At 73.6% G+C, this 56467-nt stretch carries 48 protein-coding genes, 1 tRNA gene and 1 pseudogene (1 of these 50 cut by a window edge); 19 read left to right on the plus strand and 31 right to left on the minus strand.

The genetic code is table 11. From position 1 onward, the window contains the following. Nucleotides 1–391: 391 nt before the first annotated feature. From pssA to ACIPK4_RS35270, 9 genes are all read right to left on the minus strand, one after another. Nucleotides 392–1174 carry a CDP-diacylglycerol--serine O-phosphatidyltransferase gene (pssA, locus tag ACIPK4_RS35230; RefSeq protein ID WP_376193511.1) on the minus strand — a complete coding sequence of 261 codons (783 nt, stop codon included), beginning with the start codon at nt 1172–1174 and terminating at the stop codon, nt 392–394. 73 nt (nt 1175–1247) lie between these two features. Continuing rightward, on the minus strand, nt 1248–1904 hold the full coding sequence (locus ACIPK4_RS35235) for a phosphatidylserine decarboxylase (protein WP_030868027.1): 657 nt from the start codon (nt 1902–1904) through the stop codon (nt 1248–1250). Between the two features lie 186 nt (nt 1905–2090). Continuing rightward, the gene (locus tag ACIPK4_RS35240; protein WP_031158096.1) at nt 2091–3296 is read right to left on the minus strand and encodes an acyl-CoA dehydrogenase family protein; all 1206 of its coding nucleotides are present in this window, start codon (nt 3294–3296) and stop codon (nt 2091–2093) included. Nucleotides 3297–3298: 2 nt separating this feature from the next. Then, entirely contained in the window at nt 3299–3811 is a 513-nt protein-coding gene (locus ACIPK4_RS35245; protein WP_030155134.1) for a MaoC family dehydratase, read from the minus strand. Between the two features lie 4 nt (nt 3812–3815). Then, entirely contained in the window at nt 3816–4790 is a 975-nt protein-coding gene (locus tag ACIPK4_RS35250; RefSeq protein WP_054227428.1) for a CoA ester lyase, read from the minus strand. Further along, a complete protein-coding gene (locus ACIPK4_RS35255; protein WP_376193373.1) occupies nt 4787–6838 on the minus strand; it encodes a protein meaA in 2052 nt (683 codons plus the stop codon). The genes ACIPK4_RS35250 and ACIPK4_RS35255 overlap by 4 nt, the downstream gene beginning before the upstream one ends. A 31-nt stretch (nt 6839–6869) precedes the next feature. Further along, the gene (gene ccrA / locus ACIPK4_RS35260; RefSeq protein ID WP_402320678.1) at nt 6870–8207 is read right to left on the minus strand and encodes a crotonyl-CoA carboxylase/reductase; all 1338 of its coding nucleotides are present in this window, start codon (nt 8205–8207) and stop codon (nt 6870–6872) included. Between the two features lie 400 nt (nt 8208–8607). After that, nucleotides 8608–9429: a TetR family transcriptional regulator gene (locus ACIPK4_RS35265; protein WP_376193375.1), complete on the minus strand. Its 822-nt coding sequence runs from the start codon at nt 9427–9429 to the stop codon at nt 8608–8610. Between the two features lie 166 nt (nt 9430–9595). Further along, nucleotides 9596–11398, minus strand: a complete 1803-nt coding sequence (locus tag ACIPK4_RS35270; RefSeq protein WP_402320681.1) for a 3-hydroxyacyl-CoA dehydrogenase family protein — start codon at nt 11396–11398, stop codon at nt 9596–9598. Nucleotides 11399–11793: 395 nt separating this feature from the next. Between ACIPK4_RS35270 and ACIPK4_RS35275 the strand changes: the two genes are divergently transcribed. Beyond that, nucleotides 11794–12345 carry a HEAT repeat domain-containing protein gene (locus ACIPK4_RS35275; protein ID WP_402320684.1) on the plus strand — a complete coding sequence of 184 codons (552 nt, stop codon included), beginning with the start codon at nt 11794–11796 and terminating at the stop codon, nt 12343–12345. 45 nt (nt 12346–12390) lie between these two features. On the opposite strand, the gene ACIPK4_RS35280 is transcribed toward ACIPK4_RS35275, so the two are convergent. The 3 genes from ACIPK4_RS35280 to ACIPK4_RS35290 form a co-directional block, all read right to left on the minus strand. Beyond that, complete coding sequence (locus tag ACIPK4_RS35280) at nt 12391–12855, minus strand: RidA family protein (RefSeq protein ID WP_402320687.1); 465 nt, start codon at nt 12853–12855, stop codon at nt 12391–12393. A gap of 24 nt (nt 12856–12879) precedes the next feature. Beyond that, a complete protein-coding gene (locus tag ACIPK4_RS35285) occupies nt 12880–14484 on the minus strand; it encodes an alpha/beta hydrolase (RefSeq protein WP_402320689.1) in 1605 nt (534 codons plus the stop codon). A 112-nt stretch (nt 14485–14596) separates the two neighbouring features. After that, nucleotides 14597–15637, minus strand: coding sequence for an Rv2578c family radical SAM protein (locus ACIPK4_RS35290; protein ID WP_402320691.1), 1041 nt, complete (start codon nt 15635–15637; stop codon nt 14597–14599). A gap of 204 nt (nt 15638–15841) precedes the next feature. Between ACIPK4_RS35290 and ACIPK4_RS35295 the strand changes: the two genes are divergently transcribed. From ACIPK4_RS35295 to ACIPK4_RS35310, 4 genes are all read left to right on the plus strand, one after another. Continuing rightward, nucleotides 15842–16285: an SRPBCC family protein gene (locus ACIPK4_RS35295; protein ID WP_054227436.1), complete on the plus strand. Its 444-nt coding sequence runs from the start codon at nt 15842–15844 to the stop codon at nt 16283–16285. Between the two features lie 250 nt (nt 16286–16535). Further along, nucleotides 16536–17369, plus strand: coding sequence for a M55 family metallopeptidase (locus tag ACIPK4_RS35300; protein WP_402320693.1), 834 nt, complete (start codon nt 16536–16538; stop codon nt 17367–17369). Between the two features lies 1 nt (nt 17370). Next, nucleotides 17371–18804, plus strand: a complete 1434-nt coding sequence (locus ACIPK4_RS35305) for a M20/M25/M40 family metallo-hydrolase (RefSeq protein ID WP_402320695.1) — start codon at nt 17371–17373, stop codon at nt 18802–18804. 13 nt (nt 18805–18817) lie between these two features. Continuing rightward, entirely contained in the window at nt 18818–20830 is a 2013-nt protein-coding gene (locus tag ACIPK4_RS35310) for a S9 family peptidase (RefSeq protein ID WP_402320697.1), read from the plus strand. Between the two features lie 71 nt (nt 20831–20901). On the opposite strand, the gene ACIPK4_RS35315 is transcribed toward ACIPK4_RS35310, so the two are convergent. Together ACIPK4_RS35315 and ACIPK4_RS35320 are read right to left on the minus strand one after the other, a co-directional pair. Then, nucleotides 20902–21249 (minus strand): hypothetical protein, encoded by a 348-nt coding sequence (locus tag ACIPK4_RS35315; protein WP_402320699.1) that lies wholly within the window; start codon nt 21247–21249, stop codon nt 20902–20904. Nucleotides 21250–21307: 58 nt separating this feature from the next. Further along, a complete protein-coding gene (locus ACIPK4_RS35320; RefSeq protein ID WP_402320702.1) occupies nt 21308–22057 on the minus strand; it encodes a hypothetical protein in 750 nt (249 codons plus the stop codon). An 11-nt stretch (nt 22058–22068) separates the two neighbouring features. On the opposite strand from ACIPK4_RS35320, the gene ACIPK4_RS35325 reads away from it, so the two are divergent. The 3 genes from ACIPK4_RS35325 (at nt 22069) to ACIPK4_RS35335 (ending at nt 25611) form a co-directional block, all read left to right on the plus strand. Continuing rightward, entirely contained in the window at nt 22069–22647 is a 579-nt protein-coding gene (locus ACIPK4_RS35325) for a GNAT family N-acetyltransferase (protein WP_402320705.1), read from the plus strand. 4 nt (nt 22648–22651) lie between these two features. Further along, a complete protein-coding gene (locus ACIPK4_RS35330; protein ID WP_402320708.1) occupies nt 22652–23551 on the plus strand; it encodes an arginase family protein in 900 nt (299 codons plus the stop codon). Between the two features lie 89 nt (nt 23552–23640). Further along, entirely contained in the window at nt 23641–25611 is a 1971-nt protein-coding gene (locus tag ACIPK4_RS35335) for a DUF5107 domain-containing protein (RefSeq protein ID WP_402320711.1), read from the plus strand. Nucleotides 25612–25808: 197 nt separating this feature from the next. On the opposite strand, the gene ACIPK4_RS35340 is transcribed toward ACIPK4_RS35335, so the two are convergent. Continuing rightward, nucleotides 25809–26627 carry a methyltransferase domain-containing protein gene (locus tag ACIPK4_RS35340; RefSeq protein WP_402320714.1) on the minus strand — a complete coding sequence of 273 codons (819 nt, stop codon included), beginning with the start codon at nt 26625–26627 and terminating at the stop codon, nt 25809–25811. Between the two features lie 193 nt (nt 26628–26820). Between ACIPK4_RS35340 and ACIPK4_RS35345 the strand changes: the two genes are divergently transcribed. The 3 genes from ACIPK4_RS35345 (at nt 26821) to ACIPK4_RS35355 (ending at nt 30223) form a co-directional block, all read left to right on the plus strand. Next, nucleotides 26821–27393: a TIGR03086 family metal-binding protein gene (locus ACIPK4_RS35345; protein WP_402320717.1), complete on the plus strand. Its 573-nt coding sequence runs from the start codon at nt 26821–26823 to the stop codon at nt 27391–27393. A 166-nt stretch (nt 27394–27559) separates the two neighbouring features. Continuing rightward, on the plus strand, nt 27560–28774 hold the full coding sequence (locus tag ACIPK4_RS35350) for an aminotransferase class I/II-fold pyridoxal phosphate-dependent enzyme (protein WP_402320720.1): 1215 nt from the start codon (nt 27560–27562) through the stop codon (nt 28772–28774). Between the two features lie 438 nt (nt 28775–29212). After that, complete coding sequence (locus tag ACIPK4_RS35355; RefSeq protein WP_402320723.1) at nt 29213–30223, plus strand: MBL fold metallo-hydrolase; 1011 nt, start codon at nt 29213–29215, stop codon at nt 30221–30223. 708 nt (nt 30224–30931) lie between these two features. Here the strand turns inward: ACIPK4_RS35355 and ACIPK4_RS35360 are convergent. Both ACIPK4_RS35360 and ACIPK4_RS35365 read right to left on the minus strand, forming a co-directional pair. Continuing rightward, nucleotides 30932–31576: a DedA family protein gene (locus tag ACIPK4_RS35360; protein WP_402320726.1), complete on the minus strand. Its 645-nt coding sequence runs from the start codon at nt 31574–31576 to the stop codon at nt 30932–30934. Continuing rightward, complete coding sequence (locus ACIPK4_RS35365; protein ID WP_402320729.1) at nt 31573–32349, minus strand: MBL fold metallo-hydrolase; 777 nt, start codon at nt 32347–32349, stop codon at nt 31573–31575. The genes ACIPK4_RS35360 and ACIPK4_RS35365 overlap by 4 nt, the downstream gene beginning before the upstream one ends. A gap of 126 nt (nt 32350–32475) precedes the next feature. Here ACIPK4_RS35365 and ACIPK4_RS35370 point away from each other — a divergent pair, with 126 nt between their 5' ends. From ACIPK4_RS35370 to ACIPK4_RS35385, 4 genes are all read left to right on the plus strand, one after another. Next, the gene (locus ACIPK4_RS35370) at nt 32476–32880 is read left to right on the plus strand and encodes a hypothetical protein (RefSeq protein ID WP_054221527.1); all 405 of its coding nucleotides are present in this window, start codon (nt 32476–32478) and stop codon (nt 32878–32880) included. A 240-nt stretch (nt 32881–33120) separates the two neighbouring features. Further along, on the plus strand, nt 33121–35271 hold the full coding sequence (locus tag ACIPK4_RS35375; protein ID WP_402320734.1) for an alkaline phosphatase family protein: 2151 nt from the start codon (nt 33121–33123) through the stop codon (nt 35269–35271). Nucleotides 35272–35357: 86 nt separating this feature from the next. After that, nucleotides 35358–36803 (plus strand): amino acid permease, encoded by a 1446-nt coding sequence (locus ACIPK4_RS35380; RefSeq protein WP_402320856.1) that lies wholly within the window; start codon nt 35358–35360, stop codon nt 36801–36803. 55 nt (nt 36804–36858) lie between these two features. Continuing rightward, nucleotides 36859–37299, plus strand: a complete 441-nt coding sequence (locus tag ACIPK4_RS35385; protein ID WP_402320737.1) for an SRPBCC family protein — start codon at nt 36859–36861, stop codon at nt 37297–37299. A gap of 170 nt (nt 37300–37469) precedes the next feature. On the opposite strand, the gene ACIPK4_RS35390 is transcribed toward ACIPK4_RS35385, so the two are convergent. Together ACIPK4_RS35390 and ACIPK4_RS35395 are read right to left on the minus strand one after the other, a co-directional pair. Next, the gene (locus ACIPK4_RS35390; RefSeq protein ID WP_054221530.1) at nt 37470–39059 is read right to left on the minus strand and encodes an RNA polymerase sigma factor; all 1590 of its coding nucleotides are present in this window, start codon (nt 39057–39059) and stop codon (nt 37470–37472) included. 226 nt (nt 39060–39285) lie between these two features. After that, nucleotides 39286–39499, minus strand: a pseudogene (locus tag ACIPK4_RS35395) (SAM-dependent methyltransferase); the annotation flags it as partial. 417 nt (nt 39500–39916) lie between these two features. On the opposite strand from ACIPK4_RS35395, the gene ACIPK4_RS35400 reads away from it, so the two are divergent. Both ACIPK4_RS35400 and ACIPK4_RS35405 read left to right on the plus strand, forming a co-directional pair. After that, complete coding sequence (locus ACIPK4_RS35400; RefSeq protein ID WP_054221539.1) at nt 39917–40762, plus strand: bifunctional 5,10-methylenetetrahydrofolate dehydrogenase/5,10-methenyltetrahydrofolate cyclohydrolase; 846 nt, start codon at nt 39917–39919, stop codon at nt 40760–40762. Between the two features lie 156 nt (nt 40763–40918). Continuing rightward, nucleotides 40919–42208 (plus strand): NADH:flavin oxidoreductase/NADH oxidase family protein, encoded by a 1290-nt coding sequence (locus tag ACIPK4_RS35405; protein WP_402320740.1) that lies wholly within the window; start codon nt 40919–40921, stop codon nt 42206–42208. A 22-nt stretch (nt 42209–42230) separates the two neighbouring features. Here ACIPK4_RS35405 and ACIPK4_RS35410 read toward each other — a convergent pair whose 3' ends face one another. The 4 genes from ACIPK4_RS35410 to ACIPK4_RS35425 form a co-directional block, all read right to left on the minus strand. Continuing rightward, on the minus strand, nt 42231–43466 hold the full coding sequence (locus ACIPK4_RS35410) for an MAB_1171c family putative transporter (RefSeq protein WP_402320742.1): 1236 nt from the start codon (nt 43464–43466) through the stop codon (nt 42231–42233). After that, the gene (locus ACIPK4_RS35415; RefSeq protein WP_402320744.1) at nt 43463–44941 is read right to left on the minus strand and encodes an NAD(P)/FAD-dependent oxidoreductase; all 1479 of its coding nucleotides are present in this window, start codon (nt 44939–44941) and stop codon (nt 43463–43465) included. The genes ACIPK4_RS35410 and ACIPK4_RS35415 overlap by 4 nt, the downstream gene beginning before the upstream one ends. 109 nt (nt 44942–45050) lie before the next feature. After that, nucleotides 45051–45614 carry a toxin-antitoxin system, toxin component gene (locus tag ACIPK4_RS35420; RefSeq protein ID WP_402320747.1) on the minus strand — a complete coding sequence of 188 codons (564 nt, stop codon included), beginning with the start codon at nt 45612–45614 and terminating at the stop codon, nt 45051–45053. Next, nucleotides 45611–46657, minus strand: a complete 1047-nt coding sequence (locus ACIPK4_RS35425; RefSeq protein ID WP_402320750.1) for a hypothetical protein — start codon at nt 46655–46657, stop codon at nt 45611–45613. The genes ACIPK4_RS35420 and ACIPK4_RS35425 overlap by 4 nt, the downstream gene beginning before the upstream one ends. Nucleotides 46658–46983: 326 nt before the next feature. Between ACIPK4_RS35425 and ACIPK4_RS35430 the strand changes: the two genes are divergently transcribed. Further along, a complete protein-coding gene (locus ACIPK4_RS35430; RefSeq protein ID WP_402320753.1) occupies nt 46984–47406 on the plus strand; it encodes a hypothetical protein in 423 nt (140 codons plus the stop codon). On the opposite strand, the gene ACIPK4_RS35435 is transcribed toward ACIPK4_RS35430, so the two are convergent. Further along, nucleotides 47392–48189, minus strand: a complete 798-nt coding sequence (locus tag ACIPK4_RS35435; protein WP_402320756.1) for a helix-turn-helix domain-containing protein — start codon at nt 48187–48189, stop codon at nt 47392–47394. The genes ACIPK4_RS35430 and ACIPK4_RS35435 overlap by 15 nt on opposite strands. Nucleotides 48190–48225: 36 nt before the next feature. Further along, nucleotides 48226–50076, minus strand: coding sequence for an FAD-dependent oxidoreductase (locus tag ACIPK4_RS35440; protein ID WP_402320759.1), 1851 nt, complete (start codon nt 50074–50076; stop codon nt 48226–48228). A gap of 215 nt (nt 50077–50291) precedes the next feature. Between ACIPK4_RS35440 and ACIPK4_RS35445 the strand changes: the two genes are divergently transcribed. Further along, entirely contained in the window at nt 50292–50597 is a 306-nt protein-coding gene (locus ACIPK4_RS35445; protein ID WP_402320762.1) for a 4a-hydroxytetrahydrobiopterin dehydratase, read from the plus strand. A 37-nt stretch (nt 50598–50634) separates the two neighbouring features. Here the strand turns inward: ACIPK4_RS35445 and ACIPK4_RS35450 are convergent, their stop codons facing one another. From ACIPK4_RS35450 to ACIPK4_RS35475, 6 genes are all read right to left on the minus strand, one after another. Further along, the gene (locus ACIPK4_RS35450; protein ID WP_402320765.1) at nt 50635–51078 is read right to left on the minus strand and encodes an RICIN domain-containing protein; all 444 of its coding nucleotides are present in this window, start codon (nt 51076–51078) and stop codon (nt 50635–50637) included. 7 nt (nt 51079–51085) lie between these two features. Beyond that, nucleotides 51086–51934 (minus strand): aldo/keto reductase, encoded by an 849-nt coding sequence (locus ACIPK4_RS35455; protein ID WP_402320768.1) that lies wholly within the window; start codon nt 51932–51934, stop codon nt 51086–51088. 231 nt (nt 51935–52165) lie between these two features. After that, complete coding sequence (locus ACIPK4_RS35460; RefSeq protein WP_402320859.1) at nt 52166–53989, minus strand: AMP-dependent synthetase/ligase; 1824 nt, start codon at nt 53987–53989, stop codon at nt 52166–52168. A gap of 198 nt (nt 53990–54187) precedes the next feature. Next, entirely contained in the window at nt 54188–55867 is a 1680-nt protein-coding gene (locus tag ACIPK4_RS35465; RefSeq protein WP_402320771.1) for a serine/threonine-protein kinase, read from the minus strand. An 80-nt stretch (nt 55868–55947) separates the two neighbouring features. Beyond that, nucleotides 55948–56032, minus strand: a tRNA-Leu gene (locus tag ACIPK4_RS35470). A gap of 143 nt (nt 56033–56175) precedes the next feature. After that, nucleotides 56176–56467, minus strand: the 3' portion of a protein-coding gene (locus tag ACIPK4_RS35475) for a hypothetical protein (RefSeq protein ID WP_402320774.1). It continues 170 nt past the right edge of the window; only the last 292 of its 462 coding nucleotides appear in the window; the start codon falls outside the window, past its right edge; its stop codon occupies nt 56176–56178.

Below are 56467 nucleotides of genomic sequence, written 5' to 3' on the forward strand. Positions count from 1 at the left end.
CCCCCCCCCCCCCCCCCCCCCCCCCCCCCCCCCCCCCCCCCCCCCCCCCCCCCCCCCCCCCCCCCCCCCCCCCCCCCCCCCCCCCCCCCCCCCCCGCCCCCCCCCCCCCCCCCCCCCCCCCCCCCCCCCCCCCCCCCCCCCCCCCCCCCCCCCCCCCCCCCCCCCCCCCCCCCCCCCCCCGCCACCGGCCGCGCCACCCCGCCAGTGGGTCCACCCCGTCCCCGTCACGGCCCCCCGCTCCCGTCCCGGGCCAGTGGGTCCGTCCCGCCACCGGCCGCGCCCGCCACCGGCCGCGCCCGCCACCGGCCGCGCCACCCCGGAGGGCCGCGCAGCCCCGGGTATGCGGAAGGGCCCCCGTGCCATCGGCATCGGGGGCCCTTCCGGAGCAGTGTTACGGGAGCTGCGCCGCTCGCGCCTCGCGGCGGTTGTGGCGGAACGTGTTCGCGCGACGGGTCGTCGCGAACAGCGGGATGGTCGCCGCCAGAGCGATCTGCAGTGCGCAGCCGGTCTGGAGCAGCAGCTGACCGCCCGGGGCGTCGAACGCCCAGGCCGCCAGCAGGCCCATCGCCCCGACGATCCAGCTCAGCATCGCCACCGCGAGGACACCCCGCGGCTTCGGGTACTCGACCCGGCTCACCATCAGCCAGGCCACCCCGATGATCGCCAGCAGCGTCGGGACGAACGGCAGCTCCAGCAGGACGATCGAGACGACCGTCAGCGCGCCGAAGGGGCTCGGCATGCCCTGGAACATGCCGTCCTTCATCGTCACGCAGCTGAACCTCGCCAGCCGCAGGACCACCGCCAGCAGCACCACGATCGCCGCCAGTGCGGACATCTTCTGGTGCGCGTCGTCGGCGACCATGCCGTAGACCAGCACGAAGTACGCCGGCGCCAGCCCGAAGCTGATCAGGTCGGACAGGTTGTCCAGTTCCGCGCCCATCGGCGAGCTGCGCAGCTTGCGGGCCACGATGCCGTCGAAGAGGTCGAAGACCGCCGCGAGGAGCATCAGTATCACCGCGGTCGCCGCGCTGTGCCGGGCCATGCCCGACTCGCCGCTGCCGGTGAGGTGCGGGATGAGGATCCCGGTGGTGGTGAAGTACACCGCCATGAATCCGCACGTCGCGTTACCGAGGGTGAGGGTGTCCGCTATCGACAGCCGCAGCGAGAGCGGCATGTCGTCTTCGGCGGTCTCCTCCTCCGCGGCCTCGGGAACCCACCCACCCGTCGGTGTGATGGGAGTCTCAGGGTCAGTCACGGTCAATTCGGGTCACCCCCGCGGTGGTGGCCTGACCGACCTCGACCGCGACCTCGACACCCTCGGGGAGGTAGATGTCGACGCGGGAGCCGAAACGGATCAGACCGATGCGTTCGCCCTGCTCCACCTTGGTGCCGGCCGGCAGGTACGGGACGATGCGGCGTGCGACGGCGCCGGCGATCTGCACCATCTCGATGTCGCCGAGCTCGGTGTCGAAGTGCCAGACAACGCGCTCGTTGTTCTCGCTCTCCTTGTTGAACGCCGGGACGAACCCGCCGGGGATGTGCTCCACGGACGTCACCGTGCCCGCGAGGGGCGCACGGTTGACGTGGACGTTCAGCGGGCTCATGAAGATCGCGACCCGGGTCCGTCCGTCCTTCCACGGCATGATGCTCTGCACCACACCGTCGGCGGGCGAGATGACACGGCCCTGCGTGATCTCACGCTCGGGATCGCGGAAGAACCACAGCATGCCCGCCGCGAGAGCGGTGGTGGGCACGGCCACTGCCGCCCAGCGCCCGGACTTGCGGGCCCGGGTGAGGCTGAGCGCAGCGGTGGCGACGGTCGGCAGAAGCCACGGCGATGCTCCGCGTGCGAGACGTCCACCGAGGATGCCGACGCGAGGTGCAGAGGTTTGGCTGTGGGGCATGGATGACCTTCGTAGCGGGTGATTGCCGCGCCGCAAACAGGGGGACGGGACGGCGGCTTTACTGGAATGCTATCGGTTGCACGCAACAACTGGGCAAGCCAGAAGCCGAGTCGATGGCCGTCAGCCAGTGACTGCCAGTGATCCTTTTGCGACGAACCCATGGAGGATTCGCCGCAAAAGGGACTTTCAGCCCTGCAGTCGGTACTCCTCGAGGAGCCGTCGACCGATGATCATTTTCTGGATCTCGGCCGTACCTTCACCGATCAGCAGCATCGGCGCCTCACGGTAGAGGCGCTCGATCTCGTACTCCTTGGAGAACCCGTAGCCGCCATGGATACGGAAGGCGTCCTCCACCACTTCCTTGCAGTATTCGGAGGCGAGGTACTTCGCCATCCCTGCCTCGAGGTCGTTTCGTTCCCCGGAGTCCTTTTTGCGTGCTGCGTTGACCATCATGGCATGGGCGGCCTCGACCTTGGTAGCCATCTCGGCCAGCTTGAACTGAATGGCCTGGTGTTCGGCGATCGCCTTGCCGAAAGTGTGACGCTGCTGGGCATAAGAGACACCCAGTTCGAACGCACGCTGCGCTACGCCACAGCCACGCGCCGCCACGTTCACGCGGCCGACCTCGACGCCGTCCATCATTTGGTAAAACCCTCGGCCGGTCTGGCCGCCGAGGACCCGATTGGCCGGAATGCGCAGACCATCCATGATGAGCTCGGTCGTGTCGACGCCCTTGTAGCCCATCTTGTCGATCTTGCCGGGGATGGTCAGGCCCGGACGGACCTCACCGAAGCCCGGCTCCTTCTCGACGAGGAAGGTCGTCATCGACTTGTGGGGGGCCGTGCCCTCGGGGTGTCCTTCGTCACTTCGCACGAGGACCGCCACCAGCGTGGAGCTGCCGCCGTTCGTCAGCCACATCTTCTGGCCGTTCAGGACGTACTCGTCGCCGTCCTTGACCGCCTTGGACGTGATGGCCGACACGTCGGAGCCCAGCGCCGGCTCGGACATCGAGAACGCGCCGCGCACCTCGCCCAGCGCCATGCGGGGGAGGAAGTGGTCCTTCTGCTCCTGGGTGCCGTGCTGCTTGAGCATGTACGCCACGATGAAGTGGGTGTTGATGATGCCCGAGACGGACATCCAGCCCCGCGCTATCTCCTCCACGCACAGCGCGTAGGTGAGCAGCGACTCACCCAGGCCGCCGTACTCCTCGGGGATCATCAGCCCGAAGAGGCCGAGCTCCTTGAGGCCGTCGACGATCTGCTGCGGGTACTCGTCACGGTGTTCGAGCTCGGTCGCGACCGGGATGATCTCCTTGTCGACGAACTCCCGGACGGTCTTGAGGATCTCCCGCTGGACGTCGGTCAGCCCGGCGGTCTGGGCGAGTCGGGCCATGGCTACTTCCCCTGTTCCTTCAGCTGCGGGCGGCCGGGCTGCTCGCCGCCGCGCTCCTTGATGTACGTCTCGGTCGGGACCATCACCTTGCGCCGGAAGACGCAGACGAGGGTGCCGTCCTGCTTGTAGCCCTTGGTCTCCACGTAGACGATCCCGCGGTCGTTCTTCGACTTGGACGGGGTCTTGTCGAGGACCGTGGTCTCGCCGTAGATGGTGTCGCCGTGGAAGGTCGGCGCCACGTGCCGCAGCGACTCGATCTCCAGGTTGGCGATGGCCTTCCCGGAGACGTCCGGCACGGACATGCCGAGCAGCAGCGAGTAGATGTAGTTGCCCACGACCACGTTCTTGCCGAAGTCGGTCGTGTTCTCCGCGTAATTGCTGTCCATGTGGAGCGGGTGGTGGTTCATGGTCAGCAGACAGAAGAGGTGGTCGTCGTACTCGGTGACCGTCTTCCCGGGCCAGTGCTTGTAGACCGCGCCGACCTCGAACTCTTCGTACGTGCGTCCGAACTGCATGGCCCTAGGCCTCCGGGATCTCGAACTTGGTGGTGCGCTGCATGCCGGCGGCGCGGCCCTTGCCCGCGATGACCAGGGCCATCTTGCGGCTGGCCTCGTCGATCATCTCGTCGCCGAGCATGGCCGAGCCCTTCTTGCCGCCGGCCTCGGAGGTGCACCAGTCGTACGCGTCGAGGATCAGCTCGGCGTGGTCGTAGTCCTCCTGGGAGGGGGAGAAGACCTCGTTGGCCGCCTCGACCTGGCCCGGGTGCAGGACCCACTTGCCGTCGAAGCCCAGCGCCGCGGCCCGGCCCGCCACCTCGCGGTAGGCGTCCACGTCGCGGATCTGGAGGAAGGGGCCGTCGATCGCCTGGAGGTTGTGCATGCGGGCCGCCATCAGGATCCGCATCAGGATGTAGTGGTAGGCGTCCGCCGGGTAGCCGGGCGGCTGCATGCCCACGACCAGGGACTTCATGTTGATCGAGGCCATGAAGTCGGCGGGGCCGAAGATGATGGTCTCCAGCCGCGGCGAGGCGGCGGCGATCTCGTCGACGTTGACCAGGCCCTTGGCGTTCTCGATCTGAGCCTCGATGCCGATCTTGCCGACCTCGAAGCCCATCGTCTTCTCGATCTGGGTCAGCAGGAGGTCGAGCGCCACGACCTGCTGGGCGTCCTGGACCTTCGGCAGCATGATGCAGTCGAGGTTCTGGCCGGCGCCCTCCACGACGGTGATGACGTCGCGGTACGTCCAGTGCGTGGTCCAGTCGTTGACGCGCACCACCCGGGTCTTGCCGGTCCAGTCGCCGTTGTTCAGCGCGTCCACGATGGTGTGGCGGGCGCCCTCCTTGGCGAGCGGGGCGCAGGCGTCCTCCAGGTCGAGGAAGACCTGGTCGGCCGGCAGGCCCTGGGCCTTCTCCAGGAAGCGGGGGTTCGAGCCCGGCACCGCGAGGCAGGAGCGGCGCGGACGCAGCCGGTTCACGGGGGAAGAGGGCGTGGTCATGCGGGGACCTCCAGAGGGTCGAGCTTGTTCGCTTTCCGGATCTCGTCGACGATACGGCCGATGATCTCCGTGATGCCGAAGTCCTTGGGTGTGAAGACGGCGGCGACTCCGGCCGCCTTGAGCGCGATCGCGTCGGCGTTCGGAATGATGCCGCCGAGGACGACGGGTATGTCACCCGCCCCCGCGGTACGGAGGCGTTCCAGCACGTCCGGCACGAGCGCGCTGTGCGAGCCGGACAGGATGGACAGTCCCACGCAGTGCACGTCCTCGGCCAGCGCCGCCGAGGAGATCTCCTCGGGCGTCAGCCGGATGCCCTGGTAGACCACCTCGAACCCGGCGTCGCGGGCCCGTACGGCGATCTGCTCGGCGCCGTTGGAGTGGCCGTCCAGGCCGGGCTTGCCGACCAGCAGGCGCAGTCGGCCGGAGCCCAGGTCCTCGGCGGTCCGGGCAACCTTCTCGCGGACGAGGGCCATCGGCGTGCCTTCTTCGGCGGTGACGGCCACCGGGGCCGAGGAGACCCCGGTCGGGGCGCGGAACTCGCCGAACACCTCGCGCAGGGCGTTCGCCCACTCGCCGGTGGTGACACCCGCGCGGGCGCACTCCAGGGTGGCCTCCATCAGGTTCTCGGTCCCGGCCGCGGCCTCCTTGAGCCGGTCCAGGGCCTGCATCACCGTCGGGAAGACGAACGGGTCGCCGTTCCCCTGCCGGTCCGAGGACTCCTGCCGCTCGGCCCGCCAGCGGACGATCCGCTCCACGGTCAGCGCCTCGACGGCCGGGTCGACCGTCATGATGGCGCCGTCCAGGTCGGCCGTCAGCGGGTTCTCCTCGGTCTGCTCGAAGCAGTTGACGCCGACGATCTTGTCCTCGCCAGCCTCGATGCGGGCCCGCCGCTCGGCGTGGGAGGAGACGAGCTGGGACTTCAGGTACCCGGACTCGACTGCGGCCATCGCGCCGCCCATCTCCTGGATCCGGTCGATCTCGGCCAGGCAGTCGGCGACCAGGGAGTCGACTTTGGCCTCGATGACGTGGGATCCGGCGAAGATGTCCTCGTACTCCAGCAGGTCGCTCTCGTGGGCCAGGACCTGCTGGATGCGCAGCGACCACTGCTGGTCCCAGGGCCGGGGCAGGCCCAGCGCCTCGTTCCAGGCGGGCAGCTGCACGGCGCGGGCCCGGGCGTCCTTGGAGAGGGTGACCGCGAGCATCTCCAGCACGATGCGCTGGACGTTGTTCTCCGGCTGCGCCTCGGTCAGGCCCAGGGAGTTGACCTGGACGCCGTAGCGGAAGCGGCGCTGCTTGGCGTTCTCGATGCCGTAGCGCTCGCGGGTGACCTGGTCCCAGATGCGGCCGAAGGCGCGCATCTTGCACATCTCCTCGATGAAGCGGACACCCGCGTTCACGAAGAACGAGATGCGGGCGACCACTTCGCCGAAACGATCCTCCGGGACCTGGCCCGAGTCGCGCACCGAGTCCAGCACGGCGATCGCGGTCGACATCGCGTACGAGATCTCCTGGACCGGGGTGGCCCCGGCCTCCTGGAGGTGGTATGAGCAGATGTTGATCGGGTTCCACTTCGGGATGTGGTTGACCGTGTACGCGATCATGTCCGTCGTCAGGCGGAGCGAGGGCCCGGGCGGGAAGACGTGCGTCCCGCGCGAGAGGTACTCCTTGACGATGTCGTTCTGGGTGGTGCCCTGGAGCTGGGCGATGTCCGCGCCCTGCTCCTCGGCGGCCACCTGGTAGAGCGCCAGCAGCCACATGGCGGTGGCGTTGATCGTCATCGAGGTGTTCATCTGCTCCAGGGGGATGTCCTGGAACAGCCGCCGCATGTCGCCCAGATGGGAGACCGGGACCCCGACCCGGCCCACCTCGCCGCGGGCGAGGATGTGGTCGGGGTCGTAGCCGGTCTGCGTCGGGAGGTCGAACGCGACCGACAGGCCGGTCTGGCCCTTGGCGAGGTTGCGGCGGTACAGCTCGTTGGACGCCTCGGCCGTGGAGTGGCCGGCGTACGTCCGCATGAGCCACGGACGGTCTTTCTGGCGCTCTGTCATCTCAGGCTGTCCCTCTGGGCCCTCGGACGTCTCAGACGTTGCGGAAGCGGTTGATGGCGTCGATGTGCTGGGCGCGGAGCTCCTGGTTGCGGATGCCCAGGCCCTCCTCGGGGGCGAGGGCGAGGACGCCGACCTTGCCCTGGTGGAGGTTGCGGTGGACGTCGTAGGCGGCCTGGCCGGTCTCCTCCAGGGAGTAGACCTTGGACAGGGTCGGGTGGATCTTGCCCTTGGCCACCAGCCGGTTGGCCTCCCAGGCCTCGCGGTAGTTGGCGAAGTGCGAGCCGACGATCCGCTTGAGCGACATCCACAGGTAGCGGTTGTCGTACTCGTGCATGTAGCCCGAGGTCGAGGCGCAGGTGGTGATGGTGCCGCCCTTGCGGGTGACGTAGACCGAGGCGCCGAAGGTCTCGCGGCCGGGGTGCTCGAAGACGATGTCGATGTCCTCGCCACCGGTCAGCTCGCGGATGCGCTTGCCGAAGCGCTTCCACTCCTTGGGGTCCTGGGTCTGCTCGTCCTTCCAGAACTTGTAGCCCTCGGCGTTGCGGTCGATGACCGCCTCGGCGCCCATCGCGCGGCAGATGTCCGCCTTCTCGGGGGAGGAGACCACGCAGATCGGGTTGGCGCCGCCGGCCAGCGCGAACTGGGTGGCGTATGAGCCGAGGCCGCCGCTGGCGCCCCAGATCAGGACGTTGTCGCCCTGCTTCATGCCGGCGCCGTTGTTGGAGACCAGCTGGCGGTAGGCGGTGGAGTTGACCAGGCCGGGGGAGGCGGCCTCCTCCCAGCTGAGGTGGCCGGGCTTGGGCATCAGCTGGTTGGACTTGACGAGTGCGATCTCCGCCAGGCCGCCGAAGTTGGTCTCGAAGCCCCAGATGCGCTGCTCGGGGTCGAGCATCGTGTCGTTGTGGCCGTCGGAGGACTCCAGCTCGACGGAGAGGCAGTGCGCGACGACCTCGTCGCCGGGCTTCCAGGCGTTGACGCCGGGGCCGGTGCGCAGCACGACGCCCGCGAGGTCGGAGCCGATGACGTGGTACGGGAGGTCGTGGCGCTTGGTGAGCTCCGACAGGCGCCCGTAGCGCTCCAGGAAGCTGAAGGTGGACACGGGCTCGAAGATCGAGGTCCACACGGAGTTGTAGTTGACCGACGAGGCCATGACGGCCACGAGGGCCTCGCCCGGGCCGAGCTCCGGCACCGGGACCTGGTCGAGGTGCAGGGACTTGCGCGGGTCCTTCTCGCGGGTGGTGAGCCCTGCGAACATCTCCGCCTCGTCCTTGTGCACGGTGACCGCGCGGTACGAGTCGGGAAGCGGCAGATTCGCGAAGTCGGCGGGCGTAGCGGCCTGCGACTGGATCGCGTCCAGGATGTCCTTCACGGTGTTGCCTCCGGCGAAGCGCTGATGAGGGTGCGCTGAGGGATACGCGGGTGCGTGGAACGGGTGTGGTGTGGTGCTGCGTGGTGCCGTCGGTCCGGCGGAGCTGTGGTGCTGGCGACGCCCGTGGTGGGGCGTGCGGTGCCTGGTGACGCAGGCATCCGGGGCGCGGTTCGTGCCGAGTGGGCGTGGACCGCGGGGACATCCGGACGAGATTTAACGTATGGCACCCCGTGTCACTCAGCAAGGCACCGCGTGCCAAAACTTTCTCTCATTTGCCTATTGACCTGCGCATATGAGCGATGATCGATCAGAGTTACCGGCGAGTAGGGGCAAGTCGGACAAACAAAAGCGGCCGCCCCCGGAATGGGAGCGGCCACTGTGATGTGCGTGACTCGTGCGTCTACTGCTTGTTTCTCAGCGCTTCCTCGATGGTCCGCATGACCTCGTCGAGTGGGGCGTCCGTCCGGGCCACCGCCACCAGCACCTCGCCCTGCGTACGGACCTCCGCCGGCGCGGCCGGGGCCGGACCGGTGGTCAGGGTCCGGCCCGCGCCGATCCCCGTGCCGAAGGTCTTGCGCACGATGGAGAAGGCGTGGTCCAGCTGCGCCTCCACGTCCCCCTGGCCCCCCGCGCGCAGCCAGCGCCGCAGCACGTGGTTGTGGGCCGTCACCACGGCGGAGGCGGCCACCTCGGCCAGCAGCGGGTCGTCGTTGCCGTCGTGATGGTCGGTCTCGTCGAAGTGGGCCAGCAGGTAGCGGGTGAACAGCCGCTCGTAGCGGGCCACCGAGGCGATCTCCCGCTCCCGCAGCGCCGGCACCTCGCGGGTCAGCCGGTAGCGCTCCACCGACACCGCCGGCGAGGCGGCGTACATCTTCATGACTTCCTTGATCCCGCGGCACACCGTGTCGAGCGGGTGCTCGTGCGCCGGGGCCACGTCCAGCACGGCCTCGGCCCTGGTCAGGGTGTCGTCGTGGTCCGGGAAGATCGCCTCTTCCTTGGACCGGAAGTGCCGGAAGAACGTCCGCCGCGCCACCCCCGCCGTCGCGGCGATCTCGTCGACCGTCGTCGCCTCGTACCCCTTGGTCGCGAACAGCTCCATCGCGGCCGCGGCGAGCTCGCGCCGCATCTTGAGCCGCTGTGCGGCCGCCTTGGTGCCGGCCGTGCTCTCCGGGGCGTCGGAGGCCGTGGCGGCGCGGGGCGAGGACTTGGCGGGCTGGGACATAGAGCGAAAGTACTTCATTCGGGCGGGCGAGCGCGCCTGAGGGGGGTGGGACGGGGGTGGATGCGGGGGAGAGCCCGCACTGGGCTCGGAAGGTACGGTCTGCCGTGAGGGTCCGGCAGACCCGAGCAGCCCTCCCCACGCATCCGGCTCCGGGGCCCGCGGCGGCTTACCGGCGGGCGTACTCACGGAATCCGCGGCCGGTCTTCCGGCCCAGGCAGCCCGCCGCCACCAGGTGCTCCAGCAGCGGGGAGGGGGCCAGACCGGGGTCGCGGAACTCCTTGTGGAGGACCTTCTCGATCGCCAGCGAGACGTCCAGGCCGACGACGTCGAGGAGCTCGAAGGGCCCCATCGGGTAGCCGCCGCCCAGCCTCATGGCGGCGTCGATGTCGTCGAGGCTGGCGTAGTGCTGCTCGACCATCTTGACGGCGTTGTTCAGGTACGGGAACAGCAGCGCGTTCACGATGAACCCGGCCCGGTCCCCGCAGTCCACCGGGTGCTTGCGCACCTTCGTGCAGATCTCGCGGACCGTGGCGTGCACGTCGTCGGAGGTCAGGACGGTCCGGACCACCTCGACCAGCTTCATCGCCGGCGCCGGGTTGAAGAAGTGCATGCCGATCACGTCCTGCGGACGCGAGGTCACGCGGGCCACCGCGATCACCGGGAGCGAGGAGGTCGTGGTGGCCAGCACCGCGCCCGGCTTGCAGACCTTGTCGAGGGCCGCGAACAGCTCTTGCTTGACCGCGAGGTTCTCGGCGACGGCCTCCACGGCCAGGTCCACGTCGGCGAAGGCGTCCAGCGAGCCGGCCGGGGTGATCCGCTCCAGCGTCTGCGCCGCGTTCTCCTCGGTCAGCTTGCCCTTGGACACCGCACGGCCCAAGGACTTGCCGATCGCGGCCTTCGCGGCGTCCGCCTTCTCCTGGCTGCGGGCGGCGAGCACCACCGCGAAACCGGCCTGCGCGAAGACCTGCGCGATACCGCTCGCCATGGTGCCGGAGCCGGCCACGCCGACCGAGGAGACCGGACGGCCCTCGCCGAGCCGGGCCCCGTCCAGCGGGGTCTGCGCGTCGCGGACGATCGTGGAGCTGCCCGGCTCCGCGTACGTGTAGAAACCGCGCCCGGACTTCTGCCCGGTCAGCCCCGCCTCCGCGAGGTGGCCCAGGATCGGCGCCGGGGCGTGCAGCCGGTCGCCGGAGGCGGCGTACATGGCCTCCAGGACGGTGCGGGCCGTGTCCACGCCGATCAGGTCGAGCAGGGCGAGCGGGCCCATCGGCAGGCCGCAGCCCAGCCGCATCGCCGCGTCGATGTCCTCGCGGGAGGCGTACTTCGACTCGTACATCGCGGCGGCCTGGTTGAGGTAGCCGAACAGCAGGCCGTCCGCGACGAAGCCGGGGCGGTCGCCGACGGAGACGGGCTCCTTGCCGAGCTCGCGGGCCAGCGCCGTGACCGCCTCGACGGCCGGTGGGGCCGTCAGGACGCTGGAGACGACCTCGACCAGCTTCATCGCCGGCGCCGGGTTGAAGAAGTGCAGGCCGAGGACGCGCTCGGGGCGCTGCGACTCGGCGGCGAGCCGGGTCACCGACAGCGCGTTCGTGCCGGTGGCCAGGATCGTGTCGGGCCGGACGATCGCGTCGAGCTCGCGGAAGAGGCGCTGCTTGAGCTCGTAGTCCTCCGGGACGACCTCGATGACGAGGTCGGCGTCGGCGGCGGCGGACAGCTCGGTGAAGGTGCGGAAACGGGCGAGGACGCCCTCCCGCTCCTGCTCGGTGAGCCGCTCGCGGGTCACCGAACGGGCCGTGGCGGCCGCGAGGGCGGCGGTGGCCCGGCGGGTGGCGGCGTCGCTGATGTCGATGCCGATGACCTCGCGGCCGGCCTGGGCCAGGACCTCGGCGATGCCGGTGCCCATGGTGCCGAGGCCGATGACGGCGATGGTCTGGAGGGTGGACTGACTGGACGTGGACGGAAGGTCCATCGCGGGACTCCAGTGGAAGAGGGTGACGACTGAGGGCTGCGCGCGGCGCACGACGCGGCAGGAGGGCCCGGCCCGGAAACGGGCGGGGGGAGAACGGCGGACCCTGTCCCGGGGCCACGCCGAACAAGAGGGGCGGGGGCCGAGGCGCACGGGGCGCCCGAGCCGCACGAGGTACCTGACGTGCCCAGGGGCATGAGGTACCGGACCGACTGGTACGGGGCGGCTGCGTCACCAGGCCGGCCTCGTACGTTGAAAGGAGCGTAACCCGCCGGTAACTCGCGCGCCAGGGCGCGGAGATGTGACCTGTACCGCCCAAATGTACCGATCATCGATCATCGATCAGTCATCTGCGGAAACGGCCCGTGGCGGCGGCCGAGCCGTCCTAGGGTGGCCGGGTGACCGACGTGCTGGAGCGCCTGCGAACGGAAGCCGGAGCCTCCCCCCGGTACGGGGAACTGCTCGCGGCGGACCCCGACGCCCTGGCCGCCTCCCTGACCTCCGCCGGCCTGCCCCTGTGGGCCCGCGAACTGGCCGCGTACCGCCTGGGCCTCGCCGGGGACCGGCGGGCCTTCGAGCCCCTGGTGCTGCTCCTCAACCACCGCGACCCACCGCGTTGCGAAGCCGCCGCCGAGGCGCTCGCCGTCCTGGGGGACCCGCGTACGGCCCGCGCCGCGGCGGCCCTCGCCACCAACACCCTGCGCACGGCCTACGCCCTCCAGCCGGTCCGGCTCCTGACGGCCCTGCGCGCCCCCGAATCGGCGCCGGCCCTGATGGCCACGCTGTCGAGGCTGCTGTCCCCGCACGACCCGTACTGGCGGGTGGCCCTGGCCTGCGTCGAGGGCCTCGGCGCGCTCGCCGACCCGCGCGCCCGCCCGGTCCTCGTCAGCGCCCAGTCCCACCCCCGCCTCGCGGTGGCGGCCACGGCGGCGCTGCGCAGGCTCGGCTGAACCGGCCGCACCCCGCCCCGCCCGAGCGCGGACGCGGCGGCGCGCTCAGCCGGCCACCGGGACGATCGCGAAGGCCTCCACCTCCAGCAGGAGCTCCGGGCGGACCAGGGCGGCGACCTGGACGGCCGAGGACGCCGGCAGCCGGCCGGCGGGGATGACGGCGGCGCGTGCCTCCCGCAGCGCCGGGAGGTGGGCCATGTCCGTGACGAAGTACGTCAGCTTCACCACGTCGTCGAAGGTGGCCCCGGCCGCCGCCAGGCACCGGCCCAGGTTGTCGAACACCTGCCGGGCCTGGGCGGCGGCGTCGCCCTCGCCGACCACCTCGCCCTTCTCGTCGAAGGCGCACTGGCCCGAGACGGCCACGAACCGACCGGTGCCCCAGACGACGTGGCTGTACTGGGGGCTGGCGGCGATGCCTTCCGGGGCGGCGACGCGGGTGAGGTGGCCGGGAGCGGGAGCGGGAGCGGGAGCGGGCGCGGGAACGGGCGCGGCCGAGGGCGTGGTGGTCATGGGCATGATCCTGCCCGGGTCGGATCAGCCGCGGAAGCCCAGCAGGCCGTGGAGGGCCGTGCCGCCCGCCGAGGGCGGCACCGCGCGGGTCGACGTGGTCGGCTTCGGGGCCGGCTGCGCGGCGCAGGTCGCGTCCGAGGCCTGCCCCGTGCGCAGGTACCCCGCCACCTTCTCGTCCAGGCACTTGTTGCCGCTGAGCGAGACCCCGTGGTTGCCGCCGCCCTCCTCGACCACCAGGGCCGAGCCCTTCAGCTTCCCCTTCATGCTCAGCGCCCCCTCGAACGGGGTCGCCGCGTCGTCCGTCGCCTGGAGCAGCAGGGCGGGCGGGAGATCGGCGTTGGTCACGTCCGGAGCCGCCAGCGGCTCCGTCCGCCAGAACGCGCACGGGGCGTTGTACCAGGCGTTGTTCCAGGTCATGAAGGGCGCCTTCGCGTGGGTGCGCCACATGTCCGCGCGCCACTGGTTCCAGTCCTTCGGCCAGGCCGAGTCACGGCACTGCACCGCCGTGTACACGCTGTAGCTGTTGCCGGCGGAGGGCTCCACCGCCCCGAACCGCTCGTACGCCGCCACCAGCGGCTTCGGGTCCTCGGTCACGGCGTACGCGGAGAAGGCCTCGGCCAGGACCGGCCAGTAGCCGTTGTAGTAGCCGCCCGGCATGAAGGTGTCCTCCAGCTCCGCCGGACCCACCTTGCCGCCCGCCGGCGTCGCGCGCAGGGCGTCCCGCATCGCGTACCAGCGCTCCTCGACCACCGCCGGGTCGGCGCCCAGCCCGTACTTCTCGTCGTACTGGGCCACCCACGCCAGGAACGCCTTGTGCCGGGCGTCGAACGCCTGGTCCTGTGCGAGGTTGTCCTCGTACCAGACCCCGCCCGGGTCGACCACGGAGTCCAGGACGAGGCGGTGCACCCGGCCGGGGTGGAGCTTGGCGTACACCGCGCCGAGGTAGGTGCCGTACGAGTAGCCGAAGTAGCTGAGCTTCGCCGCGCCCAGCGCGCCGCGCAGCACCTCCAGGTCGCGGGCGGCCGAGACGGTGCCGATGTACGGGAGGACGTCCGCGTGCCTGGTCTGGCAGGACTCGGCGAAGGACTTCACCCGGTCCAGGTTGGCCCGCTCGGTCTGCGCGTCGAGCGGTACGGAGTCCGGGCGCACCGGGGTGAAGTGGCCGGGTCCGCAGTCCAGGGCGGGCTCGCTCTTGCCGACGCCCCGGGGGTCGAAGCCGATCACGTCGTACTGGGCGGCCACGTCCTTCGGCAGCGCGGACGCGATGAACCCGGCCAGGGCCCGGCCGCTTCCGCCGGGCCCGCCGGGGTTGACGAGCAGCGGGCCCTGGGAGGTGGCGGCGGTGTGCGGGACCCGGGTCAGCGCCAGGGAGATCTGCCGGCCGGCCGGGTGGTCGTGGTCGAGCGGGACCTTGAGGGAGGCGCACTGCAGCGTCGGGTAGCGCGGGGTCGCGCAGCCGGTCCAGCGCAGCGCGGCGGCCGCGGCGGCGGCCGTGCCGGTGGGCGCCGCCGCCGTCGGTGCGGCACCCGCCGGGCTCGTGACGGCGGCGGCCACGGTCGCGGTGGCGATCGACAGCAGGACGGCGGCGCGCTTCGTGAAGGTGCCGCGCTTCTTCGCGGGGTGCAGCATGGGGCCTCCCAGCCGAGGGTTCTGGGCGGAATCGTCCCGGAAACCATGGCCGGAAGGCGGGATTGGGCAGTCGATTGGCCCGATGTGATGAGCCTTCAGAGGCCGTACGAGGTCACAGGAGGCTGAGCTGCGTGGGCCCGGCGGGGGCGGGCTCGGCCGGGCGTTCGGGGACGGGTGTCCGGTGCGCCGCGGCCGGCAGGGCGGGCCCGATGCCGAATTCCGCCGCGAGTTCGTGGACTTGGCGGGTGATCCGGCGCTGGTACCAGGTGGGGGCGTACGAGCCCCCCGCGTACATCCGCTCGTACCGTTCGACCAGGTGGGGGTGGTGCGTCCGCAGCCAGGCCGCGAACCACTCGCGGGCGCCCGGCCGCAGATGGAGTACCAGGGGTGTCACGGAGGTCGCCCCCGACTCGGCGACGGCCCGGACGGTGGCCCGCAGCTGCTCGGGCGAGTCCCCGAGGAAGGGGATGACCGGGGCCATCAGCACCCCGCACTCGATCCCGGCGCCGGTGAGGGCCCGTACGGCGGCCAGCCGGCCGGCGGGGGAGGGCGTGCCGGGTTCGACGGTCCGCCACAGGGCGGTGTCGGTGAAGCCGACGGAGACGCAGATGCCGACGTCGGTGACCTGGGCGGCCCGCCGCAGGAGGGGGAGGTCGCGCAGGATCAGCGTGCCCTTGGTCAGGATGGAGAACGGGTTGGCGCGCTCGGTCAGGGCCTCGACGATCCCGGGCATCAGCCGGTAGCGGCCCTCGGCGCGCTGGTAGCAGTCCACGTTGGTGCCCATGGCGATGTGCGCGCCGGTCCACCGGCCGGAGCCCAGTTCGCGGCGCAGCAGTTCCGGGGCGTTGGTCTTGACGACGATCTGCGAGTCGAAGCCGGCGCCGGTGTCGAGGTCGAGGTAGGCGTGCGTCTTGCGGGCGAAGCAGTAGACGCAGGCGTGACTGCACCCGCGGTACGGGTTGACCGTCCACTCGAAGGGCATCCGCGAGGCGCCGGGCACACGGTTCAGGATCGAGCGGGCGCGGACCTCGTGGAAGGTGATCCCGCGGAACTCGGGGGTGTCGAAGGTGCGCGTGACGACGGAGCCGGCGCCGAAGAGCGCCCCCGTGGTGGCCGGGGCTGCGGGCCCGTCCGTCAGATTGTCCCAGCGCATGAGCGCCTCCCTCGGTAGCTCTGGGCCGAGAATAGAACAAACGTTCCCATGATCGTGCGGGGGGGAGTCCGAGGGCGCCGGGCCCTCTGCCCCGCCCGCACGGCCGGGGGCCGCCCGGCCGCCCGCGCGGCCCGGATTTGGGCGCGTGCCCCGGAGGTGGTTGGCTTGCCGCGACGAGCGGACACAACTGCTGGAGGAACAGCTATGGCGCAGGTCGAGGCCACCACGGAACGGATCATCGCGGCCGACGCGGAGACCGTGTTCGACGCGCTGGCGGACTACGCCGGGACCCGGGGCAAGCTGCTGCCCGAGCACTTCAGCGAGTACGAGGTGCGCGAGGGCGGCGACGGCGAGGGCACCCTCGTCCACTGGAAGCTCCAGGCCACCAGCAAGCGCGTGCGCGACTGCCTGCTGGAGGTCACCGAGCCCACCGACGGCCAGCTCGTGGAGAAGGACCGCAACTCCACCATGGTGACCACCTGGGTCGTCACCCCCGCCGGTGAGGGCAGGTCCAAGGCCGTGGTCACCACCGTCTGGAACGGCGCCGGCGGCATCGGCGGCTTCTTCGAGCGCACCTTCGCCCCCAAGGGCCTCGGCCGCATCTACGACACCCTGCTGGCCAACCTGGCCGCCGAAGTCGAGGGCTGAGCAAGGCGGTTGCCCCGCGGCGGCGCCGGGCGGCTCACCGGATCGGGTGGATTCTCCGCCCGGCCCGAGCCCCCGGCCGGCCCCGCCCGCGGCGGGCGTCCCGGCGCGACGCCCGCCGGGGGCGTTTCCCGGCGCGCCCCCGGGCGTGGCCCCCGGCCGGAACGGGCCCGGGCGGCTAGGCTGGGGGCCTGCGTGGACGGCTCCGTCCGTGTCGGCCGCGCCCTGCGCAGCCGACCGCCCGGGGGGCCCGATGAAGATCCTCGTCTCCGCCGACATGGAAGGCGCCACGGGCGTCACCTGGCCCGCCGACGTGCTGCCCGGCACGCCCGAGTGGGAGCGCTGCCGCCGGCTGTTCACCTCCGACGTGAACGCGGCCGTCCTCGGCTTCCTCGACGGGGGCGCCGACCAGGTCCTCATCAACGAGGCCCACTGGAGCATGCGCAACCTGCTGCTCGAACAGCTCGACGAGCGGGCCGAGATGCTCACCGGCCGCCACAAGTCCCTCAGCATGGTCGAGGGGGTCCAGCACGGTGACGTCGACGGCATCGCGTTCGTCGGCTACCACACCGGCGCCGGCACACCGGGCGTCCTCGCCCACACCTACCTCGCCAACTCCATCACCGGGGTCTGGCTCAACGGCGTCCGCGCGAGCGAGGGGCTGCTCAACGCGCACGTCGTCGCCGAGTACGGGGTCCCCGTCGTCCTCGTCACCGGCGACGACCTGACCTGCGTGGACGCCGAGGCGTACGCGCCGGACGCGGTCAAGGTCGCCGTCAAGGACCACGTCTCCCGCTACGCCGCCGTCTGCCGCACCCCGGCCCGCACGGCCGCCGACATCAGAGCCGCCGCCAAGGAGGCCGCGGCCCTCGCCGTCCGCCGGGAACCCGTGCCCGGCGGCCCGTACACCGTGGAGCTGGAGTTCGACGCCGAGCACCTGGCGCTGACCGCGACCGTCGTCCCGGGCGTCGAACGCTCCGGGGAGCGCCGGGTCGCGTACACCAGCGCGACGATGTACGAGGGGATCCGGGCCTTCAAGGCGGTCACGACGGTCGTCTCCGCGGCCGTGGAGGAGCAGTATGGCTGACATGCCCGCAGTCACCCAGGAGAGTCCCGCCGGGGAGCCCCGGCCCGTGGCGGACCCGGCGGACCCGGCGGATCGGGTGAGCCCGGTGAGCCCGGTGAGCACGGAGGACCCGGTGAGTCCGGTGGATCAGGTCGCGCTCGACGAAGCCGTCGCGTTCACCTCCGGCCTGATCCGCATCGACACCACCAACCGGGGCGGCGGCGACTGCCGCGAACGCCCCGCCGCCGAGTACGTCGCCGAGCGCCTCGCCGGCGCCGGCCTGGAACCGGTCCTCCTCGAACGCACGCCCGGTCGCACCAACGTGATGGCCCGGATCGAGGGCACCGACCGCGGCGCCGAAGCCCTCCTCGTCCACGGTCACCTCGACGTGGTCCCCGCCGAGCCCGCCGACTGGAGCGTGGACCCCTTCTCCGGGGAGATCCGCGACGGGGTGGTCTGGGGCCGCGGAGCCGTCGACATGAAGAACATGGACGCGATGGTGCTGGCCGTCGTACGGGCCTGGGCGCGCGCGGGGGTCAGGCCCCGCCGGGACGTCGTCATCGCCTACACCGCCGACGAGGAGGACAGTGCGGTCGACGGCTCGGGTTTCCTCGCCGACCGGTACCCGCACCTCTTCGAGGGCTGCACGGAAGGGCTGAGCGAGTCCGGCGCCTTCACCCTGCACAACGGCCCCGGGCAGCCCCTCTATCCGATCGCGGCCGGTGAACGCGGCACCGCCTGGCTGAAGTTGACCGCCCACGGCACGACCGGGCACGGCTCCAAGCCCAACCGGGCCAATGCCGTCAGCCGGCTCGCCGCAGCCGTGGCCCGGATCGGCGAGTACCGGTGGCCCGTCCGGCTCACCGACACCGTCGCCGCCTGCATCACCGAACTCGCCGCCCTCCAGGGCCTGACGGTGGACCCCCGCGCCCGCGGTTTCGACGCCGACTCGGTCCTCGGCAAACTCGGCCCCGCCGGCCTCCTGGTCGAGGCGACCGTGCGCAACAGCGCCAACCCGACCATTCTCGAAGCCGGTTACAAGCTCAACGTCGTTCCGGGCACCGCCACCGCCTACGTGGACGGCCGTACGCTGCCCGGCGGCGAGGCCGAGTTCATCGCCACCCTCGACGCCCTCACCGGCCCGGACGTCACCTGGGCGTTCCACCACCGCGAGGTGGCACTCGAAGCCCCCGTGGACGGACGGACGTTCGCGATCCTGCGCGAGTCGGTGGAACGCTTCGACCCCGACGGCCACGTGGTGCCCTTCTGCATGGCGGGCGGCACCGACGCCAAGCAGTTCTCCCGGCTCGGGATCACCGGATACGGCTTCTCCCCGCTGAAGCTGCCCCCGGGCTTCGACTACTGGTCCCTGTTCCACGGCGTGGACGAGCGGGTCCCCGTCGACGCCCTGCACTTCGGGGTGCGCGTCCTCGACCACGCCCTGCGGACCTTGTGAGGGGGAGCCCGTGATGGCGGTGCCCACCGGGCCCTACGGCAGCTGGCCGTCGCCCATCGACGCGGCCGCCGCCGCCTCGCTCGACGGGCGGCCCGAGTACATCGGCACCATCGGCCCGGAAGTGTGGTGGACCGAGCCCCGGCCGGCCGAGGGCGGCCGCCGGACCCTGGTGCGCAGGCCCGCCGACGGCGGCCCCGAGGCCTCGGTGCTGCCCGCGCCGTGGAACGTCCGCAGCCGTGTCACCGAGTACGGCGGCCGGCCCTGGGCCGGCGCCGAACGGCCCGCGGACGGACCGCTGGTGGTGTTCGTGCACTTCGCCGACCAGCGGATGTACGCGTACGAGCCCGACGCGCCCGGCGGCGCGGCCCCGCGCCCCCTCACCCCCGTCTCCGCGGTCGGCGGTGGGCTGCGCTGGGCCGATCCGGTTCTGCGCGGGAGTGAAGTCTGGTGCGTGCTGGAGGAGTTCACCGGCCCGGCGCCCACCGATGTGCGCCGGGTGCTGGCCGCCGTTCCGCTGGACGGCTCCGCCGCCGGGGACCGGACCCTCGTACGCGAACTCACCGACGACCGGCACCGGTTCACCACCGGACCGCGGCTGTCACCCGACGGCCTGCACGCGGCCTGGCTGGTGTGGGACCACCCCCGGATGCCCTGGGACGGCACCGAGGTGCGCGTCGCCGGGATCCGGCCCGACGGGACGCTCGCCGACGCCCGTACCGTACTGGGCGGCCCCGAGGAGGCCGTGGCCCAGGTGGAGTGGAGCCTGCGCGGCGACCTCCTCGCCGTCAGCGACCGCAGCGGCTGGTGGAACCCGTACCGGGTGGACCCGGTGACCGGCGAGGCCGTCAACCTGTGCCCGCGCGAAGAGGAGTTCGGCGGCCCCCTGTGGAAGCCCGGGCTGAGCTGGCTGGCCCCGCTCCCCGGAGGGCTCCTCGCCGTCCTGCACGGCCAGGGCTCCTCGGTGCTCGGCGTCCTCGACCCGGAGAGCGGCGACCTGGTGGACGCCGCCGGGCCGTGGACGGCCTGGCAGCCCACCCTCGCCGCGCACGGCACCCGCGTCTACGGGGTCGCGGCCAGCCCGCGCAGCGCCTACGAGGTCGTGGAACTCGACACCGGCAACGGGCACGCCCGGGTGGTCGGCGCGGCCGGGGTGGACCCGGTGGACCCCTCGTACTACCCGGAACCGCAGAGCAGGACGTTCCTCGGCCCGGGCGGCCGGGAGATCCACGCCCACGTCTACCCGCCGCACCACCCCGCGCGCGGGGCCCCCGCCGACGAACTGCCCCCGTACGTGATCTGGGCGCACGGCGGCCCCACCGACCATGTGCCCCCCGTACTCGACCTGCACATCGCCTACTTCACCTCGCGCGGCATCGGCGTGGCCGAAGTGAACTACGGCGGCTCCAGCGGCTACGGGCGCGCCTACCGGGAACGGCTGCGCGAGCAGTGGGGCGTCGTCGACGTGGAGGACTGCGCGGCGGTGGCCCGGTCGCTGGCGGCCGAGGGCACCGCCGACCCCGGCCGGCTCGCCATCCGCGGCGCCAGCGCGGGCGGCTGGACGGCGGCGGCCTCGCTGGCCGCCGGTGACCTGTACGCCTGCGGCACGATCATCTACCCCGTCCTGGACCTGCTTGGCTTCGCCGAGGAGACCCACGACCTGGAGTCCCGCTACGTCGACGGTCTGGCCGGCCCCCCGCAGACCCTGGCCGTACGCTGCCGCGAGCGCTCGCCGGTGGCCCGGGCCGACCGGATCACCGCCCCCTTCGTACTGCTCCAGGGCCTGGACGACCCGGTCTGCCCGCCGGCCCAGGCGGAGCGCTTCCTCGCGGCCCTGCGGGGGCGCCCGGTGCCGCACGCGTACGTCGCCTTCGAGGGCGAGGGGCACGGGTTCCGGCGGGCGGACACCATGGTCCGGGCACTTGAGGCGGAACTCTCCCTGTACGCCCAGGTGTTCGGCTTCGACCGGCCCGACGTCCCCCGCCTCGCCCTGCGACCGGCCCCGGCCGGGAAGCCGGACGCCCCCTGAGGGCTGTCGTCACAGTTAAGGGCTGTCGCCACAGTCCCGTCTGGCCGGCGGGGCCTGGTGCGCACGCTCCTCTAGCCGGTGCTCGGCGGTGGGGCGGTGCCGGGCTCCGACGTGCCGGTGACCGCATGGAAGGCGCCCTGCGGGGTGTGGAGCAGCACCGCCGCGCCGGGGACCGCCGGCCGTTTCGCCGCCGGGTCGTCCACGGCCCGGGGGGCGGCCGGCCTGATCGGCTTCAGGGGCGACGGGATGCGGGTGGGCGCGGGCGGGGTCATCGTCGCCGCGGGAGCGGGGGCGGGCGACGGGTCCGTGGTCGCCGCCGCGGCCGGCGGCACGCCGACCGCGAGCAACAGGGCCGCGCAGGGAGCCAGCAGCGCCGTGCGCCGGTGGGCGGGCCGCGCGCCGGTTCGGTGGGTCAGCATGCACTCACCCCAACCCTGATTCGGGCCCCCGCCCTGATGAGGGCAGAAGCACCCCATTTTAGCAGCGGGGCTCCGGGCGGGCCGTGTGCAGCCAGACGCGCAGCGGGCCCAGCGGGGTGAAGCCGTGACGGACCGCGGTGTCCAGGTCGTCCCCGGCCTCGTAGCCGACGACCGGCAGGCCGGGCCACAGCGCCGCGACCGCGGTGAGGGCGCCCGCCCAGGCCTCGTCGTCCGGGGTGCCGTCCGCGGTGAACACGTTGGAGATCCCGACGACCCCGCCGGTCCGGTTGGCGGCTGCCCCGGCGACGATGCGCCCGTCGGCCGCCCGTCCGGCGAGGAAGGCGATCTCCGGCGTGAGCAGGCCCGCGGAGAACAGGCCGCCGCTCTCCCCGCCGTCCCAGGCCGCCTCCCAGCCGGCCAGCTCCCCGGCGTCGGCGACCCGGGCCCAGGCCAGTGCGGACGCGGCCGGAACCGGGGCGTCCGCCGGCCGGTGGATCCACTCGGCGCCGAACAGCACCTCGAAGCCCGCCGGAGCCAGGTCGAGCAGAGCGAAGCTGTCCTTCACCGAGCAGCCGGGGGAGGCGGTGTCCATCCCGGCCAGCAGCGCGTCCGCCGAGGCGCCGCGGGTCAGGGTCACGCCGTCGGGGTAGTACGGCGGGGTGCGGTGGGCGCTGGTCCACGCGTCGTGCGTGAACGCGCCGCCGCCGCTGACCGCCGCGCACCACTCGGCGTTGTTGCGTACCGCCGCGTGCAGCAGTTCTTCGGTGTCCGGGGTGATGATCACGCCGGGAATCCTGTCACAGCTCATAGCCTGGGCGGATGTCATATTCCGCGTACCTGCGCGAGGGACGGCACGTCGGGCTGCGGCCCTTCCGGCTCGCCGACGGCCCCGAGTTCACCACCCACGTCCACGAGAGCCGCCACCTCCACCACCCCTGGCTCGCCCCGCCGGCGACGATCGAGGAGTACGAGCCTTACGCCGCGTCCCTGATCCAGGGTGAGACACGGGTGGGCTTCCTGGTCTGCGAACGCGAGACCGGGGCCATCGCGGGCTTCGTCAACATCAACAACATCGTCCGCGGCGCCTTCGACTGCGGAGCTCTCGGTTACGGCGCCTTCGCGCACGCCGCGGGACGGGGGCTGTTCCGGGAGGCCCTGGGCCTCGTCGTGGCGCACGCCTTCACCCCCGGGGACGAGGGCGGCCTGGAGCTGCACCGGCTGGAGGCCAACATCCAGCCGGGCAACGCGGCCTCCCTCGCCCTGGTCCGCGGGGCCGGGTTCCGGCGGGAGGGGTTCTCCCCGGACTTCCTCTTCGTCGACGGCGCCTGGCGCGACCACGAGCGCTGGGCGATCACTGCCGAAATGTCTGGTCCTGCGGCCGCAGATCGCGCAGGATGAGGAGATGCGAAGCCTGGTTCTCCTCGACGCCCCGTCCAACCTGGGCCTGCGCCCGCCCGCACCCGCCACCGTCCCCGGCGTCTACAAACTGGCGGGCGCCCTGCGCGAGCAGGGCCTGCTGAGCAGGCTCGGCGCCCGAGAGGGCGGAGTGGTCGTGCCGCCGCGCTACGACCGCGGCGACTGGCGGGAGGGCGACGGGGTCTTCCATGCCGGGCCCCTCGCCGCCTACACCGTCGCCCTCGCCGACCGGATCGAAAAGCACCTGCGCGCAGGCGAGTTCCCCGTCGTCCTCGGTGGTGACTGCTCGATCCAGCTCGGCGCCAGTCTCGCCATGCGCCGCGTCGGACGGTACGGACTGGCCGCGATCGACGGCTCCGCCGACTTCCGCCACCCCGGCAACGAAGCCGTCAACGGGCCGGTCGGCGCGGCCGCCGGGGAGGAACTCGCCCTCGCCACCGGCCGCGGCCAGGCCGACCTCGCCGACCTGGAGGGGCGCGGGCCCTACCTGCGGGACGAGGACGTACGGCTCTTCGGGCTGCGCGACGGCGACGAGGACCTGCCCGAGCTGCGCGCCGCGGGGATCTCCACGGCCACCGTCGGGGACATCCGGGCCCGCGGCGCCGCCGCCGTGGCCCGCGCCGCGCTGGACGGCCTCCACCCGCCGGACACCGACGGGTTCTGGGTCCACCTCGACGCCGACGTGCTCGACCCGGACGTGATGCCCGCCGTCGACAGCCCCGAACCCGGCGGCCTGCTCCCCGGCGAACTCGCCGCACTGCTCTCCGTTCTGGTGGGCTCCCCCCGCTGCGTCGGCCTCAACGTCACCGTCTACGATCCGGACCTCGACCCGGACGGGCGGTCCGCGGCGCTGCTCGCGGACCTGATCACGGGCGCGTTCGTGTAGCGCTTCGGCCAGGGCTTTGCGTAATCCTGACCGGTGGTGATCCGCAGAACCCCTGTGCACCGGCCGCGGTGGCGTGTTCCATTTCCTGCATGGCCACCACCGTCCGCCGTGCCGTACTGACCCTGCCCGCAGCTTCCTTGGGGCCCGAGAACCCGCTGCCCGTCCTGTGTGCGCCTGCCGACGTGCACACCCTGGACGAGCGCACGCGCGAGGGACTCCCGCGCGACATGGCCCGGCAGGTCGGGTACGAGCCGCTGCGCTCACTGCTGCCCGTCCGGCTGCTGGACGGCTACCAACGGCGCAGGCAGGACGCGGAGTTCGAGGCCGTCGTCATAGAGAACGCGCACCTGCGCGTCACCGTGCTGCCCGGGTTCGGCGGCCGGGTCCACTCGCTCGTGCACCTGCCCACCGGCCGTGAACTGCTCTACCGGAACCCGGTGTTCCAGCCGGCCAACTTCGCGCTCAACGGCGCCTGGTTCTCGGGCGGCATCGAGTGGAACATCGGTGCCACCGGGCACACCACCCTGTCCTGCGCCCCGCTGCACGCGGCGCTCGTACCGGCGCCCGACGGGGGCGTCATGGTCCGTCTCTGGGAGTGGGAACGGCTGCGCGACCTCCCGTTCCAGGTGGACCTGTGGCTGCCGGGGGACTCGGAGTTCCTCTACGTCGGCGTCCGCGTCCGCAACCCGCACGAACGCCCCGCCCCCGTGTACTGGTGGTCCAACACCGCCGTCCCGGAGAACTCGGGCACGCGGGTGCTCGCCCCCGCCGACGAGGCCTGGCACTTCGGGTACGAGCGCGCGCTGCGGCGCATCCCCGTACCGCGGTGGGAGGGCGAGGACCGCACGTACCCGCTGGGCAGCACCTATCCGGCCGACTTCTTCTACGAGGTCCCGGACGGGGCCCGGCCCTGGATCGCCTCGCTGGACGAAGGGGGGCACGGGCTCGTCCAGACGTCCACGGCCCGGCTGCGCGGGCGCAAGCTGTTCGTCTGGGGCGCGGCGGAGGGCGGCCGGCGCTGGCAGGAGTGGCTGACCGAGCCCGGCTCCGGCGGCTACGCCGAGATCCAGGCCGGCCTTGCCCGCACCCAGCTGGAGCACGTGCGGCTGGAGGCGGGGGCGGAGTTCAGCTGGCTGGAGGCGTACGGGCCGCTGTCCGCGGACCCGGCGACGGTGCACGGCCCCGACTGGGCGGCCGCCCGGTCCGCCGCGCAGACGGCCCTGGCCGCCGCCCTGCCCCCGGAGCGGGTCGAGGAGGCGTACGAGGCGTGGCGCGGCCGCGCCGCCGACACCGAACCGGGGGAACGGCTGGCCACCGGGTCCGGATGGGGCGCGCTGGAGGTGCTGTGCGGCGGGCACAAGCTGCCCGGCACCCCCTTCCCGGAGTCGGGGCTCGGCGAGGACCAGGCGCCCTGGCTGGAGCTCTGGCGCACCGGCGTCTTCCCCACCCCGCGGCGGGTCGCGCCGCCGGGGCCCAGCCTGGTCGCCCCGCACTGGCGGGACATGCTGGAGACGGCCCCGGCGGAGCCGCTGACCGAGTACCACCTGGGCGTGGCCCAGTGGCACGCCGGGGACGTGGCGCAGGCGGTGCGCAGCTGGGAGCGCGGCCTGGCGCTGGCCCCCTCGCGGTGGCCGCTGCTGCGCTGCCTGGCGGTGGCGGACGCCCTGGCCGGTGACCCCGAGAGGGCGGCGCAGCGGTTCGCCGAGGCCTTCGAGGACCTGGCCGAGGAGAGCCGGGGCGGCCGGTCCTGGACGGCCGCCGAGTCGGCCCTGGGGCGGGAGGCGATGACGGCGCTGCTGGCCGCGGGCCGGCTGCCGGCGGCCCGGGCGGTGTGGGACCGGCTGCGGCCGGCGCTCCGGGAGGAGGGCCGGTTCCGGCTGCTGGCGGCCCGGCTGCTGGCGGCGGAGGGTCATGTGGGCGCGGCCCGGCGGGTGTTCGAGGAGGGCTTCGAACTGCCCGATCTCCGCGAGGGCGACGAGATCCTCTCGGAGGTCTGGACGCGCGTGACGGACCGCCCGCTGCCCCCTTCGTACAACTTCCGCATGCGCCCTCCGCTGTAGGGCCGCCCGGGCCGGCAGGCTGCCCGGGCCGGCAGGCTGCCCGGGGTCAGGCCCGGGTCGGGGTCAGGCCCTGCCCGGACTCAAGGCCCGGGTCGGGGTCAGTCCCTGCCCGGAGCCAGGCTCGGTCGGGGTCAGGCCCTGCCTGGAGTCAGACCCGGGTCGGGTCAGGCCCGGGTCGGGTCAAGTCCGGGTCGGGGTCAGGCCCGGGCCAGGATTTCGCCGTTCAGGACCGAGAACCAGGCGTCCGGGGCCGCACCCCAGCGGCGCCAGGCCTCGGCGATGGCGGCGAGCGCGTCCGGGGTCGCGTGTCCGGCGCCCGTCGCGAGGGACGCGTACGCCGAGGCCGTCGTGCGGTCCGCCCACAGCGCGGACCACCACGCGGTCTCCTCGGGCGTGGCGTAGCACCAGGCCGTCGCCGACGAGGCCACCTGCGTGAAGCCCGCCGCCCTGGCCCAGGACAGCAGGCGGCGCCCGGCGTCCGGTTCGCCGCCGTTCGCGCGCGCCACCCGCCGGTACAGGCCCAGCCACTCGTCCAGGACCGGCTCCGCCGGATACCAGGTCATGGCCGCGTAGTCCGCGTCCCGGGCGGCCACGATCCCGCCCGGCCGGCACACCCGCCGCATCTCGCGCAGGGCCTGCACCGGGTCTCCGACGTGCTGGAGCACCTGGTGGGCGTGGACCACGTCGAAGGAGTCGTCCGGAAAGTCCAGGGCGTGGACGTCCGCCGTGGCGAAGGTGACCGCACCGTCCAGGCCGCGCTCCCGTACGTACTCCGCCGCCTGCTCCAGTACGTCTTGCGCCGCGTCGACCGCCGTCACCCGGCCGCCCGGCGCGACGAGTTCGGCCAGGTCCGCCGTGATCGTGCCCGGGCCGCAGCCCACGTCCAGGAGCGACATCCCCGGCCGCAACTCGCCGATCAGGTACGCCGCGGAGTTCGCGGCGGTGCGCCAGCGGTGCGAGCGCAGTACGGACTCGTGGTGGCCGTGCGTGTAGACGGCCGTTTCCCTGGCGCTCATGGTCCGGCTCCTCCTCGTCGTGGAAACGTTGTGATCACGGTAGGGGATGGGTTCGTAATATGAGACCCGTGTTTTGCAATGTGGACAATGGCCTTGTGTCGCAAGGAGACCGGCCCAGTCGGTGGCAGGGGGCGGTGCGGGCGAGGACAGTGGGCTGCGGAAGCCGGCACCACGGCGGAGGGCGGTGAGGGACGTGCCGGACACGCTGCTCGAACAGCACGCCGAGGCCCTGCGGCTCTTCGGTGCGCGGGTGCGCGCCGTCAGGGACGGCCAGTGGGACGCCCCGACCCCCTGCACTCAATGGTCCGTGCGCGACCTGGTCAACCACGTCACCGGCGAGCAGCTGTGGATCCCGCCGATGGTCACCGAGGGGCGCACCGTCGAGGAGATCGGCGACGCGTTCTCCGGCGACGTGCTCGGCGAGGACCCGGTCGGCGTCTGGGAGCGGGCCGCGGCCGCAGCCCACGCCGCCTTCGCCGCGCCCGGCGCACTGGACCGCACCGTCAGGCTGTCGTACGGGCCCGCGCGGGGCAGGGCGTACTGCGCCGAACAGACCGCCGACTGCATCGTCCACGCATGGGACCTCGCGCGGGGCATCGGCGGCGACGACCGGCTCCCCGCAGGCCTCGTCGAGTTCGCCCTCCAGGAGGTCCTGCCGTACGCCGACGGGCTCGCGGCCAGTGGGATGTTCGCCGCGCCGCTGGACGTCCCGGCGGGCGCGGACGCCCAGACCAGGCTGCTGGCGCTGGTGGGCCGGCAGGGCTGAGGCCCCGGAGCGCCACCGCCGGGACGAGAACAGGCGTACCCCTGCGTATCGCCGTATAAAGGGCATGTCCGCAAGGGCACGTTCGCAAGGGCGTGGTCGCACAAGGGCATGGTCGGCCGGCGGCAGGGACGGGCCGGACCGGGGAAGGCGGGGCGAGGTGTCCGGGATGCAGCGCACGGCGGAGGGCCGAGGTCCGGTCCGGTACGGGCCGCCCGCGCCCGAGCCCGGCCTGCCCGCGCTCCCCGAGCTCACCGCCGTGATCGCGGCCGCGGCCGAACGGGCCGCCCCCGAACCCCCCGGCGGCGGGCTGTCCGCACGCGAGGCCGCCTGCCGGCACTGGGCGAGGCGGGGGCTGCCCACCGATCCGGAGAACGTGGCCGCCGGGCCCGGCGGGCCCGCCCTGCTCCTGGCCCTCCTCGGCGCGTACGGGGGCGACGTGATGCTGCCCCGGCCGTGCCCCGCCTGGTGGACCCCTCAGGTCCGGCTGCTGGGACGGCGGGCCTACCACGTGCCGACCCCCGCCGAATGCGGCGGCATTCCGGACCCGTACGCCCTGCTGGAAACCGTCCGACGGGTGCGGGCCGAGGGCGGCGACCCGCGCATACTGATCCTGTCGGTCGCCGACGACCCGACGGCGACCGTGCCGCCGCCCGAAATGCTGCGCGAGGCGTGCGAGGCCGCGGGGGACGCCGGTCTGTTCGTCGTCAGCGACGAGAGCTGGCGCGACACCGTCCACCGGCCGCACGACACCCTCGTGCTCAGCCCGGCCGAGATGCTGCCCGACCAGGCCGCGGTCCTGCTCGACCTGTCCGGCGCGCTGCTGCCCGCCGGGTGGCCCGCCGCGGTGGTCCGCTTCCCCGGAACCCCGCGCGGCACCTGGCTGCGGGCCCGCACCCTCGACGTCCTCACCGCGACCGGCGCCACGGTCGCCGGCCCGGTCGCCGCGGCCGCCGCACACGCCCTCGACGAACCCGACGCCGTCGCCGGCCGCGCCCACGCCGCGGCCGCACTGCACGGCGTGATCGCCGCCGCCGCCCACCGGGAGCTGCTGGCCGCCGGCGCACTCGCCCGGCCGCCCCAGGCCGGCCGCCACCTGTACGCCGACCTGGGCCCGCTGCGCGCCGGGCTGGCCCGGCAGGGGGTCCGCGACGCGATGGAACTGGAGGACTACCTCGGCGGCCGGCTCGGCGCCCCCACCCCGGGCGGACAGCGCTTCGCGGACGAACTGGGCGCGCTGCGGGTGCGCCTGTCGACCGGCCCGCTGCTCGGCGCCACCCCGCAGGAGCGGCTCGCCGCGCTGACGGTTCGCGACCCCCTCGTCCTCCCGCACGTACGACGCTCCCTGGACCTCCTCGGATCGGTCCTGGCCGGGCTGACCTGACCTGAGCCTGACCTCCTGACGGCAACCCGCAGTGCGGTGAACGGAGAGTTCCAGATGAGGGACCAGACGCAACCCCCCGACCTGGCGGCCCCCGGCCGGAGGCCGGCTCCGGCCCCGGGACCCGCCCGCCCCGACCCCGCTGCGCCGACCCGCGACCAGGGCGTCCGCCGCCTGACCCCGGCCCCCGCAGCCCCACCCCCGGCCCCCGCAGCCCCGCCCCCGGCATCCCCCGCCCCCGCTCCCGCGTCCGGTCCGGGCCCCGCCCCCGGCCCTGGCGGCCCGGCTTCGGCCGCGGCGGTTGCGGGCCGCGGGCCGGCGACCGGTCCGGGCTCCACCTGGCCGGGTGGGGCTTTCGCCTCTGGCCCTGGCGGCCCGGCTTCGGCCGCGGTGGTCGCGGGGCCCGGCGGGCCGGGTCACGGTCGGGCGGGGGGCGCAGCCGTGGCGCCCGCCCCCGGCGGACCCGCACCGGCTCCGGGTGCGCCGAGGCCCCTGGGGGAGGTGCGGAGCTGGCCGCGGTCCTTCGCCGACCGGCTCACCACCCCGCTGCCCGGCATCCGCGCCTACGCCCGGCTCGCCCGCGAGGGCGCCTTCCGTCCCGGCCCCGACGGGCTCCGCGGCATCCCCGACCTGCCGTACGCCCCCGCCCCGCTGCCCGCCGCAGTCCCCGGCACGCTCTGCGCCACCTGGGCGGGCCACGCCAGCTGGGTCCTGCGTGTCGGCGGGCTGACCGTACTGACCGACCCCGTCTGGTCCCGGCGCATCCTCGGCACCCCGGCGCGGATGACCCCCGTCGGCGTGCGCTGGGAGGAACTGCCGCCGGTGGACGCGGTGGTGATCAGCCACAACCACTACGACCACCTCGACGCCCCCACCCTCAAGCGGCTGCCCCGCCGCACCCCGCTCTTCGTCCCGGCCGGCCTGGCCCGCTGGTGCCGGCGCCGCGGCTTCACCCGGGTCACGGAGCTCGACTGGTGGGAGTCCGCGGAACTGGGCGGCGTCCGCTTCGACTTCGTCCCGGCGCACCACTGGTCGAAGCGGTCGCTGCTCGACACCTGCCGGAGCCTGTGGGGCGGTTGGGTGCTCACCGCGCCCCCCGCAGGAGCCGCCGGGACGCCGAGGAAGGTGTACTTCGCGGGCGACACCGGGTACGGGCACTGGTTCGGCGAGATCGGCCGCCGCCATCCGGGCATCGAGCTGGCTCTGCTGCCGATCGGGGCGTACGCGCCGAGGTGGTGGCTCGGCGACGTCCACGCCGACCCGGAGGAAGCGGTCCGGGCGTGCGTCGACGTGGGGGCGCGGCGGATGGCGCCCATGCACTGGGGCACGTTCGTGCTGTCCGCGGAGCCGGTGATGGAGCCGCTGCACCGGGTGCGGGAGGCGTGGGCCCGGGCCGGGCTGTCGCGGGAGGACCTCTGGGACCTCCCGATCGGCGGTTCCCGCGCCTGGTAGCGCCCGGGCCTCCGCCCTGGCATCGCGTTGCGCGGAGCCGGGCCACGGGGTGGTCCGCTGCGCGGGGCCGTCCCCTCCCCGCCCTTCCCCCGTTCCCCGGGACTCCGCCCCGGACCCCGCGCCCAGTGCGCCCGCGGGCCTGAGCCGGGACGCCGCCCCGGGCCCCCGCCTCGAATGCCGACGGGGCTGGGGGTGGGGCTCCGCCCCCGGCCGCGTGCCTCGAACACCGGCGGGGCCTGAGCCGGGACGCCGCCCCGGGTCTCGTCCCTCGAACGCCGGCGGGGCTGCCGCCCCGGGCTCCGTGCCTCGAATGCTGGCGCGGTGGGGCTCCGCCCCTGGGCCTCGTGCCTCAAGCGCGGGCGGGGCGGTCGCCTCGAATCCCGTGTCTCGAACGCCGGCGAAGGCTGGGATGGGGCAGCCGCCCCGGGGCCCCGTGCCTCAGGGCTGGCGGGGCTGAGCCGGGACGTCGCCCCCGGCCCTCTGCCTCGAACGCCCGCGGGGCTGGGCTGGGGTTCCGCCCCCCGGACTCCCCGCCTCGAACGCCCGGGGGCTGAGCCGGGACGCCGCCCGGGCCCCCCTCGAACGCCCGCGGGGCTGGGGCGGGGCTCCGACTCCGCGCGCCGGGCCCGCGCGTCGGATGCCGGCGGGGCCGAGTCGGGACGTCGCCCCCGGTCCCCGGCCTCGTTGGTGGGGGCGAAGGGCCGGTGGTCAGTGGGGGTGGAGGCGGCGCCAGAGGGCGGGGGCCGCGCTGATCAGGAGGGTCAGGGCGACCGCCAGGACCACGCCCTTCCACGGTTCCGAGAACAGGGAGCCGCCCAGGATGCCGATCAGGCCGTACGTCGCCGCCCAGGCGAGGCAGGCCGGGGCGTCGCCGCGGGCGAACCGGCGCAACGGGAGCCGGGCCAGCAGACAGGCCAGCATGACCGGGATCCGGCCCGCCGGCACCAGCCGGGACAGCACCAGGACCAGGACCCCGTGTTCCTCCAGCCCGACCTGCGCCTGCGCGAGCCGTTCCGGTGTCGCCCGGCCGCGCAGGGTCTCCAGCCACCGCGAGCCGCCCCGGGACCGCACCCCGCGCTGGCCCAGCCAGTACAGCGCCAGGTCCCCGAGGAACGCGGCCACCGACGCCACCGCGAACACCATCAGCAGCCCGAACGGCAGGGACTGGTGGAACGCGACCACGGCCGCCGTGCTCACCAGCGCCCCCGTCGGGATCACCGGCACCAGCGCCCCCAGCGCCACCAGCAGGAACAGCGCCGGGTAGCCCACCGCCTGCCGGGTCGTCTCCGGCGGCACCTGCCCGACCACCGCCGCCACCGCGGCCCCGGTCACCGCCGGCTCGTGCCAGGTCACGGCAGCCGCACCCGTTCACCGTGTCCCGGCACCCGTACCGCCACCTTCGGCGCCAGCCGCCGGGCCCGCCGTACGAACTCCTCGCCCGGCGCGTGGAATTCGTGCGGCCGCACCGCGTCCAGCCCGATGGGCCAGTACGTGCCGTAGTGCACCGGCACCGCCGCCGCCGGAGCCAGCGCGGCCAGCGCCTGCGCCGCCCGACCTGCGTCCAGGTGCCCCGGCCCCAGGTACGGGCCCCAGCCGCCGACCGGCAGCAGCGCCACGTCCACCGGCCCGACCTCCTCGGCCATGGCGTCGAACAGCCCGGTGTCCCCGGCGAAGTACGTCCGTACCGAGCCGTGGACCACGTACCCGAGCGCCGGCGCCAGATGCGGCCCGAACGGCAGCCGCCGCCCGTCGTGCCGCGCCCGGACCGCCCGGACCCGTACGCCGGCCCGTACGCCGACCTCGTCACCCGGAGCCACCTCCGTGACCGCCAGCCGGCGCACCGCCGCGACGCGTGCCAGCCCCGGCACGGCCCGGCGCGCCCCGGCCGGCACCACCAGCCGGGTCCCCGGCACCAGTCGGGCGAGCGACGGCAGGTGCAGGTGGTCGGCGTGCAGGTGCGACACCAGCACCACGTCCGCCTCGGCCGCCTCGGGCGGCGGCAGCGCCCCGCGCCGGCGCCGCAGGTGCGCGAGCCGCCGGGCGAACAGCGGATCCGTCAGCAGCCGCACCCCGGAGTCCTCGACCGTGCACGTGGCATGGCCCCACCAGGTGATCTCCACCGGCACCCGGCCTCCCCGTCCCCGTCGTGTCCCCGGACCCTCAAAGCCTAGATCCTGCCCCGCCGGTGCGCCCCGAACCGAAGTCCTCGGCCCCCTCCTCCCGGGCGGCGGATCGGAGTAGGGTCGGGCGGCATGGATGAGCTGCGCGTGGCCGCGATCGCCAGCCTGGCCCCGCTCGAAGACCTGGACACCGACCCCTTCGCCGTCGACACCCGGAGCCAGCACGCCATGTGCGCCCGCTGGGCCGCCGAACGGGGCTACGTCGTGACGACGGAACTGCTGTTCTACGGACTGCGCGCCGACCACTGCGGGCTCTGGTGCGACGTCGACGCCGGGCAGGTCGACCTGTTCGTCGCCCCCAACCGCCGGGTTCTGGCCCGTGCGCTGCGCTCCGTCGAGGAGTTCACCGCCGAGTGCCGGCGGCGCGGCGTCCGGCTGGAGACCGCCGGGCTCGCCGAGCCGCAGTACACCTCCGCCATGAAGGCCGAGGTGCACCGCCGCCTGTCCATGCCGACCGCCGGCTACGACGGCACGTAGGTCCGGGCGGCCCACCGCCCCCGCAACCCTCGCCCCGCCGCCCCCACAACCCTCGCCCCCCCGCCCCGCAACCCACGTCCCTGACCTCGCCCCCGGCGCCCCGGCTCGCGGCCGGCCCGCCCCGTACGTCCGTGCGCCACCCGCTCCACCCGGCCGCGTCCGCCGCCCTGTGCGACGCTGGAGGGTGCGGCGGGACCGCGGGCGGGGCGCGGGTCCGGGGGAGACACGAGGCGGTACGGCGTGCGGCGAGGACGGTGGCGGACCACGGGCAGCGCCCTGGTACGGGTGATCCTCGTCTGGGCGGTGTCCACCCTCACCATGCTCGTGCTGGCCGGCATCCTCCCCGACTTCCGGCTCCGGTCCGGTGACGGCGACAGCGTCACCGACATCGGGCTGACCGCCGCCTGGGGCGCCGGGGCCTTCGGCCTGCTGAGCGCGCTCGTGTGGCCGGTGCTGGTCCGGGCGTTGCTGCTGGTGCCCGCCCTCGTGCTCGGCCTGCTCGTCTTCTTCCTCAACGGCTCGCTGCTGCTGCTCGCCCTCAGCCTGGTCCCGTCCGGCGGCGGCGAAGTGGCCCCGGAGACCGCCGTGGTGGTGGCCGCGGTCATGTCCGCCGTCGCCTCGGCGACCTCGACGGCGCTCGCCGTACGCGACGACGAGGCCTACCGGCGCCGCCTCTACCGGCTCGCGGACCGGCGCCGTCGTCGACGGCGCGGCCGGCCCGGCAAGGGCGGGCCCGGCCGCGGAGCGAGCGCGCCGGGCGTGGTGTTCCTCCAGCTCGATGGCGTCGGGTACGAGACCCTGCGCCGCGCGGCGGACGGCGCCCTGATGCCGACGGTGGCCGGCTGGCTGGACGCCGGCCACCGCATCACGCCCTGGCGCACCGACTGGTCCAGCCAGACGGGCGCCAGCCAGCTCGGCATCCTGCACGGCTCCAACCACGACGTGCCCGCCTTCCGCTGGTACGAGAAGGACACCGGCGAGGTGGTGGTCTGCAACCGGCCCACCAGCGCCGCCGAACTCCAGCGCCGGGCCATCGCGCGCACCGGCGACGGCGGGCTGCTGACCCTCGACGGGGCCAGCCGGGGCAACCTGTTCAGCGGCGGCGCCGACCAGCTGGCCCTGGTCCTGTCGGTCTCGGCGCGGCGGGGCCGGGCGAACCGTTCCCGCGCCGGCTACTTCGCGTACTTCTGCGACCCGGCCAACGCCGTGCGCACCGCGCTGTCCTTCACCGCCGAGGTCGCCCGGGAGATCGGCCAGTCGGTGCGGGCCCGGGTGCGCAGGGAGCAGCCGCGGGTGGCCCGGGGTGGGCTGTACCCGCTGATCCGGGCCTTCGCGACGGTGGTCGAACGGGACGTCGTCGTGGCGGCGGTGATCGGCGACATGCTCGCCGGGCGTGCCGCGGTCTACGCGGACCTGGTCGCCTACGACGAGGTCGCGCACCATTGCGGGCCGCACGGCCGGGACACCGACCGGGTGCTGGCCCGGCTGGACCGGAGCCTCGCGCTGATCGCCCGTGTCGCCGAGCACGCGCCCCGGGAGTACCGGATCGTGCTGCTGTCGGACCACGGCCAGAGCCCGGGGGAGACCTTCCTGGGCCGCTACGGGCTGACGCTGAGGGACCTGGTCCGGGCGGGCTGCGGGCTGCCGGTCTCCCGCCGGGCCGGCCGTACCCGCAGCGGCGCCGAGGCCCGCGCGGCGGTGCTCGCGGCCCTGCACCGGCCGGTGGAGGAGGGCGCGGAGGCCCACCCCGGGCGGGGCCCGGACCCGGTGGTGCTGGCGTCGGGCAACCTCGGGCTGATCTCCTTCCCGGACCTGCCGGGCCGGGCCTCGCGGGAGCGGATCGAGCGGGCGCACCCGGCCCTGCTGGCGACCCTGGCCAACCATCCGGGCATCGGGTTCCTGCTGGTGGACGGGCAGGTGCTGGGGCCGGGCGGGGCGGTGGCCCGCCTCGACGAGCCCGGTGCGGCGGAGGAGCTGCTGGCCCGGTACGGTCCGGGCGCGGCGCAGGCGGTCCGCCGGACCGATTCCTTCCCGCACGCGGCCGACGTGATGGTGAACTCGGCGTACGACCCGCGGACGGGTTCGGTGCACGCCTTCGAGGAGCAGATCGGCTCGCACGGCGGCCTGGGCGGGGAGCAGGGCCGGCCGTTCCTGATGTGGCCGGCGGAGCTGTCGGAGCCGGACGGCGACCTGGTGGGCGCGGAGGCGGTGCACGAGGTGCTGCGCCGCTGGCTGCGGGAGGCGGACGGCCCCCAGGTGCCGTTGGCTCCGCCGGTGGGCGGGTCGGTTGCGGACCGCGCGGGGCTGCCGGTGGAGGAACCCCCGCGCAGGGACGAAAAAGGCGGAAGCTTTCCTTCCGCAGGGGTGCCCGCGCAGGACGAAAACCGTTGATTTGGTGCGGCTTTGGGCTTGCCCGACGATATGTCGACCTGTCCGGCATATGAAACACCCGAGGCGCACCACCCGTGAGCTCCACCCTGCACACCCCCGCCCCGACCCCCGCCCCGACCCCGGAACCGGCCACGACCCCGGAACCGGCCACGACCCCGGAACCGGCCACGACCCCGGCGCCGGCCGAGGCAGCGGCCGGGCCCCACGCCCGGCGCTTCGGCCTGCCGATCGCCACCTGCCTGGTCATGGGCAACATCATCGGCGGTGGCATCTTCCTGCTGCCCGCCTCGGTGGCGCCGTTCGGCACGATCAGCCTGGTCGCCTTCGGCGTGCTCACCGCCGGCGCGATCGCCCTCGCCCTCGTCTTCGGCCGGCTCGCGCAGCGGCTCCCGCAGACCGGCGGGCCGTACGTCTACGCCCGCGCCGCGTTCGGTGACTTCGCCGGCTTCCTCGCGGCCTGGAGCTACTGGATCACCGCCTGGGTCTCGAACGCGGCCCTCGCGGTGGCGGCCGTCGGCTACCTCACCGTCCTCTTCCCCGCCATCGGCGGGCACAAGGCGACGATGTGCCTGGCCGCCCTCGCCGTGCAGTGGCTCCCGGCGCTCGCCAACCTGGCCGGCACCCGGTACGTCGGCGCCGTCCAACTGGTGGCCACCGTACTGAAGTTCGCCCCGCTGCTGCTGGTGGCCGTGGGCGGGCTGTTCTTCTTCGACCCGGCGAACCTCGGTCCCTTCCGGGCCACCGGCCAGAGCCCCGTCGGCGCGGTCTCCGCCGCCGCGGCCATCCTGCTCTTCAGCTACCTCGGCGTGGAGTCGGCCGCGGTCAGCGCGGGCGAGGTCCGCGACCCGGCCCGTAACGTCGGCCGGGCCACGGTCCTGGGCACCGTCGGCGCGGCGGCCGTCTACCTCCTGGGCACCCTCTCCGTCTTCGGCCTGGTCCCCCACGAGAAGCTGATCTCCTCCGAGGCCCCCTTCACCGACGCCGTCGACGCCATGTTCTCCGCGGCCGGAGGGGCCGGCGTCACCTGGGGCGGCACCCTCGTCGCCTGCGCGGCCGTGATCTCGATGCTCGGCGCCCTCAACGGCTGGACCCTGCTCAGCGCGCAGACCCCGTACGCCGCCGCCCGCGACGGGCTCTTCCCGAAGTTCTTCGGGAAGAGGAAGCGGGGCGTGCCGGTGGCCGGCGTACTCGTCACCGTCGTCCTGGCCTCCTGCCTCACGGTCTACAACTACACGTGGGGCTCGGCGGGCGTCTTCGAGATCCTCGTCCTGGTCACCACCTTCACGGCGACCGTCCCGTACCTGCTCTCCACCGCCGCACAGATCCACTTCCTGCTCTCCGGGCAGCCCGAGCGCGTCCACCGCGGCCGCCTGGTCCGCGACGGCGTCCTCGCCTGCCTGGCGTTCGGCTTCTCGATGTGGCTGGTCGCCGGCTCCGGGTACGCGGCCGTCTACCAGGGCGTGCTGTTCCTCTTCGCGGGTGTCCTCTGCTACGCCGTGATGTCCGCGCGAAAGCACCGGGTCACCGCCTGACCCCCGCGCGGTAGCGTGGAGACAGAGGACACGCAGGGGGCAGTAAGGGGTCGCCATGTCCGCGATCAGAGAGAGCATCGACATCTCCCGCAGTCCCGAAGACGTCTTCGCGTACATGACGGACCCCAGGCACCTGCCGGAGTGGCAGAACAGCGCCGTCTCCGCCCGCCCGCTCGACGGCGCCCCCCTCCACGTCGGCTCGAAGATCGCCGTCACCCGGCGGGTGGGCAGGCGCAGGTTCCCGATGACCATGGAGGTCAAGGAGCTCGACCCGCCGCACAGCTGGCGTCTGCGCGGCGTCGACGGACCCGTACGCGGGGACGTGCGCGCCACCGTCGAACCCCTCGGCGGCGGCACCCGCTCGCGCGTGACCCTGGACCTCGACTTCGAGGGGCACGGCATCGGCAGGGTCATCGCCCCGCTCGTGGTCAAGCCGTACGCCCGCAGGGAGATGCCGCGCAACGAGGAGAAGCTGAAGCACCTCCTGGAGCACTGAACGAAGGCCGCCTCGCCCCCCCCGGCGGAACACCGGATGCCCCGGGGTACGCGGAAGCCCGCGCCGTACCGGCGGCACGCGTCGTGTTCCGTGACGCGGCGCCGTACGACGCGGGCTGGCCGCCCCGGGGTGTTCACGCCCGGGGGCGGCGTTCCGGCCGACCCGACGGTTTAGTCGAGGTAGTCGCGCAGCACCTGCGAGCGGGACGGGTGGCGCAGCTTCGACATCGTCTTGGACTCGATCTGGCGGATGCGCTCACGGGTGACCCCGTACACGCGGCCGATCTCGTCCAGGGTCTTCGGCTGGCCGTCGTTCAGGCCGTAGCGCATCGAGACGACGCCCGCCTCACGCTCGGAGAGCGTGCCCAGGATCGACTGGAGCTGCTCCTGGAGGAAGGTGAAGGAGACCGCGTCGGCCGGGACGACCGCCTCGGAGTCCTCGATCAGGTCACCGAACTCGCTGTCGCCCTCCTCACCCAGGGGGGTGTGCAGGGAGATCGGCTCGCGGCCGTACTTCTGGACCTCGATGACCTTCTCGGGGGTCATGTCGAGTTCCTTGCCCAGCTCCTCCGGAGTGGGCTCGCGGCCGAGGTCCTGGAGCATCTGGCGCTGCACGCGGGCGAGCTTGTTGATGATCTCGACCATGTGGACGGGGATGCGGATGGTGCGCGACTGGTCGGCCATGGCACGCGTGATCGCCTGCCGGATCCACCAGGTCGCGTACGTGGAGAACTTGAAGCCCTTGGTGTAGTCGAACTTCTCCACCGCGCGGATCAGACCGACGTTGCCCTCCTGGATCAGGTCCAGGAAGAGCATGCCGCGGCCGGTGTAGCGCTTGGCCAGCGAGACCACGAGGCGGAGGTTGGCCTCCAGCAGGTGGTTCTTGGCGCGGCGGCCGTCCTCGACGAGGATCTCCAGCTCGCGCTTGAACGCGGGCTTGTGGTCCTCCTCCTCTTCGAGCTTGTACTCGGAGAAGAGACCCGCCTCGATGCGCTTGGCGAGCTCGACCTCCTGCTCGGCGTTGAGGAGCGGCACCTTGCCGATCAGCTTCAGGTAGTCCTTGACGGGGTCGGCGGTGGCGCCGGCCACCATGACCGTCTGTGCCGGGGCGTCGTCCTCGTCGTCGTCGGACAGGACGAAGCCCTGGGTGCCGCCGGCCTTGGGGGCCTCCTCCTCGACGTCGTCGACGAGGTCCTCGGCGGCCCAGTCCTCGCCCTCGGCGGCCGGGTTCTCACCCTCGTCGGCGTCCTTGGCGCTGGTCTTCTTGGCCGCGGCGGTCTTCTTCACCGCGGTCTTCTTCGCGGCGGTCTTCTTGACCGTCCGCTTCTTCGGCTCGGCGACGGCACCGGCCGCCACCTCGTCCTCGGTGGCCGCGGCCGGCGACGTGGATATCGGCGCCGCGGTGGCGGGGACCGCGCTGGTGGCCGAGGCCTTGCGGGCACCGATGGGGCGCGGCGCGGCGGCCGCCTTCTTCGTCACGGTGCGGGTGGGCGCGGCGGCCGCCTTGCGGGGCTTCTTCGCGGCAGCCTTCGTGGCGGGGGCGGCGCTGACGTGCAGCGCCACACCCTCCTCGTCCAGGACCTGGTTCAGGCTGCGCAGGACCCGCTTCCACTGGTCCACCGGGATGCGGCCGGCCTCGAAGGCCTGGCGCACGTCGTCACCGTTGATGTGACCCTGCTCGCGGCCGCGCTCGACGAGCGCGACGAGGGCCTCCGATTCGGCGATCTCCGGAGGGAACGTACGGGACGGGCTGAGCGACACAAGGAGCCTCTCGTTGCGAACAGATAAGGGGTGAGCGGGACATCATCGCGCGGACTCGGGAAACAGACCCGAGGGGGGTCTGTATTCCGGGGCCGCGCGAGGACACCTGTCGGTTCATCGCATGCCCGAGTCGATTCGTTACGCGCTGAATTGAGTGACCTGCGCCACGCTGTGGGCGGGCAACCGATCGGCCGTGGATCCGTCCGCGCCTCCGCCGCCGTTCCCGTCAGCCCGTTTTGCGCGCTTCGATGAGGAAACAGGCGGTGTGCGCCACGAACGGACCCTCGCGTTCGATCTGTTCGTGGAGCTCGCGCAGCCGGTCCCGGTACTGCCCGACCGTGAAGCCGGGCACCATCCGGATCACCTTCCGCAGAAAAGTAGATCACGGCTCCGATGTCATGGAACTCCGTTCGCAGCCTTTCGGAGCGGAGATCGACGACGCCGTCGAGCCAGGAGAAGTCCCAGCCGTCGACGGAGACGGACTCGGCCTCGGCGACGTGGGGGTCCCCCCGGACGGAGTCCGGGGGGAGGTCGAAAGTGCGCGTCATGTCTCGATCGTCCCAGGTGGAACGCCGGTGATCCACCGATTTGGCCGGATCTCCGCTCACGGGGTCCGCCGCGGGCCCCGGATCCGTCGGCGAGGTCCCTCACGGGGGTCCATTACAGTGGGGGCGGGCCGTGACTGGCGTTCGGGTGGATCACCACCGGGGAGCGGCCCGGCGCACCTCCCGTGCGCCCGGCGTACCCCGGGTACGCCGGCTGCCGCGCGCCTGGGCGAACCGCGATCCCGCAGCGACGCCCAGGAGACCCCCGTGACGACCGCCCAGACCGTTCAGCCGGCCCAGACCGCCCGTCTCATGGACGGCACCGCCCTCGCCCGCCGCATCTCGGAGCAGACCGCCGTCCTCGCGGCGAAGATCACCGAGCGCACCGGTACCGCTCCCTGCCTCGCGACCGTCCTCGTCGGCGAGGACCCGGCCTCCGTCACGTACGTGCGGATGAAGCAGAACCGCTGCGCCAAGGCCGGGATCACCTCCCGCCACGTGGAGCTCCCCGCCGAGACCACCACCGAGGAGCTCGTCGCCGCCCTCACCGCGCTCTCGGAGGACCCGGAGATCAGCGGCATCCTGCTCCAGCACCCGGTCCCGCACCACATCGACGAGCGCGCCGCCTTCGAGGCCATCGCCCCGGCCAAGGACGTCGACGGCGTCACCATGCACTCCTTCGCCGCCATGGGCTTCGGACTGCCGGGCTTCGTCTCCTGCACCCCCGGCGGGATCATGCGGCTCCTGGCCGAGTACGACGTGGACCTGACCGGCAAGCACGCCGTCGTCGTCGGCCGCAGCGCGATCCTCGGCAAGCCGGCCGGCATGCTGCTGCTGGAGCAGAACGCCACCGTCACCTACTGCCACTCCCGCACCGTGGACCTGCCCTCGATCGTCCGCCAGGCCGACGTGCTGGTCGCCGCCGTGGGCAAGGCCGAGTTCATCCGTGGCGAGGACATCAAGCCGGGCGCCGTGGTCCTGGACGCCGGCTACAACGAGGGCAACGTCGGCGACGTCCACTTCGAGTCGGCCGCCGCACGCGCCTCCCTGATCACCCCCGTCCCCGGCGGTGTCGGCCCGATGACCATCGCCGTCCTGCTGGAGCAGACCGTGCAGGCGGCCGCCGCCCAGGCCGGGCTCGCGCTCGCGGAGCTCTGACCCGCCCCGCACCACCGCCATACGCGAACGCCCCGGGCCGGACGGCCCGGGGCGTTCGCGTACCGGGGTTCGGCATACCGGGGTGTCCGGTTCCTTTCGGTGCAGCGGCCTGCCGGAGGCCGGGGAAGGGGCGGTATCTTTGCGCCGGGGCGCGGGATGACACGTGCAACACGTTTCCTGGGGGAACTGTCGATGGACCTGTTCACGCCACTGCAGTTGCCGGGCGGGACGACCCTGCCGAACCGGCTGGCGAAGGCCGCCATGGAGGAGAGCCTCGCCGGGCCGGGCCAGCTGCCGGACGAGCGCATCGAGCGGCTCTACCGCCGCTGGGCACGCGGCGGCGCCGGCCTGTTGATCACCGGCAACGTGATGGTCGACCGGCGGGCGCTGACCGCGCCGGGCACGATCGTCCTCGACGCGAGCTCCCCGCTCGGCCCCTTCCGCCGCTGGGCCGAGGCCGCGTCCTGCGGCGGCGGCCGGGTCTGGATGCAGATCAACCACCCGGGCCGCCAGGTGGGCTCCGAGATGCCCGGCACGGCCTGGGCGCCCTCCGACATAGGGGTGAGCCTGGGCAAGCACACCAAGCGCTTCGCCCGCCCCACCGCGATGACCGAGGCCGACATCGAGGCGACCGTCGCCCGGTTCGCCGTCACCGCCCGGCGGGCCGAGGAGGCCGGCTTCGACGGGGTGCAGATCCACGCCGCCCACGGCTACCTCCTCAGCCAGTTCCTCTCCCCGCTGGTCAACCGGCGCACCGACCGCTGGGGCGGCAGCCTGGAGAACCGGGTCCGGCTGCTCACCGAGGTCGTCCGGGCGGTCCGCGCGCAGGTCGGCTCCGGCTTCGCGGTCGGGGTCAAGCTGAACACCGCCGACTTCCAGCGCGGCGGCTTCGACACGGAGGACGCGGCGCGGGTCCTGGCCGTCCTGGGCGGGCTCGGCGTGGACCTGGTCGAACTGTCCGGCGGCAGTGTCGAGAGCCCGGCGACCCTGGGCCGCACCGCCGACCTGCGGAGCCTGGAGCGGGAGGCGTACTTCCTCGCCTTCGCCGAGCAGTTCCTGGACTCGGCCACGATGCCGCTGATGCTGACCGGAGGGATAGGCCGCCACGAGACCGCGCGCAGGGTCCTGGCCCGCGGGGTGTCCGTCGTGGGGCTCGCCTCGGCCCTGGCGTTCCGTCCCGACCTGCCGGCCCGGTGGCGCGCCGGGGAGGACGTGCGGGTGCGGGTGGAGCGGCTGCGGTGGAAGGACCAGGACCTGGCCGGCGCCGGACAGCTGGCCTTCGTCCGGTTCCAGCTGCACCGGCTGGCCCGCGGCCTCGAGCCGCGCCCGGAGGCCTCGCCGCGGGCCGCGTTCGCCCTCGACCAGCTCCAGCACTGGCGCCGGGTACGGGCGTACGGGGCCTGGCTCGCCCGCAATCCCGAGCCGGGGGAGGCCCTCGTCGGCTGACACGGGGCGCCGCCCGCGCGGCTCAGGGAAGGGCCGGGTCCCGGCGTACCGCCGCCACGATGGGGGAGGTGCGGAACTCCCGGGCCAGGGCGGCCAGTGGACGGGAGTCCAGCCGGTACGGCTCGGGCAGCCCCTGGTCGGCCCCGGCCGGGTGCCGCCCGGCGCCGCCGGCTCCCGCCCGGTCCGCGGCCTCGGCGGCCTCCGCGGCCTGGGCCGCCTCGGCGGCCTCCCGGCGCCGGCAGGCCGCGGCGAGCATGGCCGCGTCGGCCACGACCGAAGCCTGCGGTTCGGGCAGGCCCTGGCGCAGCGCGGCCTCGTGGGCGGCGCCCCGCACGGCCGGGTCGAACCAGCGGCCCAGGGCCAGGATCCCGTCGTCGATCACCGATTCGCGGTGGATGAGCCGGATCCCGATCGGCGACCACCAGGTCAGGGGGACCGTCGTCACGCTCGACGCGGCGAAGCCGCGCAGCGCCTTCCACAGCGGGTGCAGCCCCCGGTACCGGCTGAAGTCCCGCCAGGCCGCCGAGCCGCCGACCAGCGGCACGATGAACCCCGAGCCCACCATCAGGGCCGCCGCGGAGGCGAAGGGCGGGGCCACGTACGTGGAGAGCCCGTCCCAGTCGCGGCCCGTCCAGCGGGCTCCCACCGCCGCCCACTTGGAGACCAGGTAACCCAGGTCCAGCACGCCGCCGAGCACGATCAGGGCCAGTCCGGTGCGCAGCGGGCGCAGCGAGGGGCGCACGCGCAGCAGCCACTTCCAGCACAGCAGGGTGAGCGTCGAGCTGCCCACGGTGTGGGCGAGCAGGTAGCAGACGATCATCTCGCGCAGCCAGGGCGTGTTGGCGTAGTACGTGTCCAGGTCGCGCAACCGCTCCACCGGCGCGTCGCCGCGTACGAACAGGACGACGATGAGCAGCGTGACGGCGCTGAACGCGGCCACCGTCAGCCGGGTCGCGCGCCGCACCACCGCGGGCGGCCCGCCGCCCCACTGCAGGACCAGGACGATGCACGACCCCGAGAACGCGGTGAGCACGCCGTACACCAGCGGGGCCGAGAAGTTGACGATTCCCGTGAGCCGGTTGACGGCGGCGATCGTGGGCGGCGCCGCCAGGAACATGACGAGGCAGCCGACGACCAGCAGGGTGCACACGGCCCGCATGAGCGGCTGGTCCCAGCCCCGGCGCAGGGTCGGCGCCTTGATCAGCAGCGCCAGGATCATCACCGACCCCGGGACGTAGAGGATGAGACCGTCGGTCATCGCGCCTGACCGACCGGATCGACAGGGCCGACGGGACCGACGGGGCCGACGGGGCCGGTCGGGTCCACCGGCCCCGATCCCTGGTCCAGCCCCGCGACGGCCCGCTCGGCCGCGGTCAGCGGCGGCGCCTTCAGCGCACCGCGGTCCGAGGCGCGCAGCACCTGCCAGACCACCGAGGGGCGCAGCCAGTACGCGGGTGTGCTGCTCATGGTGATGACCTGGAGGAACGCGGCGGTCAGCGCCTCCCGCGTGGTGGCCCCGGTCATCAGCCGGTTGACGTAGGCGTTGAGCAGCCCCACCCCGGCGCGCGGCTTCATGCCGGTGGCCCCGGGATAGAGGATGTCCTGCGAGGTGGCGAGCTCCCAGGCGGTGGCCACCTGCGGGACGAGCGCGCACTGTGCCTCGCGGCCGAAGCCGGGATGGCCGAGCCCCTTGGCGCGCAGCAGGGCGCGTACCGCCAGCAGGCCCTGCGCGGCGACGGTCATGCCCTGACCGTACAGCGGGTTGAAGGTGGCGACGGAGTCGCCGACGGCGAAGAACCCGTCGGGCAGGTCGGCCTTCTCGAAGTAGACCCTGCGGTTGGCGGTGCCCTGGGTGACGGCGACGTCGGTCAGGGGCGTGCGGCCCTCGAGGAGCTCGCCGACGATCGGGTCGCGGATGCCCTTGGCGAACGGGATGAACTGATCGGGGTCGCCGGTGGGCTGGCCGCCGCGCGTCCCTGACAGGGTGGCCTGCCACTGGCCGTTCTCGATGGGGACGATCGTCGCGGTCTGGCCGGGCACGTACATCCGCGGATCGGACTGCACGTTGACGATCGGGAAGCCCATCTCGTGTGCGCCGGCGGGGGCTTCGAAGATCCGGGTCGCGTACACGAGACCGGAGTCGACCTGGGCCCGTCTGATCCCCCCGACGCCCAGTTCCTGGAGCCAGGCACGGGCCCGGGAGCCGCGCCCGCTGGCGTCGACCACCAGGTCGGCGGTCAGCAGCCGGCCCTCCTCGCCGGGCGTGTCGACGCGGACGCCGGTGACCCGGGCCGCGGTACCCTCCAGGGCCCTCACGCGGCTCCGCTGGAGCGTGGTGACGCCGCGCAGTCCGGTCACCCGGGCGCGGACCACCGCATCGAGCAGGTCGCGGCTGCACGAGATGTTGAACTGCTTCTCCCCGCAGCGCGGGATCCAGCCCTGGGCGGTCTTGGTGACCAGGTCGGTGGGCAGGCTGCGCCGGATCGCGCCCGCCGCCGTCCAGTCGTCGGTGATGCCCGGGAGTATCTCCTCGATGGCGCGCGCCCCGCCGGACCACATGACGTGGACGTGCCGGGCCTGCGGGAGGCCGCGGCGCGCAGCCGGGCTGTCGGGCAGCGTGTCGGCGTCGATGATCGTGACCGTCGCATGCTCGGCGAGTACGGCCGCGGCGAGCAGGCCGGCCATGCTGCCGCCGATGACGATGGCGTGGCGGGGCGGGGAGGACTGGGTCATCGTGGTGCTCTCTGTCAGGGCCGTGCGGGGGCAGCGGCGCGCGTGAGGTGCGTCGGGAGGGGGAGTGCGCCGGTCGCCGGGCATCATGGGTGCGCCGCGGGGGCGTGCCTCAACGGCCCCAGCCGAGCGAGGACTTGATGCGCTCGATCGCCTCCGGGGACCGCTCCTCGCGGGGACCCGGCAGGAACGCCTTCAGGAGCTGGCCGAGGTACAGGCCGAAGGTCTCCGCCCGGATCTCCGCCGGATCCTCACGGTCGGCGCGGGCGGCCGCCTGCCGGACCACGCTGCCCAGGCCGGTCTCCGAGCGCAGCAGCTCCGCGAGGTCGCCCCGGTCTCCCGTGAGCCGGGCCGCCACGGCCATGCCGGGGCCGTGGCTGTCGCAGGTGCCTTCCTCCATGTGCCATAACTCGTGGCAGGCGATGACCAGCTGGTGCTCGGGCCGGGTGCGCTCCTCGACGACGAGCAGGTCGCGCTCCGCCATCTCCAGCCATAACCCGCTGGCCGTGTCGGGCGGGAACGCGGCGAAGCGGAACTCCACCGGCCGCCCGCCGCGGCGCCGGCCGTACGCGGCGCACAGGCTCCCGATGATCCCTGCTGCATCGGCCGGCTGTGCCAGGCGTGCGTCCGCCAGCAGATCCCCGCCGAGTCTCCGCATGGTCCGTGTGGTCCTCATGGCGCTCCCCCCTCGGCAGCGTTCCGGTCGTCCGCCACCGCCACCCGGTGCGGGCGTCCGGGCCCCGCGCCCGGCCGCCCCAGCACCCCCTCGCGGGCCAGCAGGTCGTCGAGGTGGTCGGCCAGCGACTTCCAGCCCGCCGGCGAGAGCCGCCCGGCCCGTGTGACGATGCTCCGTACATCGTGCGCCCGCAGGACGGCGAGCATCGGGTTCTCCGCGTTCCGGCCGGCGGTTTCCAGCTCGCGCTCGATCCCGGCGAGGGCCCCGGCGAGCGCCTCGGTGTCGTCGGCCAGCAGGAAGCCGCCGTCGACCCCGTAGAAGCGCTGGATCCCGGCGGCCGCGGCGAGGTTCGGCAGTCCCTCGCCGCGCGCGAGGCGGGTCAGCGACTGCCCCGACGCGTCGAAGGACTGGGCGATGGCGGCGAGGGAGTGGGGCTGGCCGTCCGCCCGCAGCCGGGTTCGGCGCAAGTGCTCGAACCGCTGGTGGACCTGCTCCTTCAGCGGGAGCCGGGGCGGTGCGCCGGCCAGCGTCAGCCGGATGTCGCGCGGGGGCATGCCCGTCAGGTACGAGAGGCGCTCCAGGTCCGGCGCACCGCCGTGGCCGGCGTCGGGGGCGGTGGCGGCGAGGGCGCGTTCCACCGCGCACTGGCTGTCGGCGAGGAGGAAGCCCGCGTAGACCCCGAAGAACCGCTGCACCCCGGCGGCATGTCCCAGCCGGGGCAGTCCGGTGCCCGCGTTGAGAGGTCCCAGGGAGGCGCCGGGCGCCCGGAAGTCCTCGGCGATGGCGGCGAGGGACCACTCCCGGCCGTGCTTGTCGCGGCGGGTGGCCCGCAGCCGCAGGAAACGCCGGTGCACCCGCAGGCACAGGGGGGCTTCGGGAGCGGTCTCGGCCACGACGCCGGGGATGAGCGCGGGGTCGACCCCGCACACGCGGCTCAGCCGCTCCGGGCACAGCACCTCGGCCGGGTCCCGGCCGCTCCGCTCGGCCAACGCCTCGACGCGGGCCCAGGTGGAGGCCAGATCGGGTCGGGCGGCGGCTGGCACCGTGAGGTTCTCCGTATGTCGACAGGACGTTCGAGAGCTTCGGCTGGGTTGAAGCGTAGCCCCCGGCCCGCCGCCGAGACAGGCGATTCCCAACCTTTCTTGCGATGTGAGTCAAGGAAGGTTGGCACGCCCGCCCCGGGGCAACGGGCATGACCTCGGGGGTAATCGACCCCGGCACGGCCCGGCGGCACAGTGGAGCCATCGGGTCCCGAGGCCGCGCACTCGGCCTCGGAACCCGTCCCACCGGCACGTTCGACCGCGACCGCCACGTTCGGCCGCGCCCTCTCGGCGATCCGTACCCCGACCACCACGGAGGTTGATCCGTCATGTCCGCGACCCTGCTCGGCAGCATCGCCCGCACCACCGTCCCGCAGACCGCGCTGCGCCGCTTCCTGGCCCTCGACGCCGTGGTCACCGCCGGGAACGGCCTCGCGTACGCCGCCTTCTCCGTCCCCCTCGGCCGGCTGCTCGGCGTCGGCCACGCCACCCTGCTCGAACTCGGCCTGTTCCTGACCCTCTACGGGTCGGGTGTGGGGTGGCTCGCCGCCCGCCGCAGGCCGCCGGTCCCCGCGGTCCGGTGCGTCATCGCGGCCAACTGCGCCTGGGCCGTTCTCAGTCTGGTCTCCCTGTTCCTGTGGAACGCACCCACCGCCGCCGCCCTGGTCTGGATCCCGGCCCAGGCGCTCACCGTCGCCGCGTTCGCCCTGTGCCAGCAGCTGGCGCTGCGCTCGGCCTCAGGGACCCAGTGAGCGCAGGTACTTCACCGTCGCCGGGTCGGCCGGGAGCAGGGTCTCGATGGCCAGCTCGGCGACGGTCACGTCCATCGGCGTGTTGAAGGTCGCGATCGAGGACACGAAGGAGAGCAGGTGGCCGTCGTGCTCGATCACCAGCGGCAGCGCGATGGACGGGACGGCCTCCTCGGGTCCGGCCCCGGCGTCCCCGGGCCGCGCGGCTACCGGATAGCCGGCCACCTCCTCGTACAGCGCGCGCAGCGGCGCGGAGCGCGACAGGGCGATCTGCCGCTCCATCTGGGCCAGGAGATGCCCGCGCCACTCGGTGAGGTTGCGGATCCTCGGGGCCAGTCCCTCCGGGTGCAGGGTGATCCGCATGGCGTTCAGCGGCGGGGTCAGCAGGTGCGCGGGCAGGCCGTCGAGCAGCATCGCGATGCCGCGGTTGGCGGCGACGACGTCGTACGCGGCGTCCACGACCAGCGCCGGATACGGCTCGTAGCCGGTCAGCAGCCGCTCCAGGCCCTGGCGCAGCGTCCCCATCGAGGGGTCGTCCAACGGGGTCTGCGCGTAGTGCGGGGCGTAACCGGCCGCCAGCAGCAGCGCGTTGCGGTCGCGCACCGGTACGTCGAGGCGGTCCGCGAGCCGCAGGACCATGTCCTTGCTCGGCCGCGACCGGCCGTTCTCGATGAAGCTGATGTGCCGGGAAGAGGAGTCGGCGCGGCCCGCCAGTTCCAGCTGGCTGATGCCGCGCCGCTCCCGCCAGGTGCGCAGCAGGGCTCCGACGGACGGGGAGGAGGTCATGCCCCCGACGTTAGCCGAGGTCGCGCATGCGGCTGCTCAGCCCAGGTCGAATACGTTGCGCAGGCCGAGCCGGTGGCGCCACAGGTCGTGCCGTTTGAAGGACTCCAGCTCCGGGGCCCGGTACATCGGCAGCACCGCGCACCGCTGCGCCGTCGAACCGTCCCGGTCCAGCAGCGCGTTGACCGCCGCCCGGGCCGAGGCGTTGGCACCCTCCATCGTCGCCAGGTCGATGTCGACGGCGACGTAGTCCCCGCTGAGGAAGAAGTTGGGGACGCGGGTGTCCGCGCTCGGCCGGTTGTGGAAGGTGCCGGTGGGGTGGATGAGCAGCTGGTCCTGGTTGGTGGGGTTGGGGGTGCCGAGGCCGTCGACCCCCGGGTCCAGGAACCACGAGTGCAGGGTGCGGTCCGTCAGCAGCGTCTCCCCGGTGTCGTTCAGGGAGGCCTTCAGCTGCGCCCACACCTCGCGGGCGACCTCCTCGCGCGTGCACTGCTTGGCCGTCTTGCCGTACAGGATCCCCGGCTTGTCCCAGTCGGAGACGTCCACCGACAGGCAGTCCACGGCCACGCCGTCGCCGTAGTGGGCCGGGAAGTCGCGGGCCGGCCAGTGCTCGGCCTGCTGGATCGCCGTCAGCGACCACGGTGAGTCGATGCAGTTGAGGTGTCCGTGGACGAGGGGGGCGCGTTCGGTGAGGTAGAACTGGATGCCGGTCATCCAGTCGGTCTGCAGGAGGTCGCAGCGGCCCAGCATCGGGTCGGCGGCCCGCAGCCCCGCGCTCCAGGTGCGCCGGGCGTGCTCGACGGGCAGGGCGCTGACGTAGTGGTCGGCGGTGACGGTCTGCCGGGCCCCGGCCGGGTCCAGCACCGCGACCCCGCTCACCCGGCCGTCCCCGTACCGCACCTCCTGCACCGTCCAGCCGAGCTTGAACTCCACTCCGAGCGACCGCAGGTGGGCCTCCCAGGGGTCGATCCAGGCCTCGTTGGTCGGCAGGTTGAGGATCCGGTCCGGCGGCCCGTCCGCGCCGCGACCGAGCGCGTTGAGGACGAAGGCCTCACCGAGGGTGCCGACGGTGCGGGTGGAGGCCTCCTCGGCCTTGGTCGCGACGATGTTGCGGGTGATGCCGACGGCGAGGATGCGCTGGTACTCGTTCGACATCTGCGCGGCCCGTACGAACTCCCACCACGGGGTGTGCTCCCAGACCTCGTTGCGGCGCTCGTCGCAACTGGTGAGGAAGACCAGGACGCGGTCGGCGAAGTACGCGCTCTCGTGCACCGGCAGCCGGACGAGCGACTGCAGGAAGCCGGTCAGGGCGCGGCGGATCTCGTCGGGGGTCAGCACGGCGGCGGAGTGGCCGGGCCAGGGGATGGGGGCGCGCAGGTCCTCGCGGCCGGCGGCCCGGGCGAACATCATCTCGGGCGGTGCCACGAGGTTGTCCCACACGCCGTGGGCGTTGCCGGGGAAGGGGATGCGCCGCATCGTGTCGGGCAGGTTGTGGTAGATGCCGGGGATGAAGCGGAACCCGTGCTCGGCGGGCAGGGGCCGGCGGCCGCCGCGGGCGGAGCCGGGGACGTCCATGCTGCGGGCCTTGCCGCCCAGCGCGCGGCGCTCGTAGACGGTGACGGCGTAGCCGCGTTCGGCAAGCTCGTGGGCCGCGGTCAGCCCGGCGACCCCGCCGCCGAGGACGGCGACCCGGCGGCCGGCGGCCTCCGGTGCCGCGCGCCCGGCCCGGGCGGGGGCGGCCTGTGCGGGGGCGGCCAGGGCCCCGGCGGCCCCCAGCGCCCCGGCGGTGGCCGCCGCCCCCGCGCCCGCGATGAACGTGCGCCTCGAACTGCCCGCGCCGTTCCTGTTGTCCATGCCGTCCGTGCCGTCCGTGCTGTCCGTGCGCGCCATGAGGGAACCCCTTCGTCCGGGAATGTTCGTCCAGCTGCATGTAACTGGCGGTAACGTCACGTCCGGCGCAGGAGCATAGGGCCGTCACGGCGGAGCCGGAAGGCACGGAAGAACCCGCACGCACTATGGCGCGAAACCCTCCCCCGGGCATGCGCTGTGGGAACCTTGACCCCACGTCAGAACGAGTCCGGACCGAACGGTGAAGGAGCATGCCGATGGCAGACGAGCCGCTTTCGCAGAAGGAGATCGAGGACCGGTTGCGGGAACTCCCCGGCTGGGCCTTCGAGGACGACCGGATCATCCGCACCTACCGGCTGGGCACCCACTTCGCGGCGAGCGCGCTGGTGGCCCACATCGCCTCGGTCCAGGACGAGTTGAACCACCACTCCGACCTGACCCTCGGCTACAACACGGTCCGGGTGTCGGTGAACACGCACAGCGCGGGCGACGCCGTCACGGGCGCCGACTTCGCGCTCGCCGAACGTCTCGAAGCCCTGGCCCCCGCCCACGGCGCGAGCTGACGCGGGCGCACCGCGCGCGGAACTCCCCGGACGGCCCTCAGCCCGTCAGGTCCGGATCGGCGGGGTCCAGGTGCCACCACTGGGCGGGGGAGTCGGTGTCCTCGGACACGCGGGCCCGGCCCTCCCCGTCCGCCTCCAGCGGCAGGCCGCTGATGCAGGCGATCAGGGACACCACGCCGGGATCGTCGAGGTGCTCCTCGACGATCCACTCCTGCGCGCCGAACGCGTTCGCCCGCCACACCTGGACCCGGGTGCCGCTCTCCGTCGACGCGTTGGCGACGTCCAGCAGCTTGTCGTTGTGCACGCTGACGATGTGGACGATCCCGCCGCCGCTGTGGACCGGCGAGATCCGCCACAGCCGGGCCGCCGCCGGTCCGGGCGGGCCGTCCGGTCCCACCCCCACCCGGGTGCCGCCCTCCAGCTGCAGCAGCAGGCCGCTGGCGGCGTTGCGGATCCGGTGGACCCCGGCGGGCGGGCGCACCCGCGGCTCAGACGTCGAAGACGGCCGGGTCCGGCCCGATCCGCCCCGCCGAGGGACCCGTGCCCAGCGCGTCCAGCGCGGCCCGGTCCGCGTCGTCCAGCTCGAAGCCGAAGACGTCCAGGTTCTCCCGGATCCGCGACGGGGTCACCGACTTCGGGATCACGATGTTCCCGAGGTCCAGGTGCCAGCGCAGCACCACCTGGGCCGGGGAACGCCCGTGCTTGGCGGCGGCCCCGGCGACCGCCGGGAGGGTCAGCAGCTCCTTGCCCTGGCCGAGCGGCGACCAGGCCTCGGTGGCGATCCCGAGGCGGGAGTGCACGGCGCGCAGCTCGGGCTGCGGGAACAGCGGGTGCAACTCGATCTGGTTCACGGCCGGGACCAGCGTGCTCTCGGCGCCGAGCCGTTCCAGGTCCGCCGGCCGGAAGTTCGACACTCCGACGCAGTGGGCGCGGCCGCTCTGCGCGATCTCCTCGAAGGTCTTCCAGATGGTGAGGAAGTCGTCGCGCATCGGACGCGGCCAGTGGATCAGGTACAGGTCGACGTGGTCGAGGCCCAGCTTGGCGAGGGAGTCGTCGAACGCGCGCAGCACGTCGTCGCGGTGCCAGGTCCGGGAGCGGCCGTTCCACAGTTTGGTGGTGATGAACAGCTCCTCGCGCGGCACCCCGGACGCGGCGAGGGCCCGGCCGGTGCCCTTCTCGTTCCCGTACGCGGCCGCCGTGTCGATGCTGCGGTACCCCGCCTCCAGCGCGGCCCCGACGGCCCGCTCGGCCTCGGAGTCGGGGATCTGGAAGACGCCGAAGCCGAGCTGGGGCATGAGCGTGCCGTTGTTGAGCCGGATGGCGGGGACCTGGTTCACGTCTGGCTGTTCCCTCGGGTCGGCGGGCTGGGGCGCTGCCACGGCCGGCGCGCCGGGAGTCCCGGCGAGCCTAGTCCCATCGGGGCGCGACGGCACCGGACCGCGGCCGGACGCACCGTCAGGACACACCCGAACAGGCCTGCCGGACCAGCGGATCGGCCCGGACCGCGGCGGGCGCCCCCGATGAAGCGACGGCCCGTCGGTGGTGGTGTGAGCGGGCCTTCGGGTGCCTCAGGACTGGTAGAGGGCCGCCACCTCCATCGCGTACGCCTTCTCGATCGCCCGGCGCTTCAGCTTCAACGAAGGTGTCAGCAGGCCCCGCTCCTCCGTGAACTGCTCCGCCAGCACCCGGAAGGTGCGGATCGCCTCGGCCTGCGAGACCAGTGTGTTCGCGGCCACCACCGCCCGCCGCACCTCCGCCGTCAGGTCCGGGTCGTGCACCAGCTGCGCCGCCGGCAGCTGCGGGCGCCCGCGCATCGACAGCCAGTGCGCGACCCCTTCCATGTCCAGCGTGAGCAGGGCGGCTATGTACGGCCGGTCGTTGCCCACCAGCACGCACTGCGCGACCAGCGGATGCGAACGCACCCGCTCCTCCAGGGCGGTCGGCGCGACGCTCTTGCCGTTGGAGGTCACCAGGATCTCCTTCTTGCGGCCGGTGATCGTCAGGTACCCGTCCTCGTCCAGCCGCCCCAGGTCCCCGGTCGCCAGCCAGCCGTCGCGGAGCACCTCCTCGGTGGCGCGCGGGTCGTTCAGGTACCCGGAGAAGACGTGCTCCCCGTGCAGCCACACCTCCCCGTCGTCCGCGATGTGCACCGTACTGCCCGGGATCGGCCGGCCCACCGTGCCGTACTTCGTCGCCCCCGGCGGGTTCGCGGTCGCCGCCGCGCACGACTCGGTCAGGCCGTAGCCCTCGAACACCGTGATCCCGGCCCCGTCGAAGAACAGCCCGAGGCGGCGCGACATCGCCGACCCGCCCGACATCGCGTGCCGCACCCGGCCGCCCATCGCCTCGCGGACCTTCCCGTACACCAGCTTCTCGAACAGCTGGTGCTCCATGCGCAGCCCCGCCGAAGGCCCCGGCCCGACCCCGAACGCCTTCTGCTCGCGCGCCTCCGCGTACCGCACGGCCGTCTCGACCGCCCGGTCGAAGGGACCCGTACGCCCCTCCGCCTCCGCCTTGCGACGGGCCGCCGCGAAGACCTTCTCGAAGACGTACGGGACCCCCAGCACGAACGTCGGCCGGAACGCGGCGAGGTCCGGCAGCAGCTCGGCCGCCGCCAGCACCGGCTGGTGCCCCAGTTTCACCCGCGCCCGGACCGCCGCCACCTCCACCATCCGCCCGAAGACGTGCGCGAGCGGCAGGAACAACAGGGTGGAGGGCTGCTCCCCGGGCCCCGCCCGGAAGACCGACTCCCACCGGGCCACCATCGTGTCGGCCTCGTACATGAAATTGCCGTGCGTCAGCACACAGCCCTTGGGGCGCCCGGTGGTCCCCGAGGTGTAGATGACCGTGGCGACGGCGTCGGGCGTGACCGCGGCGCGGTGGCGGTGCACCAGGTCCTCCGCGACCCCGCGGCCGTCCGCGACGAGCGCGTCGACCGCCCCGGCGTCCAGCTGCCACAGCCGCCGCAGGTGCGGCAGCCGCTCGATGACCGACCCGACGGTCATGGCCTGGTCCTCGTCCTCGACGACGCAGGCGGTGCAGTCGGAATCCTGCAGGATCCAGTGCACCTGGTCGACGGACGAGGTCGGGTACACGGGCACCGGCTGCGCGCCGATCGCCCACAGGGCGAAGTCGAACAGCGTCCACTCGTACCGGGTGCGGGACATCACGGCGACCCGCTCCCCGAACCGGACCCCCTGGGCGAGCAGCCCCCGCGCCAGCGCGAGCACCTGCGCGGCCAGCTCCCCGGAGGTCACGTCCTGCCAGACCCCGTCCTCCTTGCGCCCGAGCACCACCCGGCCGGGATCCTCCTGGGCGTGCCGGAAGACGGCGTCGGCAAGCCCGCCGACGGGCGCCGCCGTCACGACTGGTGGCACGGTGATCTCGCGCATGCCCCGCTCCTCTCCGCGCAGCGCGGCGACGCTACCCCACACCTCCACACGGTTGATCACCGGGCGAAGACCTCCACAAGACCTCCCCAGGGGCAGGTGGGGAAGGGTGGGCCGCCAGGGAAACTCCCCGCAGCGCGGGTCCGGAAACGCGGAACGCCCCGCCGATCGTGTGCGCGGTTCCGGGGCGGGCGGGCGCGCTCAGTGGTTCGCGGCCCCGGGTCCGCCCGGAACGAAGGAGTCCAGCGCGGTGTCGAAGTGGCTCCGCGCCTCCGCGAGCCGGCCGACGGGTGCCGACACCCACACGTCGTACAGGCGGCCGTCGTCCTCCCAGCAGACGTCGAAGGTGTGCCGGGCGCCCTCGGAGGCGCTGAAACCGTTCCAGGTGAACTCCCACAGGGCGGCGGGCAGTCCGTTGTGGGTGGTCGGGACGACCGTGCCGTCGCGGTATCCGGGATTGGTGGCCGGCCCGTTCGCGTGGGCGAGCCGCATCACGCCGACCGGCCCGGCGGGCGCCACCGCCTGGAGCTTGACGCCGATCCGGAAAGCGCCGTCGGGGGAGACGTAGACGACCCGCTGGTCGTCGGTGGTGCGCTCGAAGCCGGCGGGCACGGCGAGGCTGAAGCCCGCCGCGTCGGACACCGACCGGTACCCGGCGGGCGCGGGTTTCGCGGCCGCGCCCGCCGCCGACACGGTGGCCGTCGGCTTGGGCGTGCCCGGCGTCCCCGGCGTGGACGGGGCGGTGGAGTGCGCAGGGGGAGCGGCGCCGGCGGAGTCCGTCGCCCCGCGCGCACCGTCGCCGAAGCGGGAGGTGAGCAGCACCGCGCCGCCGACCGCGATGACGAGGAGCACCGCGATCAGCCCCACCCGCACGGCTGGCCGGACCCGCCGGTCCTGCCGCGACTGCCGGTCCTGCCGGTCCTGCTCCTCGGGAGGGGCGGGCGGCCGCGTGACGTGCTCGGTCGGCGCGTAGCCGACCGCCGCGGAGGCGCCGGACGCCGGGGCCGGGGCGAGGACACGCTCGACGGCGGGGACCGTTCCGGTGCTCACGTAGGCCGACAGCAGCCGTTCGGCCTCCGCCGCCGCCATCCGCCGCTCCGGGAGCCTCTCCAGCAGGCCGCGGATCACCGGGGCCAGCGGCCCGGCCTGCGCCGGCGGCCTGATCTCGTCGTACACGACGGCGTGCAGCACCCCGCCGATCGAATCGCGGTGGAACGGCGACCTGCCCGTCAGCGCCGTGCACAGCAGGACCCCGAGCGACCACAGATCGGACTCGGGACCCGCGGACGCCCCCTGCATCCGCTCGGGCGAGGTGTACTCGGGCGAGCCGACGAACGCACCGGTCTCACTGATCGTGGTGGACCCGGCGAGCTGTGCGATGCCGAAGTCGGTGAGCACCACCCGACCGGTGCCCGCCTCCATCAGGACGTTGGCGGGCTTGACGTCCCGGTGGAGCACCCCGCGCGCGTGCGCCGCGGTCAGGGCGCCGAGCAGGGCGAGGCCCATCCGCGCGGTCTCGGCGGGGTCCAGCGGCCCGTCGCCGCCGAGCCGGTCGGCCAGAGAACCGCCCTCGACGAGCTCCATGACGATGTGGGGCCGCCCGTCGTGCTCCACCACGTCGTGCACCACGACGACGTGCGGATGCCTGACCTGTGCGACGGTCCGGGCCTCCCGCAGGGCGCCCCTGGTGTCCGTGCCCCCCTCGACGTGCAGCTCCTTGACGGCCACGGGCCGCCCGAGCAGTTCGTCGCAGGCCCGCCAGACGGTCCCCATGCCGCCTCTGCCCAGCCGCTTCTCCAGCCGGTAGCGCCCGGCGATGACCCTGCTGCCGTCCGGCCCGTCGTGCGACACGTTGCTTCCCCTCCGACCCCGTGCGCCCATGATGCCGCACCGCGGGATCCACCCCCGCGCCCCCGGGAGCACAACGCAAAAAACCCCACCGAAGTGGGGTTCTCGCTCTGTGTCCGAGGGGGGACTTGAACCCCCACGCCCGATAAAGGGCACTAGCACCTCAAGCTAGCGCGTCTGCCATTCCGCCACCCGGACCGGTGGTCGGCCCCGGTTTCCCGCGGCGACAAGGACAACAATAGCAAAGGATCGGCGTGCCTCCGACCAGGTATTCGGGCCGGGCCGCTCGCTGACCTGCACGCATGTCCCGCACGGGTCGGCGAGACCCTGCGTCTCGCGGGCTAGCCGGCCGGCTCGGCGCGCTCGGCCCTCAGCCAGTCGTCGTTGTGCTGCCACGCGTAGAGGGTGGTGCCGTCCATGTAGGCGTAGTACAGGCCGCAGCGCGCGGTCGCCTTCCCCCGGGCGTCCGCCGGGAACCAGTCCTCCGCCATGGGGACCTCCTGTGCCTTCGGCCGGGGCTCGGTCGTGCAGGCGGTCGGGAGCCGCTCGTCCGGCAGGGACGCCGTCAGCAGGCGGTCGCCGCCGGTCGTCCGCAGCGCGTACCGCACCGACGTCGCCCCGTCCGCCAGCCAG

Source organism: Streptomyces sp. NPDC086989 (assembly GCF_044745505.1).
Classification (GTDB): Bacteria; Actinomycetota; Actinomycetes; order Streptomycetales; family Streptomycetaceae; genus Streptomyces.

Excerpts from the sequence above, each read along its gene's own strand:
- pssA (WP_376193511.1), bottom strand. The coding sequence starts at position 1,174 with ATGCCGCTCTCGCTGCGGCTGTCGATAGCGGACACCCTCACCCTCGGT.
- ACIPK4_RS35235 (WP_030868027.1), bottom strand. The coding sequence starts at position 1,904 with ATGCCCCACAGCCAAACCTCTGCACCTCGCGTCGGCATCCTCGGTGGA.
- ACIPK4_RS35240 (WP_031158096.1), bottom strand. The coding sequence starts at position 3,296 with ATGGCCCGACTCGCCCAGACCGCCGGGCTGACCGACGTCCAGCGGGAG.
- ACIPK4_RS35245 (WP_030155134.1), bottom strand. The coding sequence starts at position 3,811 with ATGCAGTTCGGACGCACGTACGAAGAGTTCGAGGTCGGCGCGGTCTAC.
- ACIPK4_RS35250 (WP_054227428.1), bottom strand. The coding sequence starts at position 4,790 with ATGACCACGCCCTCTTCCCCCGTGAACCGGCTGCGTCCGCGCCGCTCC.
- ACIPK4_RS35255 (WP_376193373.1), bottom strand. The coding sequence starts at position 6,838 with ATGACAGAGCGCCAGAAAGACCGTCCGTGGCTCATGCGGACGTACGCC.
- ACIPK4_RS35265 (WP_376193375.1), bottom strand. The coding sequence starts at position 9,429 with ATGTCCCAGCCCGCCAAGTCCTCGCCCCGCGCCGCCACGGCCTCCGAC.
- ACIPK4_RS35270 (WP_402320681.1), bottom strand. The coding sequence starts at position 11,398 with ATGGACCTTCCGTCCACGTCCAGTCAGTCCACCCTCCAGACCATCGCC.
- ACIPK4_RS35280 (WP_402320687.1), bottom strand. The coding sequence starts at position 12,855 with ATGACCACCACGCCCTCGGCCGCGCCCGTTCCCGCGCCCGCTCCCGCT.
- ACIPK4_RS35285 (WP_402320689.1), bottom strand. The coding sequence starts at position 14,484 with ATGCTGCACCCCGCGAAGAAGCGCGGCACCTTCACGAAGCGCGCCGCC.
- ACIPK4_RS35290 (WP_402320691.1), bottom strand. The coding sequence starts at position 15,637 with ATGCGCTGGGACAATCTGACGGACGGGCCCGCAGCCCCGGCCACCACG.
- ACIPK4_RS35295 (WP_054227436.1), top strand. The coding sequence starts at position 15,842 with ATGGCGCAGGTCGAGGCCACCACGGAACGGATCATCGCGGCCGACGCG.
- ACIPK4_RS35300 (WP_402320693.1), top strand. The coding sequence starts at position 16,536 with ATGAAGATCCTCGTCTCCGCCGACATGGAAGGCGCCACGGGCGTCACC.
- ACIPK4_RS35305 (WP_402320695.1), top strand. The coding sequence starts at position 17,371 with ATGCCCGCAGTCACCCAGGAGAGTCCCGCCGGGGAGCCCCGGCCCGTG.
- ACIPK4_RS35310 (WP_402320697.1), top strand. The coding sequence starts at position 18,818 with ATGGCGGTGCCCACCGGGCCCTACGGCAGCTGGCCGTCGCCCATCGAC.
- ACIPK4_RS35315 (WP_402320699.1), bottom strand. The coding sequence starts at position 21,249 with ATGCTGACCCACCGAACCGGCGCGCGGCCCGCCCACCGGCGCACGGCG.
- ACIPK4_RS35320 (WP_402320702.1), bottom strand. The coding sequence starts at position 22,057 with ATGAGCTGTGACAGGATTCCCGGCGTGATCATCACCCCGGACACCGAA.
- ACIPK4_RS35325 (WP_402320705.1), top strand. The coding sequence starts at position 22,069 with ATGTCATATTCCGCGTACCTGCGCGAGGGACGGCACGTCGGGCTGCGG.
- ACIPK4_RS35330 (WP_402320708.1), top strand. The coding sequence starts at position 22,652 with ATGCGAAGCCTGGTTCTCCTCGACGCCCCGTCCAACCTGGGCCTGCGC.
- ACIPK4_RS35335 (WP_402320711.1), top strand. The coding sequence starts at position 23,641 with ATGGCCACCACCGTCCGCCGTGCCGTACTGACCCTGCCCGCAGCTTCC.
- ACIPK4_RS35340 (WP_402320714.1), bottom strand. The coding sequence starts at position 26,627 with ATGAGCGCCAGGGAAACGGCCGTCTACACGCACGGCCACCACGAGTCC.
- ACIPK4_RS35350 (WP_402320720.1), top strand. The coding sequence starts at position 27,560 with ATGCAGCGCACGGCGGAGGGCCGAGGTCCGGTCCGGTACGGGCCGCCC.
- ACIPK4_RS35370 (WP_054221527.1), top strand. The coding sequence starts at position 32,476 with ATGGATGAGCTGCGCGTGGCCGCGATCGCCAGCCTGGCCCCGCTCGAA.
- ACIPK4_RS35385 (WP_402320737.1), top strand. The coding sequence starts at position 36,859 with ATGTCCGCGATCAGAGAGAGCATCGACATCTCCCGCAGTCCCGAAGAC.
- ACIPK4_RS35400 (WP_054221539.1), top strand. The coding sequence starts at position 39,917 with ATGGACGGCACCGCCCTCGCCCGCCGCATCTCGGAGCAGACCGCCGTC.
- ACIPK4_RS35405 (WP_402320740.1), top strand. The coding sequence starts at position 40,919 with ATGACACGTGCAACACGTTTCCTGGGGGAACTGTCGATGGACCTGTTC.
- ACIPK4_RS35410 (WP_402320742.1), bottom strand. The coding sequence starts at position 43,466 with ATGACCGACGGTCTCATCCTCTACGTCCCGGGGTCGGTGATGATCCTG.
- ACIPK4_RS35415 (WP_402320744.1), bottom strand. The coding sequence starts at position 44,941 with ATGACCCAGTCCTCCCCGCCCCGCCACGCCATCGTCATCGGCGGCAGC.
- ACIPK4_RS35420 (WP_402320747.1), bottom strand. The coding sequence starts at position 45,614 with ATGAGGACCACACGGACCATGCGGAGACTCGGCGGGGATCTGCTGGCG.
- ACIPK4_RS35430 (WP_402320753.1), top strand. The coding sequence starts at position 46,984 with ATGTCCGCGACCCTGCTCGGCAGCATCGCCCGCACCACCGTCCCGCAG.
- ACIPK4_RS35435 (WP_402320756.1), bottom strand. The coding sequence starts at position 48,189 with ATGACCTCCTCCCCGTCCGTCGGAGCCCTGCTGCGCACCTGGCGGGAG.
- ACIPK4_RS35440 (WP_402320759.1), bottom strand. The coding sequence starts at position 50,076 with ATGGCGCGCACGGACAGCACGGACGGCACGGACGGCATGGACAACAGG.
- ACIPK4_RS35445 (WP_402320762.1), top strand. The coding sequence starts at position 50,292 with ATGGCAGACGAGCCGCTTTCGCAGAAGGAGATCGAGGACCGGTTGCGG.
- ACIPK4_RS35460 (WP_402320859.1), bottom strand. The coding sequence starts at position 53,989 with ATGCGCGAGATCACCGTGCCACCAGTCGTGACGGCGGCGCCCGTCGGC.
- ACIPK4_RS35465 (WP_402320771.1), bottom strand. The coding sequence starts at position 55,867 with ATGGGCGCACGGGGTCGGAGGGGAAGCAACGTGTCGCACGACGGGCCG.